General features: G+C 57.6%; 50 protein-coding genes (1 of these 50 running past the window's edge). 22 read left to right on the top strand and 28 right to left on the bottom strand.

Features of this window, described 5'->3' with window-relative positions; genetic code table 11:
- The 16 genes from dnaE to rpsB form a co-directional block, all read right to left on the bottom strand.
- Nucleotides 1-1070 carry the 5' end (the start) of a DNA polymerase III subunit alpha gene (gene dnaE / locus CMQ96_RS26375; protein WP_004137985.1) on the bottom strand. Its footprint begins 2413 nt before the window's first position, so the window shows 1070 of its 3483 coding nt (coding positions 1-1070); its start codon is at nucleotides 1068-1070; its stop codon lies off the left edge, out of view.
- 38 nt (nucleotides 1071-1108) lie between these two features.
- Nucleotides 1109-1705: a ribonuclease HII gene (gene rnhB, locus CMQ96_RS26370; protein WP_004129122.1), complete on the bottom strand. Its 597-nt coding sequence runs from the start codon at nucleotides 1703-1705 to the stop codon at nucleotides 1109-1111.
- Nucleotides 1702-2850 (bottom strand): lipid-A-disaccharide synthase, encoded by a 1149-nt coding sequence (lpxB, locus tag CMQ96_RS26365; protein ID WP_004137990.1) that lies wholly within the window; start codon nucleotides 2848-2850, stop codon nucleotides 1702-1704. The genes rnhB and lpxB overlap by 4 nt, the downstream gene beginning before the upstream one ends.
- Complete coding sequence (gene lpxA, locus CMQ96_RS26360; protein WP_004137991.1) at nucleotides 2850-3638, bottom strand: acyl-ACP--UDP-N-acetylglucosamine O-acyltransferase; 789 nt, start codon at nucleotides 3636-3638, stop codon at nucleotides 2850-2852. The genes lpxB and lpxA overlap by 1 nt, the downstream gene beginning before the upstream one ends.
- 3 nt (nucleotides 3639-3641) lie before the next feature.
- The gene (fabZ, locus tag CMQ96_RS26355; protein WP_004098761.1) at nucleotides 3642-4097 is read right to left on the bottom strand and encodes a 3-hydroxyacyl-ACP dehydratase FabZ; all 456 of its coding nucleotides are present in this window, start codon (nucleotides 4095-4097) and stop codon (nucleotides 3642-3644) included.
- Between the two features lie 102 nt (nucleotides 4098-4199).
- A complete protein-coding gene (gene lpxD, locus CMQ96_RS26350; RefSeq protein WP_004872009.1) occupies nucleotides 4200-5225 on the bottom strand; it encodes a UDP-3-O-(3-hydroxymyristoyl)glucosamine N-acyltransferase in 1026 nt (341 codons plus the stop codon).
- Between the two features lie 3 nt (nucleotides 5226-5228).
- Nucleotides 5229-5714, bottom strand: a complete 486-nt coding sequence (gene skp, locus CMQ96_RS26345; protein ID WP_004098757.1) for a molecular chaperone Skp — start codon at nucleotides 5712-5714, stop codon at nucleotides 5229-5231.
- A gap of 130 nt (nucleotides 5715-5844) precedes the next feature.
- Nucleotides 5845-8274: an outer membrane protein assembly factor BamA gene (gene bamA / locus CMQ96_RS26340; protein ID WP_004872013.1), complete on the bottom strand. Its 2430-nt coding sequence runs from the start codon at nucleotides 8272-8274 to the stop codon at nucleotides 5845-5847.
- A 31-nt stretch (nucleotides 8275-8305) separates the two neighbouring features.
- Nucleotides 8306-9658 (bottom strand): sigma E protease regulator RseP, encoded by a 1353-nt coding sequence (rseP, locus tag CMQ96_RS26335; RefSeq protein WP_004872016.1) that lies wholly within the window; start codon nucleotides 9656-9658, stop codon nucleotides 8306-8308.
- A gap of 11 nt (nucleotides 9659-9669) precedes the next feature.
- Complete coding sequence (gene cdsA, locus CMQ96_RS26330; RefSeq protein WP_004872017.1) at nucleotides 9670-10527, bottom strand: phosphatidate cytidylyltransferase; 858 nt, start codon at nucleotides 10525-10527, stop codon at nucleotides 9670-9672.
- Between the two features lie 12 nt (nucleotides 10528-10539).
- On the bottom strand, nucleotides 10540-11298 hold the full coding sequence (gene ispU, locus CMQ96_RS26325) for a (2E,6E)-farnesyl-diphosphate-specific ditrans,polycis-undecaprenyl-diphosphate synthase (protein WP_004129109.1): 759 nt from the start codon (nucleotides 11296-11298) through the stop codon (nucleotides 10540-10542).
- A 242-nt stretch (nucleotides 11299-11540) separates the two neighbouring features.
- On the bottom strand, nucleotides 11541-12740 hold the full coding sequence (gene ispC / locus CMQ96_RS26315; protein ID WP_049100382.1) for a 1-deoxy-D-xylulose-5-phosphate reductoisomerase: 1200 nt from the start codon (nucleotides 12738-12740) through the stop codon (nucleotides 11541-11543).
- A 226-nt stretch (nucleotides 12741-12966) separates the two neighbouring features.
- Nucleotides 12967-13524: a ribosome recycling factor gene (gene frr / locus CMQ96_RS26310; RefSeq protein WP_004098748.1), complete on the bottom strand. Its 558-nt coding sequence runs from the start codon at nucleotides 13522-13524 to the stop codon at nucleotides 12967-12969.
- Nucleotides 13525-13729: 205 nt separating this feature from the next.
- The gene (gene pyrH / locus CMQ96_RS26305) at nucleotides 13730-14455 is read right to left on the bottom strand and encodes a UMP kinase (RefSeq protein WP_004872019.1); all 726 of its coding nucleotides are present in this window, start codon (nucleotides 14453-14455) and stop codon (nucleotides 13730-13732) included.
- Between the two features lie 146 nt (nucleotides 14456-14601).
- Nucleotides 14602-15453 (bottom strand): translation elongation factor Ts, encoded by an 852-nt coding sequence (gene tsf / locus CMQ96_RS26300; RefSeq protein ID WP_004098746.1) that lies wholly within the window; start codon nucleotides 15451-15453, stop codon nucleotides 14602-14604.
- Between the two features lie 119 nt (nucleotides 15454-15572).
- Nucleotides 15573-16298: a 30S ribosomal protein S2 gene (gene rpsB / locus CMQ96_RS26295; RefSeq protein ID WP_003856207.1), complete on the bottom strand. Its 726-nt coding sequence runs from the start codon at nucleotides 16296-16298 to the stop codon at nucleotides 15573-15575.
- A 322-nt stretch (nucleotides 16299-16620) separates the two neighbouring features.
- Between rpsB and map the strand changes: the two genes are divergently transcribed.
- The 4 genes from map (at nucleotide 16621) to CMQ96_RS26275 (ending at nucleotide 21566) form a co-directional block, all read left to right on the top strand.
- Nucleotides 16621-17415, top strand: a complete 795-nt coding sequence (map, locus tag CMQ96_RS26290) for a type I methionyl aminopeptidase (RefSeq protein ID WP_098067561.1) — start codon at nucleotides 16621-16623, stop codon at nucleotides 17413-17415.
- 131 nt (nucleotides 17416-17546) lie between these two features.
- Nucleotides 17547-20210 (top strand): bifunctional uridylyltransferase/uridylyl-removing protein GlnD, encoded by a 2664-nt coding sequence (glnD, locus tag CMQ96_RS26285; protein WP_024360359.1) that lies wholly within the window; start codon nucleotides 17547-17549, stop codon nucleotides 20208-20210.
- A 34-nt stretch (nucleotides 20211-20244) separates the two neighbouring features.
- Nucleotides 20245-21069, top strand: coding sequence for a 2,3,4,5-tetrahydropyridine-2,6-dicarboxylate N-succinyltransferase (dapD, locus tag CMQ96_RS26280; protein WP_004872026.1), 825 nt, complete (start codon nucleotides 20245-20247; stop codon nucleotides 21067-21069).
- 107 nt (nucleotides 21070-21176) lie between these two features.
- Nucleotides 21177-21566 (top strand): DUF3461 family protein, encoded by a 390-nt coding sequence (locus tag CMQ96_RS26275; RefSeq protein WP_004098742.1) that lies wholly within the window; start codon nucleotides 21177-21179, stop codon nucleotides 21564-21566.
- A gap of 46 nt (nucleotides 21567-21612) precedes the next feature.
- Here the strand turns inward: CMQ96_RS26275 and cdaR are convergent, their stop codons facing one another.
- The 3 genes from cdaR to dgt all read right to left on the bottom strand — a co-directional run bounded on the left by cdaR (nucleotide 21613) and on the right by dgt (nucleotide 26050).
- Nucleotides 21613-22770 (bottom strand): DNA-binding transcriptional regulator CdaR, encoded by a 1158-nt coding sequence (gene cdaR / locus CMQ96_RS26270; protein ID WP_004098741.1) that lies wholly within the window; start codon nucleotides 22768-22770, stop codon nucleotides 21613-21615.
- Nucleotides 22771-22961: 191 nt separating this feature from the next.
- Nucleotides 22962-24401 carry a serine endoprotease DegP gene (degP, locus tag CMQ96_RS26265; RefSeq protein WP_004098740.1) on the bottom strand — a complete coding sequence of 480 codons (1440 nt, stop codon included), beginning with the start codon at nucleotides 24399-24401 and terminating at the stop codon, nucleotides 22962-22964.
- A gap of 134 nt (nucleotides 24402-24535) precedes the next feature.
- Complete coding sequence (gene dgt / locus CMQ96_RS26260) at nucleotides 24536-26050, bottom strand: dGTPase (RefSeq protein ID WP_098067560.1); 1515 nt, start codon at nucleotides 26048-26050, stop codon at nucleotides 24536-24538.
- Between the two features lie 84 nt (nucleotides 26051-26134).
- Between dgt and mtnN the strand changes: the two genes are divergently transcribed.
- The 3 genes from mtnN (at nucleotide 26135) to CMQ96_RS26245 (ending at nucleotide 28430) form a co-directional block, all read left to right on the top strand.
- Nucleotides 26135-26833 (top strand): 5'-methylthioadenosine/S-adenosylhomocysteine nucleosidase, encoded by a 699-nt coding sequence (gene mtnN, locus CMQ96_RS26255; protein ID WP_024360357.1) that lies wholly within the window; start codon nucleotides 26135-26137, stop codon nucleotides 26831-26833.
- Nucleotides 26826-27626 (top strand): vitamin B12 ABC transporter substrate-binding protein BtuF, encoded by an 801-nt coding sequence (gene btuF, locus CMQ96_RS26250; RefSeq protein ID WP_004872042.1) that lies wholly within the window; start codon nucleotides 26826-26828, stop codon nucleotides 27624-27626. Before mtnN ends, btuF begins: the two co-directional genes overlap by 8 nt.
- A gap of 180 nt (nucleotides 27627-27806) precedes the next feature.
- Complete coding sequence (locus tag CMQ96_RS26245) at nucleotides 27807-28430, top strand: TRIC cation channel family protein (RefSeq protein WP_004129095.1); 624 nt, start codon at nucleotides 27807-27809, stop codon at nucleotides 28428-28430.
- An 86-nt stretch (nucleotides 28431-28516) separates the two neighbouring features.
- On the opposite strand, the gene erpA is transcribed toward CMQ96_RS26245, so the two are convergent.
- Complete coding sequence (gene erpA, locus CMQ96_RS26240) at nucleotides 28517-28861, bottom strand: iron-sulfur cluster insertion protein ErpA (protein WP_004098733.1); 345 nt, start codon at nucleotides 28859-28861, stop codon at nucleotides 28517-28519.
- An 81-nt stretch (nucleotides 28862-28942) separates the two neighbouring features.
- Nucleotides 28943-30361 (bottom strand): H(+)/Cl(-) exchange transporter ClcA, encoded by a 1419-nt coding sequence (gene clcA, locus CMQ96_RS26235; RefSeq protein WP_098067563.1) that lies wholly within the window; start codon nucleotides 30359-30361, stop codon nucleotides 28943-28945.
- Between the two features lie 180 nt (nucleotides 30362-30541).
- On the opposite strand from clcA, the gene hemL reads away from it, so the two are divergent.
- Nucleotides 30542-31822 (top strand): glutamate-1-semialdehyde 2,1-aminomutase, encoded by a 1281-nt coding sequence (gene hemL / locus CMQ96_RS26230; protein ID WP_004129093.1) that lies wholly within the window; start codon nucleotides 30542-30544, stop codon nucleotides 31820-31822.
- A gap of 118 nt (nucleotides 31823-31940) precedes the next feature.
- On the opposite strand, the gene fhuB is transcribed toward hemL, so the two are convergent.
- From fhuB to mrcB, 5 genes are all read right to left on the bottom strand, one after another.
- Nucleotides 31941-33923: a Fe(3+)-hydroxamate ABC transporter permease FhuB gene (gene fhuB, locus CMQ96_RS26225; RefSeq protein ID WP_049085788.1), complete on the bottom strand. Its 1983-nt coding sequence runs from the start codon at nucleotides 33921-33923 to the stop codon at nucleotides 31941-31943.
- Nucleotides 33920-34810, bottom strand: coding sequence for a Fe(3+)-hydroxamate ABC transporter substrate-binding protein FhuD (fhuD, locus tag CMQ96_RS26220; RefSeq protein ID WP_024360354.1), 891 nt, complete (start codon nucleotides 34808-34810; stop codon nucleotides 33920-33922). Before fhuD ends, fhuB begins: the two co-directional genes overlap by 4 nt.
- Nucleotides 34810-35607 (bottom strand): Fe3+-hydroxamate ABC transporter ATP-binding protein FhuC, encoded by a 798-nt coding sequence (fhuC, locus tag CMQ96_RS26215; RefSeq protein ID WP_024360353.1) that lies wholly within the window; start codon nucleotides 35605-35607, stop codon nucleotides 34810-34812. The genes fhuD and fhuC overlap by 1 nt, the downstream gene beginning before the upstream one ends.
- 45 nt (nucleotides 35608-35652) lie before the next feature.
- On the bottom strand, nucleotides 35653-37857 hold the full coding sequence (gene fhuA / locus CMQ96_RS26210; protein ID WP_049088231.1) for a ferrichrome porin FhuA: 2205 nt from the start codon (nucleotides 37855-37857) through the stop codon (nucleotides 35653-35655).
- Between the two features lie 274 nt (nucleotides 37858-38131).
- Nucleotides 38132-40687: a bifunctional glycosyl transferase/transpeptidase gene (gene mrcB / locus CMQ96_RS26205; RefSeq protein ID WP_004872057.1), complete on the bottom strand. Its 2556-nt coding sequence runs from the start codon at nucleotides 40685-40687 to the stop codon at nucleotides 38132-38134.
- 572 nt (nucleotides 40688-41259) lie between these two features.
- Here mrcB and pulS point away from each other — a divergent pair.
- A complete protein-coding gene (gene pulS, locus CMQ96_RS26195; RefSeq protein ID WP_049085784.1) occupies nucleotides 41260-41637 on the top strand; it encodes a GspS family T2SS pilot lipoprotein variant PulS in 378 nt (125 codons plus the stop codon).
- 28 nt (nucleotides 41638-41665) lie between these two features.
- Here the strand turns inward: pulS and gspB are convergent, their stop codons facing one another.
- Together gspB and pulA are read right to left on the bottom strand one after the other, a co-directional pair.
- Nucleotides 41666-42190 (bottom strand): type II secretion system assembly factor GspB, encoded by a 525-nt coding sequence (gspB, locus tag CMQ96_RS26190; protein WP_004872074.1) that lies wholly within the window; start codon nucleotides 42188-42190, stop codon nucleotides 41666-41668.
- Nucleotides 42191-42261: 71 nt separating this feature from the next.
- A complete protein-coding gene (gene pulA / locus CMQ96_RS26185; RefSeq protein WP_098067559.1) occupies nucleotides 42262-45534 on the bottom strand; it encodes a pullulanase-type alpha-1,6-glucosidase in 3273 nt (1090 codons plus the stop codon).
- A 353-nt stretch (nucleotides 45535-45887) separates the two neighbouring features.
- Here pulA and gspC point away from each other — a divergent pair, with 353 nt between their 5' ends.
- The 13 genes from gspC to CMQ96_RS26120 are packed head-to-tail and all read left to right on the top strand — an operon-like array spanning nucleotide 45888 to nucleotide 57509.
- The gene (gene gspC, locus CMQ96_RS26180) at nucleotides 45888-46727 is read left to right on the top strand and encodes a type II secretion system protein GspC (RefSeq protein WP_024360347.1); all 840 of its coding nucleotides are present in this window, start codon (nucleotides 45888-45890) and stop codon (nucleotides 46725-46727) included.
- Nucleotides 46728-48710: a GspD family T2SS secretin variant PulD gene (gene pulD / locus CMQ96_RS26175; RefSeq protein ID WP_024360346.1), complete on the top strand. Its 1983-nt coding sequence runs from the start codon at nucleotides 46728-46730 to the stop codon at nucleotides 48708-48710. It abuts the gene before it with no gap.
- Nucleotides 48707-50200, top strand: a complete 1494-nt coding sequence (gspE, locus tag CMQ96_RS26170) for a type II secretion system ATPase GspE (protein WP_098067558.1) — start codon at nucleotides 48707-48709, stop codon at nucleotides 50198-50200. The genes pulD and gspE overlap by 4 nt, the downstream gene beginning before the upstream one ends.
- A 1-nt stretch (nucleotide 50201) precedes the next feature.
- Nucleotides 50202-51407: a type II secretion system inner membrane protein GspF gene (gspF, locus tag CMQ96_RS26165; protein ID WP_098067557.1), complete on the top strand. Its 1206-nt coding sequence runs from the start codon at nucleotides 50202-50204 to the stop codon at nucleotides 51405-51407.
- Between the two features lie 20 nt (nucleotides 51408-51427).
- Nucleotides 51428-51850, top strand: coding sequence for a type II secretion system major pseudopilin GspG (gspG, locus tag CMQ96_RS26160; RefSeq protein ID WP_004098709.1), 423 nt, complete (start codon nucleotides 51428-51430; stop codon nucleotides 51848-51850).
- On the top strand, nucleotides 51850-52362 hold the full coding sequence (gspH, locus tag CMQ96_RS26155; protein ID WP_004872083.1) for a type II secretion system minor pseudopilin GspH: 513 nt from the start codon (nucleotides 51850-51852) through the stop codon (nucleotides 52360-52362). The genes gspG and gspH overlap by 1 nt, the downstream gene beginning before the upstream one ends.
- A complete protein-coding gene (gene gspI / locus CMQ96_RS26150; protein WP_024360343.1) occupies nucleotides 52359-52724 on the top strand; it encodes a type II secretion system minor pseudopilin GspI in 366 nt (121 codons plus the stop codon). The genes gspH and gspI overlap by 4 nt, the downstream gene beginning before the upstream one ends.
- Nucleotides 52721-53317: a type II secretion system minor pseudopilin GspJ gene (gene gspJ, locus CMQ96_RS26145; protein ID WP_024360342.1), complete on the top strand. Its 597-nt coding sequence runs from the start codon at nucleotides 52721-52723 to the stop codon at nucleotides 53315-53317. Before gspI ends, gspJ begins: the two co-directional genes overlap by 4 nt.
- Nucleotides 53314-54294 carry a type II secretion system minor pseudopilin GspK gene (gspK, locus tag CMQ96_RS26140; protein WP_004872086.1) on the top strand — a complete coding sequence of 327 codons (981 nt, stop codon included), beginning with the start codon at nucleotides 53314-53316 and terminating at the stop codon, nucleotides 54292-54294. The genes gspJ and gspK overlap by 4 nt, the downstream gene beginning before the upstream one ends.
- The gene (gene gspL, locus CMQ96_RS26135) at nucleotides 54287-55483 is read left to right on the top strand and encodes a type II secretion system protein GspL (protein WP_049085778.1); all 1197 of its coding nucleotides are present in this window, start codon (nucleotides 54287-54289) and stop codon (nucleotides 55481-55483) included. The genes gspK and gspL overlap by 8 nt, the downstream gene beginning before the upstream one ends.
- The gene (locus tag CMQ96_RS26130; protein WP_098067556.1) at nucleotides 55476-55961 is read left to right on the top strand and encodes a type II secretion system protein M; all 486 of its coding nucleotides are present in this window, start codon (nucleotides 55476-55478) and stop codon (nucleotides 55959-55961) included. Before gspL ends, CMQ96_RS26130 begins: the two co-directional genes overlap by 8 nt.
- Nucleotides 55951-56709, top strand: coding sequence for a type II secretion system protein N (locus CMQ96_RS26125; RefSeq protein ID WP_098067555.1), 759 nt, complete (start codon nucleotides 55951-55953; stop codon nucleotides 56707-56709). The genes CMQ96_RS26130 and CMQ96_RS26125 overlap by 11 nt, the downstream gene beginning before the upstream one ends.
- Nucleotides 56709-57509 (top strand): A24 family peptidase, encoded by an 801-nt coding sequence (locus CMQ96_RS26120; protein ID WP_098067554.1) that lies wholly within the window; start codon nucleotides 56709-56711, stop codon nucleotides 57507-57509. Before CMQ96_RS26125 ends, CMQ96_RS26120 begins: the two co-directional genes overlap by 1 nt.
- Nucleotides 57510-57671 lie beyond the last annotated feature (162 nt).

Raw genomic sequence — 57671 nt, 5'->3', positions numbered from 1 at the left:
GGCACGCCGTTATCCTTCGACCACTGGATAAATTCCATAACGATCAGGAAGTAGCCAGGGAACCCCATCTGGTTAATTACCTGCAGCTCAATGTCCAGGCGTTCATCATATTCAGGGCGGCGTTTCGTCCGCTCATCCGGATCGGGGAACAGGAATTCCAGGCGCTCTTCCAGACCCTCTTTGGATTTCTTGACCAGATAATCTTCGGTGGTCATATCCCCGGTCGGGAACTGCGGCAGGAAGTACTCACCAAGGCGCACGGTCACGTTACAGCGTTTGGCGATCTCCACGGTGTTTTGCAGCGCTTCGGGAATATCGGAAAAGAGCTCGCACATTTCCTCTTCGCTGCGCATATACTGCTGCGGCGAGTAGTTGCGCGGGCGCTTAGGATCGTCGAGGGTAAAACCGTCATGGATAGCCACGCGGATTTCATGGGCGTCGAAGTCACCCGGCTCAAGGAAGCGAACATCGTTGGTCGCCACCACCGGTAAGCCCCGGGTTTCCGCCAGCCCCACCGCCGCATGCAGATAGGGTTCTTCATCCTGACGGCCGGTGCGAATCAGCTCAAGAAAATAGCAGTCAGGGAAATGTTGTTCATAAAAATCAACGCACTGATCCACCAGCGCCATGTTGCCGCGCAGCAGGCTACGACCCACGTCGCCCATACGCCCGCCGGAGAGCAAAATCAGCCCTTCTTTTAATTCGATCAGCCAGTCGCGATCGATAATCGGGCCCGCCGCGCCGTAGCCGCGCTGATAAGCTTTGGAGATCAGCAGCGTCAGATTCTGATAGCCAGCGTTGTTAGCGGCCAGTACCGTCAGCTGGCTCAGTTCATCGCCAAGCAGATCGCTCTGGACGTGGAAATCGGCCCCTACGATGGGTTTAATTCCGGCGCCGTGTCCCGCTCCGTAGAACTTCACCAGTCCGCAAAGGTTGGTAAAATCGGTGATCGCCAGCGCAGGCATGCCGAGCGCGGCCGCCTTTTTTACCAACGGTCCGGTTTTCGCCAGACCATCGATCATGGAATAGTCGCTGTGCACCCGCAGGTGTACGAAACGTGGTTCAGCCATCTTCAGATTCCGCGTTACTTAATTGCTTGCGTGTCGGTTCAGGACGCCAGGCCCAGCGCGCGCTTCACCGGGCCAAAGCTGCGCCGGTATTGCTCGATTACGCCATGTTCCAGCAGCTTTTGCAGATGAAAAGCGGTGGGATAACCTTTATGTTGCGCAAAGCCGTACTGCGGGAATTCCCGGTCCAGCACGGCCATTTCAGCATCTCGCGTCACTTTAGCCAGAATAGACGCGGCGCTGATTTCCGCCACTCGGCTGTCGCCTTTAACGACCGCCAGTGAAGGTACAGGCAGCGGCGGACAGCGGTTACCATCAATAAGAACAAACTCAGGGGAAATGCTCAAGCCCGCAACGGCGCGCTGCATGGCCAGCATGGTCGCATGTAGAATATTCAGCTCATCGATTTCATGCGGCTCCGCGCGACCGAGGCTCCAGCACAGCGCTTTTTCTTTGATCTCGTCGAATAGCGCAAGGCGCCGCTTTTCGCTGAGCTTTTTCGAGTCGGCAAGGCCCAAAATCGGCTTTGCCGGATCGAGAATAACCGCGGCAGTCACCACCGCGCCAACCAGCGGACCGCGCCCGACTTCATCGACTCCCGCAACCAGATGGGTATGCGGATAAACGAACTCCATCATTTTGCTAACTCCAGTACTGCATCCGCCGCCTGCTCATCAGCGTTGCAGCGGATCTGCTGATGCAGCGCGCGAAAGGTTTCATGCATATCGTGGCTGGTTTTACCGTCGGCCAGCAGCGGCTTCAGCGCCTCGGCCAGCGCCTGCGGCCGACATTCATCCTGCAGCAGTTCTTTAACCAGTTCACGCCCGGCCAGTAAATTCGGCAGCGATACATAGTCGGTTTTAACCAGCCGTTTCGCCAGCCAGAAGGTAAACGGCTTCATCCGATAGCCAACGACCATCGGACACTTAGCCAGCATACATTCCAGCGCAGCCGTTCCGGAAGCCAGCAGCGCGGCATCGCTGGCGATCATCGCATCGCGGGCCCGGCCATCCAGTAGATGTACGGCAAGATCCGGCGCCGTTTCCGCTTTGATACGCTCGAACTGTTCCCGCCGCTTCGCGTTGACCAGTGGGACCACCACTTCCAGATCGGGGTAATACTCTCGCAGGATCTGCGCCGTTTTCAGGAAATCGGCGCTGAGCATCTCAACTTCCGCCCCGCGGCTTCCCGGCAGTAGCGCCAGGCAGTGCACGTTACGATCGATTCCCAGACGGTCGCGCGCCGCGCCTTTGTCCGGATCCAGCGGCATCGCATCCGCCATCGTGTGGCCGATAAACCGGCAGGGAACGTTAAATTTGTCATAAAACGCTTTTTCGAAAGGCAGGAATGCCAGTACCAGATCGGTGGATCTGCCAATTTTGAAAACGCGTTTTTGCCGCCATGCCCATACCGACGGGCTAACGTAATGAATAGTTTTGATGCCCTGCTTCTTCAGATTACCTTCGAGGGTAATATTGAAGTCAGGCGCATCAATGCCGACGAACACGTCCGGCTTGAGCTCGGTCAATCGACGGGTGAGATCGGCGCGAATATGCAGCAGCCGACGCAGGCGACCAAGCACTTCCACAATGCCCATCACCGCCAGCTCTTCCATCTCATACCAGGCCTCGCAGCCTTCCGCCTGCATCAACGGCCCGGCAACGCCGACAAAGCGGGCATCAGGGATGCGGGCTTTGAGCGCGCGGATAAGACCGGCGCCAAGAATATCGCCGGAGGTTTCTCCGGCGACCAGGGCAATCGTCAGGGGACGCGATTCAGCCATTAACGAATCAGGCCGCGCGTGGAGCGGGCAAAAAAGTCGGTAAATGTCTGCACTTCAGGGTACTGCGCCGCCAGCTCGGCGATCTCAGCTTTCGCTTCGTCCAGCGTTTTACCGCTGCGGTACAGCAGCTTGTACGCGTTACGAATCGCTGTGATCGCCTCACGGCTGAAGCCGCGGCGTTTCAGCCCTTCTATGTTGACGCCAAACGGCGTCGCGTGGTTGCCCTGAGCAATCACGAACGGCGGAACGTCCTGCGCTACGCCTGAGCAGCCGCCAACCATTACGTGCGCGCCAATAATGCAGAACTGGTGCACGGCGGTCATGCCGCCGATGATAACAAAATCATCCAGCGAAACATGGCCCGCAAGGGTCGCGTTATTCGCCAGAATACAGCGGTCGCCCAGCGTACAATCGTGCGCCACGTGGGCGTTGATCATCAGCAGGTTATCGCTGCCCACCTTCGTTAATCCACCGCCCTGTACTGTGCCACGATGAATGGTGACGCTTTCGCGGATGCGGTTGCGATCGCCAATTTCCACACGGGTCGGTTCGCCAGCATATTTCAGATCCTGGTTAACTTCACCGATGGAAGCAAACTGATAGATCTCGTTATCGCGGCCAATTTTGGTATGCCCGTTAATGACAACGTGAGACTTCAGTACGGTACCTTCGCCGATTTCGACGTTAGCGCCAACAATACAAAACGGGCCAATGTGGACGTTAGCGCCAATAACGGCGCCATCTTCTACAATGGCGGAAGGATGAATAAAGGCGGTTTTATCAATCACGTATCAGGCCTCCCGGCTACGGGCACACATCATCGTTGCTTCGCAAACCACTTTTCCGTCAACCGTCGCAACGCCCTTGAAACGAGTCAGGCCGCGGCGGGTTTTCTCAAAAGTGACTTCCATAATCATCTGGTCGCCTGGCACGACCGGACGTTTGAAACGCGCTTCGTCAATCCCGGCAAAATAATACAGCTCGCCCGGTTCCAGTTTTCCAACGCTTTTGAATGCCAGAATACCGGTGGCCTGGGCCATGGCTTCGAGAATCAGTACGCCCGGTAAAATCGGCTTACCAGGGAAGTGTCCCTGGAAAAACGGCTCATTTACAGAAACATTTTTAACTGCGCGTAGAAAACGACCTTCTTCAAAATCCAGCACGCGATCGACCAGCAGGAACGGGTAACGGTGAGGCAGAAGTTCCAGAATCTCTTCAATGTGCAGAGTATGAGTGTCAGTAGTCAAAATACTCTTCCTGTCTAAATATCCTAAAAGGCAATAATAACACGGCCTGCGGCAATCTCATGAATGCAACAGGCCGAAAATTTAATGTGGCTGGATGAAGCACTAATCTTGCTGATTAACCTTGCGCTCAATGGCTTTGAGTCGCTTGCTCATATCATCAATATTCAGTACCAGCGCAGCGGTCTTACGCCAGACCTTATTCGGCTGCAGCGGGATACCTGAAGAGTAAACCCCTGGCTCGGTGATAGGACGCATAACCATCCCCATCCCCGTGACGGTGACTTTATCGCAGATTTCCATGTGACCGTTGATCACGCTGGCTCCGCCAATCATGCAGTAGCGGCCAATTTTCAGGCTGCCCGCCATGATGACGCCGCCAGCAACCGCAGTGTTGTCGCCAATCACTACGTTGTGCGCGATTTGACACTGGTTATCAATAATGACGCCATTTCCGATGACGGTGTCGTCCAGCGCACCGCGGTCAATGGTCGTACAAGCGCCAATCTCCACGCGATCGCCGATGATCACGCGACCCAGCTGCGGGATCTTCACCCAGTTGCCGCGATCGTTCGCATAGCCGAAGCCATCCGCGCCAATCACCGTGCTGGACTGGATCAGGCAATTCTCGCCGATCTCAATGTTGTGGTAAACGGTGACGTTGGCCCATAAACGCGAGCCAGCACCTATTTTCGTATTTTTCCCAACGAAGCAACCGGCGCCGATAACCACGTTATCACCGAGGATCGCGCCGGATTCGATAACGGCATTCGGGCCAATGGCGACGTGATTACCCAGCTTAGCCGTGGCATCGATGACCGCGCTGGGCGCGATATCCTGGGCCGGCTGCGGCGTGGTATCAAGAATTTGGGCCATGCGCGCGTAGGTCAGGTAGGGATTACGCACTACCAGCGCGGCGCTATGAGCAAAAGGCAAATCATCCTGCGTCATCACAACGGCAGATGCCTGGCAAACGGCCAGGTGTTCACGGTACTTAGGATTTACCATGAAGGTAATATCGCCCGCCTGTGCGGACTGCATGGACGCAACGCCGGTGATGACGATATCGCCATCACCGTGTAATTCTGCATCCAACTGCTGGGCTAAATCAGCCAGTCGAATTGAAGGCATTACTTATTTAACCTGTTTCAGCACATCAGCGGTGATGTCTTTTACATCGCTGCTGTTGTATGCGACGGCATTAGAGTCAACAACCAGATCGATGCTCTGATCTTTAGCCACGCTCTGCACGGCGCTCTGAATACGAGTCACCAGCTTGCCGCGCTCTTCGTTAGAACGACGTGCGCGATCCTGTTCGAAAGACTGCGCTTTCTGGGAGAAAGTCTGGCGCTGAGCCATAACGTCTTTTTCCAGTTTGGTACGGTCAGAGCCCGCTTTCATGGACTGCAGACGCTGCATTTTAGACTGCAGGTCGCCTTCCATACGCTGCAGCTCGCTCGCGCGGCCTTTAAACTCGTTTTCCAGCGTGTTAGAAACGCCTGTTTTCTGGGCAACCTGTTGGAACAGGCTGTTCATGTTAACCATTGCAATTTTATCTGCCGCCTGAGCGGAAGTAACCATTGCTAAACCCAGACCTGCAGCTAATAACCACTTTTTCACAATTAACTCCTTACCATCCCATGAGTACCCAGGGGTACCGTTATTTGCGTGGCCAGGCGATAACCTCAGTTATCGCCAATAGTCAGCGCTATACTGCAACTGCACTTACATTCCATTGTAGCCAACACCATTACCAGGTTTTACCGATGTTAAACTGGAACTGTTCGGCTTTGTCTCCATCGTACTTTTTAAACGGCTGAGCGTAGGAGAATACTAACGGCCCTAACGGCGACATCCACTGTACTGCGATACCCGCAGACATACGGATATTGCTTGGATCGCTGTAGTCCGGGTAACCGCCATATGCGGCTGAATCCCAGTGAGTATCCCACACGGTACCCATATCCCAGAAGAAGGAAGTACGTACCGAGTTCGCATATTTATCGCTAATAAACGGCGTTGGAGTGATCAGCTCAAGGCTGGCAACCGCCATGGCGTTACCGCCCACCGCATCATCAGACTTACACGGCGCAGACGCGCTGCTCTTACATTCGTTATCGTAGCTGTCGTCGTCGTCATGACGGCTGCTGGCCGGGAAGTAAACCGCTTTCGGACCGATAGTATTGGACTGGAAGCCACGCACGGTGCTTGAGCCGCCGGCGTAGAAGTTCTCATAGAACGGCATCTCTTTACCGCCCAGACCATCGCCATAACCAAAGCGGGTACGACCCAACATGACCCATTTATGATCGTCATCGATCGGTACATAGGTCGCGGTATCCAGCGTCGCTTTATAGTATTCGTTATCCGATCCCGGGATCGTCACTTTACCATTCAGGTTGACGCGTGAACCTTCCGTCGGGAAGAAGCCGCGGTCGAGCTTGTTGTACGTCCAGCCGTAGTTGAAGGTGAAGTCGTCAGCGCTGAACGAGTTTCTGTCGTTCGTGTTGTCCGGGTACTGCCCCATCGAATTCAGATAACGCCACATGGATACCTGAGGCTGCATATTGGACAGCTTGTTATGCACATAGCCCAGACCCGCGCGCAACGTATTGTATTCGTTGACCGGGAAGCCCAGCGTAATGTCTGTACCATAGCTTTTGTTGGTATAGTCAGACAGGTCCGCATCGTTAGCGTCGAAGTCGTTATAGAACACACGACCGCCGAGGCTAACGCCATCCACGGTAAAGTACGGGTTCGTCACCGACAGTTCAGTATAGGTCTGATAGTCGTTTTTGGTGCCGTTAATCCCAACGGAATAGCCGGTACCGAGCCAGTTATCCTGCTGAACGCCGGCCTGGAAGCTGACGCCGCTTTCCGTACCGTAACCGACGCCGAAGTTAAAGCTACCGGTGTTACGTTCTTTAACCTTGTAGACCACGTCAACCTGATCCGGGCTGCCCGGCACGCGCTGCGTATCGGTATCAACCGTCTCAAAGTAGCCTAAACGGTTCAGACGATCTTTACCCTGATCGACCAGGTCGCTACCCAGCCAGGCGCCTTCCATCTGACGCATTTCGCGACGCAGAACGGCATCTTTCGAGGTATCGTTGCCTTCGAAGCGAATTTTACGCACGTAGTAACGATTGCCCGCATCGACGTTAACGTGCAGCTTCACGGTCTTATCGGTATCGCTGATTTCCGGCTGGGACTGAACGCGCGGATAGGCATAGCCGTAGCGACCGAGGAGTTTCTTAATGTCATTCTCCATTTTGGTCACTTTGGTGCCGTTATACAGCTCGCCCGGCTCAACTTTGGTCAGCGCTTCGATTTCTGCCGAATGCCCCGCCAGGTCACCCGTCACCTGCACACCGGAAAGCTTGTACTGATCGCCTTCGGTAATGTTGATGGTGATGTAGATGCCTTTCTTGTCCGGCGTCAGGCTCACCTGCGTGGAGTCAATGTTGAAACGAGCATAGCCGCGATCCAGATAGTAGCTGCGCAGCGTTTCAAGGTCCCCTGCAAGCTTCTGTTTCTGATACTTACGATCGCCAACCACGTTCCACCACGGCACTTCATCGCGCAGCTGGAAGGTCGAAATCAGTTCATCGGTGCTGAATGCATGGTTGCCGACGATATTGATCTGCTGGATTTTCGCCGAGACGCCTTCCTGGAAGACCAGCTTCAGGTCGACACGGTTACGCGGCAGCGGCGTCACGACAGCTTTAACGCTGGCGCTGTACTTACCGACGCTGTAGTAGAAATCCTCCAGCCCCTTTTCGATATCAGCAAGCGTGGTGCGATCGAGGGATTCCCCTACGCGTACGCCGGATGCCTCAAGGTTTTGCTTGAGCATGTCATCTTTCACCGACTTGTTACCGGAGAAAGTGATGCTGGCAATCGTTGGACGCTCTTTCACCTGCACCAGCAGGGTATCACCATCGCGCAGGACGCGAACGTCCTCAAAGTTGCCGGTGGCAAACAGAGCACGGATGGTGTTACTGATATCATCATCGGTTACGGTATCGCCAGGACGCACTGGCATACTGAGGAGGGCCGCACCAACAGCGACACGCTGAAGGCCTTCGAAATGAATGTCCTTCACCACGAACCCGTCAGCACCGTATACGGTTGCGCTGCTAAACAGCAGCGACGCTATGAGCAACTTTTTCATCGCCATCGTTATTATGCGTTCTTCCTAACAAACTCTCTTACAACCGAGAGAAATCATTGAAAAGTGCAAGCCCCATTAACAGCACCAGCAATATTGAGCCAATGCGATAACTAAAGTCTTGAACTCGCTCGGATACCGGTCCGCCTTTCAGCTTTTCAATCGCCAAAAACAGCAGATGTCCCCCGTCAAGAACGGGAAGCGGGAACAGGTTGATTATTCCAAGGTTCACGCTGATCAGCGCAAGAAACATCAGATAATAAATCAGCCCAAATTCCGCTGACATCCCAGCCCCCTGGGCGATAGAAATCGGCCCGCTGAGGTTGTTCAGTTTGACATCACCGGTTATCAATTTGCCCAGCATCCTGACCGTTAACGACATCAGCTGCCAGGTTTTATCCGTGGCTTGAGCGATGGCGGCAAACGGCCCGTACTGACGCACTGTCTTATATTCATCAGGCAGCGGGATGACCTTAGGTACGACCCCTGCAAACCCCTCAGCTTTGCCTTTGGTAGACTTCGTGTCCGGCGTCAAGGTCACCGACAAGGGACTCCCCTGCCGCTCGATGTCCAGAACTAATGCCCTACCCGGATTATCACGCACCAGATTAACAAACGTCATCCACTGCGTTAACGGTTGACCATCGACTTTAACGATCCTGTCGCCCGCTTGCAAACCCGCCTTCTGCGCCGCCGAGCCAGATTGTACTTCAGCCAGGACGGTATCAATCTGCGCGCTGCGGGGTTGAATGCCCAATGAGGCAACCGGATCTTGTTTATCCGGCTCGAACGCCCAGTGCTGCAGATCGAGGATTTTATCCTGGCGTTGATTGGTCCCGAAAGGGGCGACGGTAACTATTGTTTGCCGATCGCCTATCTTCGCCACCAGCGCCATCCGTACTGCATCCCAATCAGGCGTTTCGATGCCATCTATCGCTTTAAGTTCCGTTCCTTTTGCAATTTGTGCTTGCGCGGCGATCGAGTTGGGCGTTATGTCGCCAACGACCGGACGAATGCCCGGGACGCCGATAATAAAGACCAGCCAGTAGGCAAAAATGGCAAAAAGGAAGTTCGCGATGGGCCCTGCGGCGATAACGGCGGCGCGCTGACCAACGGTTTTGTTGTTAAATGCGGCGTGACGCATCTCTGGCGCCACGGGCTCAACGCGTTCGTCGAGCATTTTGACGTAACCGCCCAACGGAATAAGGGCGATAATAAACTCCGTTCCCTGCTTATCAAAACGGCGCCAAAGCGCTTTACCAAAGCCGATAGAGAAACGCTCAACGCGGATACCACAGCGGCGAGCAACCCAGAAATGGCCAAATTCATGGACGGTAATCAGCACGCCCAGGGCAATAATAAAAGCAGCCAAATTCCAGAGAACGCTCAGCATAAAACCTTCCGTCAAATCGTCCTGAAAACCAACAAGAGTAGGCAAGCAAACACGGGCACCGCAGCGGTCAGGCTATCGATACGATCGAGAATACCGCCGTGTCCGGGGATCAGATTTCCGCTATCTTTAATGCCAGCTTCGCGTTTAAACATGCTCTCGGTCAGGTCGCCAAGTACCGAGGCCAGGGCCGCGACAATGGAACATACCAGCAGCACCATCGGCGTCACATCCAGATGAGCCCACCAGCCGTACGCCCAGGAGATAACCGCTGCCGTTAACAGACCGCCGAAAAAACCCTGCCAGGTTTTGCCCGGAGAAACCTTCGGCGCCAGCTTATGCTTACCGAACATTTTACCGAACATATAAGCGCCAGAATCCGCGCCCCAGACCAGAATCATCACGTACAGCAACCACAGCGCGCCGCTGTAATGGTCATCGGCGTAATGCCAGGCCCGAAGCGCCAGCATGCCCCAAAAAAACGGCACGATGGTCAGGACGCCAAAAATCAGACGTAGCGTTTTTGAATGGCGCCAGAAGGCCGCTGAAGCGGGATAGGTCAGCACCAGAAGCAGCGCGACGACCCACCAGCCAAATGATGCCCATAGCGCCCCCTCAACCAGCGGTTGATGAACGTCATAATGATATTCCGGCATCAGGAATAGCATCAGCGCCAGCAGCAGACCGCAAAGCACTGACAGCCAGACTCTCTGCGTCGTTGAAGTGAAGCCGCTAAATTGCCCCCACTCCCACGCGGCAAGCATGCAGACGACTAGCGTAACGATGGCAAAACCCGCGGGCGGCAGCAAAAAAAGCGCCGCTATCACCACGGGAATTAAGACGAAAGCAGAAATCAGGCGATACTTCAGCAAAAGTGACCCCCATCAGGCATTGTTGCCGCCCGGTTCAGTGCCGCCGAAGCGACGCTCTCGATTAACAAAGGCATGGAGTGCACCTTCAAAGTCCTGTTCAGCGAAATCGGGCCAAAGAACATCCGTAAAGTAAAGTTCGGCATAGGCAATTTGCCAAATCAAAAAATTACTAATGCGATGCTCTCCCCCGGTCCTAATAACTAAATCTACGGGAGCCAGTTCATGCATACAGACCTGCTGGCTCAGCATCTCTTCTGTGATTTGCTCGGGCTGAAGCAACCCGTCTTGTACCTGTTTGGCCAGATGACGTACGCCCTGAACGATATCCCAGCGGCCGCCATAGTTCGCAGCAATATTCAGGGTCAAACCGGTGTTGTTCTCCGTCAGCGCCTCGGCTTTGCGAATACGCTCCTGGAGACGCGCGTTGAAGCGCGTGGTCTCGCCAATGATACGCAGGCGCACATTATGCCTGTGCAGACTTTTCACTTCGCTATCCAGTGCCCAGACAAATAGCTCCATCAGCGCACTGACTTCCTGCGCCGGGCGATTCCAGTTTTCACTGCTGAACGCGTATAACGTCAACGCTTCAATACCATTATTCGCCGCGAAAGAAACGGCGCGACGAACAGATTTTGCGCCGGCTTTATGGCCAAAGGCGCGGATCTTTCCTTGCCGTTTTGCCCAACGCCCGTTGCCATCCATAATAATGGCCACATGACGGCACCCATGCGCAGGCAACATTTCGCTGACAGTTTGATTAGCAGACAACATAACGCGTTTTAAGTCCATAATAAGGATTAGCTAAGCTACTAAACACGGGCCACCGGTCAGCGCTGGATACGCATTTTTATCCGGTACCGGAGCTACGGCCAATCGCAGAGAACAACCAAAAGCTTTACGCAAAAAAGCCGTGTCTTGCCACGGCCACCGTAATCTTTCACAACAAAATGCAACGATCGGATGGCGCAGACTATATCACTGAAGCACAGCGCCCACAAATATCACAACGAGTATCAGAATTTGCGCCGCGCGGCCAGGAGCTGACCTGCGCTTACCCGGGCCATCGCATCAATAGCCAGTACTTCATCAATACTTTGCGGCTCATTTAGCGCCTGCAGATCCAGCACCGACTGGTTTATCGCCGCAATATCGGTAAAGCGAATATCACCGTTCAAAAACGCCGCGACCGACACTTCATTCGCCGCGTTCAGCGCCGTGGTCGCCGCCTGACCGACATCAAAAGCCTCCATGGCCAGCTTCAGGCAGGGATAGCGCCCATAATCCGGCGCCGAGAAGCTCAGGTGACTCAATTGACAGAAATCCAGCGGTTTCACCCCAGAATTAAGGCGTTTTGGCCAGCCCATCGTGTGGGCAATCGGCGTACGCATATCCGGCTCGCCAAGCTGGGCGAGGACGCTGCCGTCCTGATAGCGCACCATCGAATGAATCACCGATTGCGGATGGATCAGAACTTCCATTTGCTCCGCAGAGGCGTTAAACAGCCACCGGGCTTCGATATACTCCAGCCCCTTATTCATCATGGTGGCCGAATCGACAGATATTTTGCGCCCCATCGACCAGTTTGGATGCTTACATGCCCGATCGGGCGTCATCGCCGCCAGTTCAGAAATCGCCGTTTCCCGGAAAGGACCGCCGGAACCGGTGAGCAGAATCGACGCCACGCCGTTCTGGGTTAAATCAGCGTATCCGAGATTATGTTGAATTGGTTCCGGCATACTCTGAAAAATCGCATTATGCTCGCTATCAACCGGTAACAATCGTGCGCCGTACTGCTGCACGGCCTCCATAAACAGACGACCGCAGGTCACCAGCGACTCTTTGTTCGCCAACAGTACCGTTTTACCCGCGCGGATGGCTGCAAGCGTCGGCACCAGGCCCGCTGCGCCGACAATCGCCGCCATCACCTGCTCAACCTCGTCCAGCGCCGCCACCTCAGCCGCCGCCTGCTGACCGCTCATGACTTCCGTACGGCTACCCTGCTCGCGCAGTTTTGCCCGCAGCAGCTCCGCGCTGTGCGCATCGTCCATTACCGCGTAACGAGGGGAGAATTCCAGGCATTGTTCAACCATACGGTCAACATTTTTCCCGGCGACCAGCGCGGTGATAGAAAAGCTATCAGGATTATGGCGCACCACATCCAGCGTGCTGCAGCCGATAGAACCGGTCGAACCAAGAATGGTTAATTGCTTCATGAGGCGTCCAGAAAAATGAAGACAGGATAAAAAGCAAAACGCCGCCAGCAAACCCTTATGCATCAATTATCGGATAATAGAGCGGAGGCGCCGAGCCTTTGACTTGGCGCCAAAGGCTACAAGGCCAGTCGTCTAAACGCAATCCCGAAAATTGAGCGTACGGTCTCCTGTACGGCGTTTCAGATTTTACGCAGGGCAATGCTCAGACCTGCGTGTCGGCAGAGAATCAGAACTGCATCAGTTCCGCTTCTTTATCCGCCAGCGCCGCATCAACTTTCTTGATAGCAGCGTCAGTCATTTTCTGCACATCTTCCTGAGAGCGGCGATCGTCATCTTCGCTGATCTCTTTCTCTTTCAGAAGCGCCTTGACTTTATCGTTGGCATCGCGACGAACGTTACGTACGGCAACGCGCGCTTGTTCAGCTTCGCCACGCACGATTTTGGTCAGATCTTTACGACGTTCTTCGGTCAGCGGCGGCAGCGGAACGCGGATATCGCTACCCGCAGAGCTTGGGTTCAGACCGAGGTCGGAAGCCATAATCGCTTTTTCAACGGCCGGGCTCATGGAGCGATCGAAGACGTTGATCTTCAGAGTGCGGGAGTCTTCTACCGTTACGCTAGCCAGCTGACGCAGCGGGGTCGGCGTGCCGTAGTATTCCACGATAATGCCATCCAGCAGGCTGGGAGAAGCACGACCCGTGCGTATTTTGCTGATTTGGGTTTTGAACGCTTCGACGCATTTGTCCATGCGTACTTCAGCATCTTTTCTGATATCGCTAATCACGTTACGAATCCTTGAAAACTTGTCTCAGACAGACCAGACGGTCGCCCACTGCAAAAGTGAGCTAAGTATAGTCATGTTTATGCTCAACGTCTTTCAGGCTGCGGGTCAGCCGCAGCATTCCGTCCACAGAGCATGTTGAAAACCATCGGGTCATAAACCCGTAAAAGTAAGGCCGAATATTACCCGTATTTGACGCCGACGGGAATTACTCAGTAATTAATGTGCCTTCTTTTTCACCCATCACCACGCGACGCAGCGCGCCAGGCTTATTCATATTGAATACGCGAATCGGCAGTTTGTGGTCACGCGCCAGGGTAAAGGCCGCAAGATCCATCACTTTCAGCTCTTTATCCAGCACTTCGGTGTAGGTCAGCTGATCGTACATGGTCGCGGAAGGATCTTTGGCCGGGTCGGCGGTAAATACACCGTCAACTTTGGTTGCTTTCAGTACTACGTCGGCTTCAATTTCAATACCGCGCAGGCAGGCAGCAGAATCGGTAGTAAAGAATGGGTTACCGGTACCCGCGGAAAGAATGACCACGCGGTTGTTACGCAGCAGGCTGATAGCTTCCGCCCAGCTATAGTTATCGCACACGCCATTCAGCGGAATCGCTGACATCAGGCGGGCGTTCACATAGGCGCGATGGAGAGAATCACGCATTGCAAGGCCGTTCATGACCGTTGCCAGCATGCCCATGTGGTCGCCCACAACGCGGTTCATACCCGCTTTCGCCAGACCAGCTCCACGGAACAGGTTACCGCCACCAATCACTACGCCAACCTGAATACCCAGCTCAACCAGTTCTTTGATTTCCTGAGCCATGCGGTCAAGTATGCTCGCATCAATACCGAAGCCTTCTGAACCTTGCAGAGCTTCGCCACTTAACTTAAGCAGAATACGTTTGTAGACGGGTTTTGCATTGGTAGCCATGTTTCTTTCCTGAGACTGTCAACGAATGAGATGAGTTAATTCTGGCGACATTGTACGTCGCTTTTCAGCGTACCCACTATAGCGGTTGGCTGAATTTACACATTAGGCGCAAAAAGAAGCCGCCCTCAGGCGGCTCCTTTTGAAAATTAAGACTGCTTGGACATCGCAGCAACTTCTGCTGCAAAGTCAGTCTCAACTTTCTCAATGCCTTCGCCCACTTCAAAGCGGATGAAGCCAGTCACGTCAGCGTTGTGCTCTTTCAGCAGCTGAGCAACAGATTTGCTCGGGTCCATAACGAACGGCTGACCGGTCAGAGAAACTTCGCCGGTGAATTTCTTCATGCGGCCTTCAACCATTTTCTCTGCGATTTCTTTCGGCTTGCCAGACTGCATGGCGATATCCAGCTGAACCTGGTACTCTTTTTCTACCACTTCAGCGGAAACGTCTTCCGGCTTAACGAATTCAGGCTTGCTTGCAGCGATGTGCATAGCCAGCTGTTTAACCAGCTCTTCGCTCGCGCCTTTAGCCGCAACCAGAACGCCGATACGCGCGCCGTGCTGGTAAGAACCCAGAACTTCGCCTTCCAGAGAAGAAACGCGACGGATGTTGATGTTCTCACCGATTTTAGCAACCAGCGCAACGCGTTCTTCTTCGAACTGTGCTTTCAGAACTTCAACATCAGTGATTTTGCCAGCAACAGCTGCGTCCAGAACTTTGTTAGCAAATGCCTGGAAACCACCATCTTTAGCAACGAAGTCAGTCTGGCAGTTAACTTCCAGAATGATGCCGTAGGTGCCATCGATTTTAGTAATGATCACGCCGTCAGCAGCAACGTTGCCTGCTTTTTTCGCTGCTTTAATAGCACCGGATTTACGCATGTTTTCGATTGCCAGCTCGATGTCGCCGTTCGCTTCAGTCAGCGCTTTTTTGCAATCCATCATGCCTGCGCCAGTACGCTCGCGCAGCTCTTTTACCAGGGATGCGGTAATTTCAGCCATTCTTTATTCCTCGGGAGATGTGATCTGCCCGGTTCCAGGAACCAGACAGATTTGAAAGTGAAAAAGGGGCCGCTAAGAGGCCCCTATTTATACACGGTACTAAATAAGGGTATGCCTTATTATTCAGCTTCTACGAAGCTTTCTTCCGCCTGAGAAGCCAGATCCTGAGAACGGCCTTCACGAACGGTAGCAGCAACAGCGCTCAGGTACAGGCTAACTGCACGGATTGCGTCGTCGTTACCCGGGATAACGAAGTCAACGCCGTCCGGATCGGAGTTAGTATCAACGATAGCAAATACCGGAATACCCAAGTTGTTTGCTTCTTTGATTGCGATGTGCTCGTGGTCAGCGTCGATAACGAACAGCGCGTCCGGCAGGCCGCCCATGTCTTTGATACCGCCCAGGCTGTTTTCCAGCTTGTCCAGCTCACGAGTGCGCATCAGCGCTTCTTTCTTGGTCAGCTTGTCGAAAGTACCGTCCTGGGACTGAGTTTCCAGGTCTTTCAGACGTTTGATAGACTGACGAACGGTTTTCCAGTTAGTCAGCATACCGCCCAGCCAGCGATGGTTCACGAAGAACTGGTCGCAGCTGTTAGCAGCGTCTTTTACCGCTTCGCTTGCAGCGCGCTTAGTACCAACGAAAAGGATTTTGCCTTTACGAGAAGAGATCTTGTTCAGTTCAGCCAGAGCTTCGTTGAACATCGGTACAGTTTTCTCAAGGTTGATGATGTGAACTTTGTTACGCGCGCCGAAGATGAAAGGCTTCATTTTCGGGTTCCAGTAACGGGTCTGGTGACCAAAGTGAACACCAGCCTTGAGCATGTCGCGCATGGAAACAGTTGCCATGTTTAAAACCTCTATAGATAAAAGTTGGGGTTATGCCTCCACGTATCCCATATTACCGACCCAAAGGGCACCCCGGAATATGTGCCGATACGTGTGTGTTGTTACACAAAGTGAGATTTGTCGCTTCAGTCCATCTTGTGTATCTGAGAATGGAACAGAAGTCCGGCGCGCTTTATACCACAAAACAGGAGCGGAAACCAACTGTTGTTGACGTCGCGTGCTGTTAATGATTCTCAATTTGGCAGCAGGACGCCCGGACTGTTAACATTGTTCAGACATAATCTATTATTGTCGAAAAAATCGACACTGCTGGACACAATCCATGGCTATTTCTATCAAGACATCTGAAGACATCGAAAAAATGCGCGTTGCCGGCCGCCTGGCCGCTGAAGTGCTGGAAATGATCGAACCCTACGTAAAACCGGGCGTCAGCACCGGCGAACTGGACCGTATCTGCAACGATTATATCGTTAATGAACAAAAAGCCGTTTCCGCCTGCCTGGGCTACCACGGTTTTCCAAAATCGGTCTGCATCTCTATTAATGAAGTGGTGTGCCACGGGATCCCGGACGACGGCAAATTGCTGAAAGATGGCGATATCGTCAACATTGACGTCACCGTCATTAAAGATGATTTCCACGGCGATACCTCGAAGATGTTTATCGTCGGTAAACCGACCATTCTCGGCGAGCGCCTGTGCCGCGTCACCCAGGAAAGCCTCTATCTGGCCCTCAAAATGGTCAAACCGGGGATTAATCTGCGCGCTATCGGCGCGGCTATTCAAAAATACGTCGAAGCCGAAGGTTTCTCCGTCGTGCGCGAGTACTGCGGCCACGGTATCGGCCGCGGTTTCCATGAAGAACCGCAGGTGCTGCATTACGACTCTCCGGAAACCAACGTGGTGCTCAAACCCGGCATGACCTTTACCATTGAGCCCATGGTCAACGCGGGTAAAAAAGAGATCCGCAGCATGAAAGACGGCTGGACGGTAAAAACCAAAGACCGGAGCTTGTCTGCGCAGTATGAGCATACTATTGTGGTGACAGATAACGGCTGCGAAATACTGACGTTACGCAAGGATGACACCATCCCGGCGATAATCTCGCACAACGAATGATGAAAAGCCGGCGCCAGCCGGCTTTTTTATGACGGGCGTCCTGCCCGTCACCCCTTGGGCCGCCGCAGGCGACGTTAAAAATCGCTCCCGGCGATTTTTTATGGGCGATAGTTTTTTCTTATGGTGGCGCAATGAGCAACTCTTTATCTAATACTGTCCCCCCTGACCTGTCCGCTCAGCCAGAAAATCCGGGCGAGTGGCCAAAAAGTGATTTCAATTGCGCGACGATTAAGGCGCTTATCGACGCTTTTCAGCGCTGGCTGGGCGAGGCTTTTGATAGCGGTATTGCCGCGGAAAGATTGATTGAAGCACGTACCGAATTTATCGATCAGCTGCTCCAGCGGCTGTGGGTCGAGTACGGTTTCGGTTCCATTAACGACATCGCGCTGGTCGCCGTCGGCGGTTACGGCCGCGGCGAACTGCACCCGCTTTCTGATATCGATCTGCTGATATTGAGCCGCAAAAAGCTCCCCGATGAGCAGGCGCAAAAAGTCGGCGAGCTGCTGACGCTGCTGTGGGATATTAAACTCGAAGTCGGCCACAGCGTGCGCACCCTCGAAGAGTGCCTGCTGGAGGGGCTGTCGGACCTCAGCGTCGCCACCAATCTGATTGAATCGCGTCTGCTTATTGGCGACGTCGCGCTGTTCCTTGAACTACAAAAGCACATATTCAGCGACGGCTTCTGGCCATCGGAAAAGTTCTTTGCGGCAAAAGTTGAAGAGCAGAATGTACGCCATCAGCGCTATCACGGGACCAGCTACAACCTGGAGCCGGACGTGAAAAGCAGCCCGGGCGGCCTGCGCGATATTCACACCCTACAGTGGATCGCGCGCCGCCATTTCGGCGCCACCTCGCTTGATGAAATGGTCGGCTTCGGCTTTCTGACCGAAGCCGAACGCAACGAGCTTAACGAATGCCTGCATCAGCTCTGGCGCATTCGCTTTGCGCTACATCTTGAGCTCAACCGCTACGATAATCGCCTGCTGTTCGACAGGCAGTTCAGCGTCGCCCGCCGTCTGCGCTATGAAGGCGAAAGCAACCAGCCGATTGAGCATATGATGAAGGATTTCTTCCGCGTCACCCGTCGGGTGAGCGAGCTGAACCAAATGCTGATCCAGCTGTTCGAAGAAGCGATTCTCGCGCTCACCGAGGATGAGAAGCCGCGACCGATTGATGATGATTTTCAACTGCGCGGCACGCTGATCGATCTGCGCGATGACACGCTGTTTATCCGTGAACCGCAGGCCATTCTGCGCATGTTCTATACGATGGTGCGCAACAGCAGCATCACCGGCATTTACTCCACCACGCTTCGCCATCTGCGCCACGCCCGCCGTCATCTGACGCAGCCGCTTTGCTACATTCCGGAAGCGCGGACCCTGTTCCTCAGTATGCTGCGCCATCAGGGCGCGGTAAGCCGCGGGCTGCTGCCGATGCACCGCCATAGCGTGCTGTGGGCCTATATGCCGCAATGGTCGCATATTGTCGGCCAGATGCAGTTCGATCTGTTTCACGCCTATACCGTTGATGAACACACCATCCGCGTGCTGCTGAAGCTTGAGAGCTTCGCCAAAGAAGAGACCCGTAGCCGCCATCCGCTGTGCGTGGAACTGTGGCCGCGCCTGACGCATCCGGAGCTGATCCTTATCGCCGCCCTCTTTCACGATATCGCCAAAGGGCGCGGCGGCGACCATTCGATTCTCGGCGCGCAGGACGTACTGAAATTCGCCGAGCTTCACGGCCTTAACTCGCGCGAAACCCAGCTGGTCGCCTGGCTGGTGCGCCATCATTTGCTGATGTCGGTTACCGCCCAGCGTCGCGATATTCAGGATCCGGAAGTGATCAAGCAGTTCGCCGAAGAGGTGCAAACGGAAAATCGTCTGCACTATCTGGTCTGTCTGACCGTCGCCGATATCTGTGCCACCAACGAAAACCTGTGGAACAGCTGGAAGCAGAGCCTGCTGCGCGAGCTCTATTTCGCCACCGAAAAACAGCTGCGCCGGGGGATGCAAAACACGCCGGATATGCGCGAGCGGGTGCGTCACCATCAGCTACAGGCGCTGGCGCTGCTGCGGATGGAAAATATCAATGAACAGGCGCTGCACCAAATCTGGAACCGCTGCCGCGCCAACTACTTTGTGCGCCATACGCCAAACCAGCTCGCCTGGCATGCGCGCAATCTACTGAAGCACGATCTCAGCAAGCCGATGATCCTGCTCAGTTCCCACGCCACGCGCGGCGGCACCGAGATTTTTATCTGGAGTCCGGACCGCCCTTACCTCTTTGCCGCCGTTTGCGGCGAGCTGGATCGCCGCAATCTTAGCGTTCACGATGCGCAGATCTTCACCACCCGCGACGGCATGGCGATGGATACCTTTATCGTTCTTGAGCCGGACGGCAGCCCGCTTTCCGCCGACAGGCACGAGATGATCCGCGTGGGCCTGGAACAGACCCTCAGCCAGCGCAGCTGGCAGCCACCGGCGCCCCGTCGTCAGGCGGCGAAGCTGAGGCATTTTTCCGTGCCGACGGAGGTGAATTTCCTGCCGACGCATACCGACCGGAAATCCTTTCTTGAGCTGATTGCTCTCGATCAGCCGGGTCTGTTAGCGCGCGTCGGCCAGGTGTTTGCCGACCTCGGCATTTCGCTCCACGGGGCGCGAATTACGACAATTGGTGAGCGAGTAGAAGATTTATTTATAATCGCCACCGCAGACCGGCGCGCCCTTAATAATGAGCTACAGCAAGAAGTGCAACAACGGTTGACAGAGGCCCTCAATCCAAACGATAAAGGGTAACGTATTTTTTTTAAGTAAATGGAAAGAGTAAACAATGCAGCAATTACAGAACGTTATTGAGTCCGCTTTTGAGCGTCGCGCCGACATCACCCCGGCAAACGTGGATACCGTGACCCGCGAAGCGGTTAACCAGGTGATTTCTCTGCTTGATTCCGGCGCGCTGCGTGTCGCTGAAAAAATTGACGGCCAGTGGGTCACCCATCAGTGGCTGAAGAAAGCGGTTCTGCTCTCTTTCCGTATTAACGATAACCAGGTTATCGATGGTGCGGAAAGCCGCTACTTCGATAAAGTCCCAATGAAGTTCGCGGATTATGATGAAGCGCGTTTCCAGAAAGAAGGGTTCCGCGTCGTTCCGCCAGCGGCCGTTCGTCAGGGGGCGTTTATCGCTCGTAATACGGTTCTGATGCCGTCCTATGTGAACATCGGCGCCTACGTTGACGAAGGCTCCATGGTGGATACCTGGGCGACCGTCGGTTCCTGCGCGCAGATCGGCAAAAACGTCCACCTGTCCGGCGGCGTCGGTATCGGTGGCGTACTGGAGCCGCTGCAGGCTAACCCGACCATTATCGAAGATAACTGCTTTATCGGCGCGCGTTCCGAAGTCGTTGAGGGCGTTATCGTCGAAGAGGGTTCCGTTATCTCTATGGGCGTGTACCTCGGCCAGAGCACCAAAATCTACGACCGCGAAACCGGTGAAGTGTTCTACGGCCGCGTTCCGGCAGGCTCCGTCGTCGTCTCCGGCAACCTGCCGTCAAAAGATGGCAAATACAGCCTGTACTGCGCGGTCATCGTCAAAAAAGTCGATGCCAAAACCCGCGGCAAGGTTGGAATCAACGAACTTCTGCGTACCATCGACTAAGCAGTATGAAAAGCGGGAGGCATCCCGCTTTTTTTATATATTAAGCTGGCGAAGATAGATTTTTTCGTTAATTATTCAAAGATTACGATGATATCAAAGGTACCGTTATGTACGATAATCTGAAAAGTCTTGGTATTACCAATCCTGATGAAATCGATCGCTATAGCCTGCGGCAGGAAGCCAACAACGACATTCTGAAAATCTACTTTCAGAAGGATAAAGGCGAGTTCTTCGCTAAGAGCGTCAAGTTCAAATATCCGCGTCAGCGCAAAACCGTGGTCGCCGACGGCGTGGGCCAGGGGTATAAAGAAGTCCAGGAAATTAGCCCTAACCTACGCTATATCATCGACGAGCTGGATCAAATCTGTCAGCGCGATCGTACCGAAATCGATCTGAAACGTAAGATTCTTGACGATCTGCGTCACCTGGAAAGCGTTGTCACCAATAAGATCAGCGAAATCGAATCCGATCTGGAAAAACTGACGCGCAACAAATAAGTTGAGCCTGTTCCCGGCGTTAATCCTCCCGGCCGGGAACGATATTCTATCTCTGCTCATCGAGCTGCAGCGCAATATACAGCAGCAGACGATCGTCAAAATTGCCTAAATCCAGCCCCGTCAGCTCAGAAATGCGGTTCAAACGGTATTCCAGCGTATTGCGGTGAATAAACAGCGCCTTTGAGGTCGCCAGCGGCTGCACGTTATGACGAAACCATGCCTGTAAGGTGCGGCGCAGCAGACCGTTGTTATCCATCGCCTTCAGGCGAACCAGCGGGCGCGCCAGTTCATTGGCCTGCCAGCCGCCGCGCAGGCTATCAAGCAGCACCGGCAGCATCAAATCCTGGTAGAAATAGCTGCGGCTCTCCGGCATCCGCTGCTTGCCGACCATCATCGTGGTTCTGGCGGTGCGGTATGAACGGGCGATGCTGCCCGGCCCGGTAAAAAAGTTTCCCAACGCCACGCGAAAACGCAGCTGACCGTTCTCTTTCATCCTGCTGATCAGCTGCTCGACCCGTTTGCAATGATCTTCCGCATCCCAGCGGCCAAAGGCATTCAGCGCGGGTTTCAGCACCACCATTTCCGTCAGCGAGACAATGGCCACCAGATTATTACGGTCCGGCGTGGTCAACGCGGTCTGGAGCTGCTGCAGCTCCGCCATCGCGCTATCGACGCCCAGCTGGCCGCTATCTACTTCTATCATCGCCACCACGCGCGGCTGATTGAGATCGATCCCCAGACGCTGGGCCCACTCGGTCAGCGCCGGGGTATTCTCTTCCGCCTGAATCAGGTTCATGACCAGTTCTTCGCGCAGACGGCTATCCTGGGCCAGAAGATGCATCAGCCGCGATTGTTCCAGCATCATCTCGGCGGTCATACAAACCAGTTCCCCGTATTTGCGCAGCGACTCCGGTTCCCCGGTCAGACCGATGACGCCGACGATCTCCCCTTCGAGACGCAGCGGCAGGTTTATTCCCTGACGCACGCCGTGCAGATGTCGGGCAACGGCATCATCAATATCGACAACCCGCCCCTGAGAAAGTACCAGCAGCGCCCCTTCGTGCAATTCACCAATTCGCTCGCGGTCTCCGCTGCCGATAATGCGCCCGCGGGCATCCATTACGTTAATATTGGTATCAATAATGCGCATCGTACGCGCCACGATATCCTGCGCCATTTTGGTATCAAGATGCCAGCCAGCCATGTAACCCTCCCGTGAGCAGGCTACCAGCATAAAAGAGTTGGCAAAACGCCGCATTGTGCATTCGCACAAAGGCGGGGCAAGATGTATGGAGTTGTGGAAGATGTCACAGAACGAAAAAGGAAAGGTCCAGCAGCAATAAAAAAGCCCCTTCCCTCCACAAGGAGAAAAGGGGCTTTGCGAACCGTCAAGAATTACTGCATCAGCAGATAAATCGACGTATCGCCGCGCTGGATATTGAGGGCCAGAACCGACGGTTTGGCATCAAAGATTTTGCGCAGGTCGGCGATATTTTTCACCGGCTGTTGGTTAGCGCCAACGATAATATCGCCTTTCTTCAGGCCAATCTGCGCCGCCGGCGTTCCCGCTTTCACATTGCTCACCACAACGCCTTTGTCCTGGCCTTTGTTGCTCATTTCAGCACCTTCAATACCGTTGAAGATAGTGCTTGAATCAACCTGATTCTGATTGCTTTGCTGCAGCTCAACGGTCACCGTCACCGGCTTACCGTCACGCAGCAGGCCAAGCTCGACTTTGCTGCCGATCGGCATGGTGCCCACCTGGGCACGCAGCGCGGCAAAGCTGCTGATCGACTTACCGTTCAGAGTCGTAATCACGTCGCCGGCCTTAATGCCCGCCTTAGCGGCCGCCGAGTTCGGCATCACCTGGCTGACGAAAGCGCCGCGCTGAGCGTCGACTTTCATCGCTTTCGCCAGTTCGGAGTTCAGCTCGGTCCCCATGATACCCAGCTCACCGCGTTTAACCTGGCCAAATTTGACCATCTGATCGGTCAGGTTTTTCACCATGTTGCTCGGAATCGCGAAGCCGATACCAATGTTACCGCCGTCCGGCGCCAGAATCGCGGTGTTGATACCGATCAGCTCGCCGTTGAGGTTAACCAGCGCGCCGCCGGAGTTACCGCGGTTAATCGCCGCATCGGTCTGGATAAAGTTTTCATAATTTTCAACGTTCAGGCCGCTACGACCTAATGCGGAGACGATCCCCGAGGTGACGGTTTCGCCCAGGCCAAACGGGTTACCGATCGCTACGGTGTAATCACCAACGCGCAGAGCGTCAGAGTCCGCCAGCTTAATCGCGCTCAGGTTTTTCGGATCCTGAATCTGAATCAGCGCAATATCAGAACGCGGGTCTTTACCGACCACTTTCGCGTCGAACTTACGTCCATCGCTCAGCTGAACTTTGATCGTGGTGGCGTTATCCACTACGTGGTTGTTGGTGACGACATAGCCTTTAGCGGCATCGATGATCACCCCGGAACCGAGGGCCATAAATTTCTGCTGCTGGCCGCCATCGCTACCCGGCGCGCCGCCCTGCCCGCCGCCCTGACAGAACGGAGAGCTTTGGAACGGAGAACCATCCTGACAGAACGGCGAATTATCGCCAAAGAACTGCTGGAAGTTACGCGGCATCCGCGGCGTATTAACGGTGGTGCTCCCCTCAACGTTAATGCTCACGACCGACGGCATCACTTTTTCCAGCATCGGGGCCAGGCTTGGCATTTGCTGCGCATTAGTCGCCGAAGAAGCTGTTTCCGCCGCGCTCGCAGAGAGAGGGGACAACGCCAGACCTAAACTCAGAGCCAGGGCACTCATTGCTAACGTGGTTTTTTTCATATGTTTCAATCTCGATTTCAGATAACGAATAGTTGCTGTGTTGGTGACTATCAGAGTCATTTTATAGCGCGAAGTTCCGGAATGAAGTTTTGGTAAAAGTAAAAATTTATTGTCCGTCTTTACAAAACTCACCCTTATTCTACGGCCATCAATCGTCGATATTCATCCCATGCATACAAGTCGGTCATTCCGCTGATATAGTCCTGAATGAGACGACAGCGATAATAATATTCCAGCACCGGAAATTCCGGATTATTGCGCGAAATCTTATTTACGGCCTCTATGTAAGCTAACCGATGGCGGGTTGAAAGTTTCTGAAAGAGACGCGATGCAATCGGTAAACTGCGCACCCGCTCTTTTTCCACCAGCAGACTAAATTCATCCAGCGATAATTTTAGCAGCGGCTGGTAGATATCCAACAAACCGCTGATAACGCGATAGCCCTGCAGCTCCAGCTGCTCGACATCAGGATGACTAAATACATGTTTTACCGCAACATTTTTATAAAGCTCAAGCAGTTGGCTGCAATCGCTGTCGTCCTCAAGCAGAGCATGATTAAAATCACCGCTAAAAATCTTCGGCAGATTATCAATAAACCGCCGCGCCGCGTAGGGTACCAGTTTATTGAGCGTATTCACCCGTAAATACATAAAAAACTGATCTTCGGTACTCCGGCTAAGAGAATTCGCACGCGATTTCTCCCAGGCGTTTTCGACAACTTGATTAAACAAAGAGCCTTTTTCGTGAACGCCCCAGGCTTCATAGAGATGCTGATAAAGCTGCTCTACGCTGAAGATGCGTTTTTCTACCGCATCTTCAAGATCGGCGACGCAATATGAGATGTCATCCGCAGCTTCCATAATCCACGTTAATGGGAAGCGATTGTAAGGGGCCAGATCCAGTTCTTTACGTAACCTCGCAATATAGCCCTCTTCGGCTAAATAATAACCAGGTTTTTTCATTAAATAATTGTGGCTGGCTGGCGGTTCCCCGCGCCACCATGCCGGACGCGTATATTTTAGAATACAGCCCACCTGCGCCCAGGTCAGATTCATTCGCATCAGCGTGTGCACTAAGCGAATGCCTTGGGCATTGCCTTCAAACCAGCATAAATCCTGGCGAACCTTGCGTCGGAGCTCGTTCAGCTGGCTATCGCCTTCCTGCAGGCGCAACGCCGCGACCACGCAGCGATCGTCAGTTAATGGCTGGCTGGCCGCATCGCCGGGGAAAAGCCGCTGGCTGAACCAATCGTTAATGGCCGCCTCGCCAAAATGGCCAAAAGGCGGATTGCCGATATCGTGCATCAGGCAGGCCATTTCAACGATGCTTTCGAACGGCCCGGTGAGCTCATCCAGCCCGTAGCTCTCCAGCAGCTTCTGTTCTTTCAGGCGGCTCAGCACTTCTTTAGCGATATAGCGGCCAACCTGTTGAACCTCCAGGGAGTGGGTCAGACGGGTTCGCACCGCGGCGTTGCGCTCCAGCGGGAAAACCTGGGTTTTCTGCTGCAACCGGCGGATCGCCGGAGAGTTGATGATGCGCCCGCGATCGCTTTCGAAAATTCGCAGGATTTCACGCTCCGTCTCAACGCCCTGCGGTGAACGATAGCGGCGACGCCAGTTAATCTTGTTGCGAAAATCGATCTTAGCCATGATCTCCCCCGAGCGAGCAATAACGTTTCCTTCTAAGCGCATGATAGACTATGCCGCTAAAACCCACATATCGCGAGTAAATCTATGAAAATCGGCATTATTGGCGCAATGGAAGAAGAAGTTACCCTTCTGCGCGACAAAATCGACAACCGCCAGACCCTCACTATCGGCGGCAGCGAAATCTACACCGGCCAGCTTCAGGGTATTGACGTCGCTCTGTTGAAATCGGGTATTGGCAAAGTGGCCGCCGCCATGGGTGCGACCCTGCTGATGGAGCACTGCAAGCCGGATGTGATTATTAACACCGGTTCCGCGGGCGGTCTGGCATCAACCCTGAAAGTCGGCGATATCGTCGTCTCCGACGAAACGCGCTATCACGACGCGGACGTCACCGCGTTTGGCTATGAGTATGGCCAACTGCCGGGCTGCCCTGCCGGTTTCAAAGCCGATGATAAGCTGATTGCCGCCGCGGAGACCTGCATCAAGGCGCTGAACCTGAATGCGGTACGCGGACTGATCGTCAGCGGCGACGCCTTCATCAACGGTTCTATTGGCCTCGCAAAAATCCGCCACAACTTCCCCCAGGCCGTTGCGGTAGAAATGGAAGCCACCGCCATCGCGCACGTCTGCCACAACTATGGCGTACCGTTTGTTGTCGTTCGCGCGATCTCTGATGTTGCCGACCAGCAGTCGCACCTGAGCTTCGACGAGTTTCTCGCCGTTGCCGCGAAGCAATCCACCCTGATGGTGGAAAACCTGGTGCAGCACCTGGCCCGTGGCTAAGTCGCTCAACGCGGCGCTTGCCGTCCTGATGCTGCTCGCCCCGGCGTGGCTTTTCGCCGCGCCGCGGGTGATTACGCTCTCTCCCGCCAATACTGAACTGGCGTTTGCCGCCGGTATTACGCCGGTTGGCGTCAGCAGCTACTCCGATTATCCCCCTGAAGCCGCAAAAATAGAGCAGGTTTCCAGCTGGCAAGGAATGAATCTGGAACGTATCGTCGCCCTCAAGCCCGACATGGTGCTGGCGTGGCGCGGCGGCAACGCTGAACGTCAGGTGAATCAGCTTAGCTCGCTCGGGATAAAAGTCATCTGGGTCGAAACGTCGACCATTGAAGACATTATCGCAACGCTTCGCCAGCTGGCGCAGTGGAGCCCGCAGCCGGAAAAGGCGCGGCAAGCGGCGCAGAAAATGCAGGACGAGTACCAGACCTTAAAAGCCCGCTATGCGAGCGGGCCGAAAAAACGCGTTTTTTTACAGTTCGGCGCCAGCCCGCTCTTTACCACCAGCAAAGGATCGATTCAGGATCAGGTTCTGACCCTGTGCGGTGGAGAAAACATTTTTGCCGCCAGCCGGGTTCCCTGGCCGCAGGTGAGCCGTGAACAGGTACTGGCAAGGCAGCCTCAGGCCATTGTCATCGCCGGCGACGCCAGTCAACTTCCCGCCGTTGAGCGCTATTGGCAGAATCAGCTAAAAATTTCGTTTATTGCGCTACATGGCGACTGGTTTGAACGCGCGAGCCCACGTATTATCCTCGCCGCAAAACAACTCTGTACTGCGCTCGAGCAGATAAAATAACCACCTGCTAACCCAGGTGCTCAGAACCTATCCCACCAGGCGCAATTGTTGCAGCCAGTCTGGAGGACAGCGCGGAACAACCGCTGCGTACACGCAGTACGTGAGGTTCGTAAGCGCTGACCAGGGCCAAACTGGCAAATGAAATAGCCTGATGGGATAGACTATAAGTGGGAACTGACGATGCTTGTCTATTGGCTGGATATTATTGGCACCGCCGTGTTTGCCATCTCCGGCGTCCTGCTGGCTGGAAAGCTGCGCATGGACCCTTTCGGCGTGCTGGTATTAGGCGTGGTAACTGCGGTGGGCGGCGGGACTATTCGCGATATGGCCCTTGCTAACGGCCCGGTATTTTGGGTTAAAGATCCTACCGATCTGGTGGTGGCGATGGTCACCAGCATGTTCACTATCCTGCTGGTGCGCCAGCCGCGCCGGTTACCCAAATGGGTACTGCCGGTGCTGGACGCCGTTGGTCTGGCGGTGTTTGTCGGTATCGGCGTCAACAAAGCCTTTATTGCCCATAGCGGGCCGCTGGTGGCCGTCTGTATGGGCGTCGTCACCGGCGTCGGCGGGGGGATCATCCGCGATGTGCTGGCGCGCGAAATCCCGATGATACTGCGTACGGAAATCTACGCCACGGCCTGCATCGTTGGCGGCATCGTGCATGCGACGGCGTACTACACTTTTCAGGTTCCGTTAGAAAACGCGGCGATGATAGGTATGGTGGTCACGCTGGTCATCAGGCTGGCGGCAATCCGCTGGCACCTGAAGCTGCCAACTTTTGCGCTTGATGAGAATGGGCGGTAATAAAAGCAAAACGGTAACCTTAACGTTACCGTTTTTCGCGTTGGCTCCCTCTCTCTGTGGGAGAGGCTGGGGGGGCCGTGCTATCTTTAAACGCTGAACGAGGAGCCGCAGCCGCAGGTGCTTTTCGCATTCGGGTTGGTCACGATAAAACGCGAACCTTCCAGACCTTCGGTATAATCGACGGCGCCGCCGACCAGATACTGCAGGCTCATTGGGTCAACCACCAGGCCGACGCCCTGCTTCTCAATAGTCATATCGCCTTCGTTAACCTGATCGTCGAAGGTAAAACCGTACTGGAAACCGCTGCAGCCACCGCCGGTGATATATACGCGCAGTTTCAGGTTGGGATTGTCTTCATCAGCAATCAGGTCTTTTACTTTAATCGCTGCGGCTTCGGTAAACTCCAGCGGCAACGCTACGTCATCACTCATTTTATGCTCCCATTGATACTTCTGACCGGTTAAAGAATAACCCGACCTTTTGAGCCATTATCCAATACCCGAGTAAATCGTTCAAGTATTCTCCCCGCCGACCGGCTGCGCCCTGGCTTCCTGCTCCGCCTTTTGTTTTGCCAGGGTGCGCTGCAGGATTGTCGAGTATAAAGGCTTACCGCCGAGGAATTGTGCCAATAGTGTTGCGCCGAGACAGGTAATAATCATTGGCAAAATGAGCTGATAGTTATCGGTCATCTCCAGCACCAGAACGATGCCGGTCAACGGCGCGCGAACCGAGGCGGCGAGCAGCGCGCCCATACCGGCGATGGCAAAGGTTCCTGCATCCAGATGATACGCCGGAAACAGCGGGGTCGCCGCCATACCAAATGCCGTCCCCAGCAGCGTCCCCAGCGCCAGCATCGGCGCAAAGATACCGCCGGGCGCGCCGGAAGAGAAGCAGAGCAGCGTGGTGATCACCCGCGCGATAAAAATAAACAGTAGCAGGCCAACGGAAAAATTGCCCGCCGCGGCGATAGGGATCAGGTTAAACCCGCCGCCGGACGCCGTTGGCTGAATCAGCCCCAGTACGCCGCAGCTGCCGCCGATCAGGCCGCCAATCAGCACCCACTTTTTGATATTACCGCCGTGGATCCGCTGGAACATGTCCTGGGTACGCAGCACCAGCGTATTAAACAGTGGGCCAATGCAGCCAAAAATCATCCCGAGGATCAAATACAACCACAGGGTGTTGACCGGCGCATTGCTGAGCTTACCAACCTCGATAACCGCTTTATCGCCGTTGAAGATACGGAAAACAATGGTGGCCATAATCACGCCGGTAAATACGGCTTTAATGGAGATCAGGTTGTAGCGAAACTGCGGGCGCATCTCTTCAATAATAAACAGAATCCCGGCGAGCGGCGCGTTAAAGGCGGCGGAGAGCCCCGCCGCGGCGCCGGTCGCCAGAAGCGTATGGCGCGCTTCCGGGCTACGCATGCGGAACACGTCCACCACCATACGCCCAAGGTTGCCCCCAAGCTGGACCATCGGCCCTTCGCGTCCCAGCACCATTCCCGCGCCCAGCGTACCCATGCCGCCGATAAACTTCACCGGCAGCACGCGCCACCAGCGGACGGGACGCAGCTCTTCCAGCGCGCCTTCAATTTCCGGGATCCCGGAGCCGCCCGCTTCCGGCGCAAAACACCGCACGAGGAAATAGCCCACCATTGCCAGCAAAGCGGAGAGTATAAAGGCCAGCGGCCACACCAGAAACCAGTGGTCAGCCACCTCTACCAGCGCGCCAATACGCAGGTTCTGCACCCAGTTGACGCTTTTCTCAAACGCGACGCCGACCAACCCCGCCAGCGTTCCGACAACGGCGGCCATTAATAACACCGCCAGCGGCGTCTTATCACGCTGAATCAACCGACGCACGGCATCGCTGCGGCGAACGCGTACGAACTGATGTGCTGAAGAAGAGGGATTTTCTGCTTTCATGCCATTATCAATGATGAGTAATACAAATAGAAAGAAGGGCATTCTAGCCAACCGGACAAGCGCCGTCGTCAAAAAAATGCGCCGCGACCTCATTGTTTCAATTGGGCAAAACTTTCATAACCTTCCTGGAATAACTTAGAATAGTCGACAAAACATTTTTCACGAACCAGGACCCAGGCAATGAGCAAATCTGAAAATCTGTATAACGCTGCGCGTGAACTTATTCCCGGCGGCGTGAACTCTCCGGTACGTGCCTTCACCGGCGTCGGCGGTACGCCGCTGTTTATCGAGCGCGCAGACGGCGCTTACCTTTACGACGTTGATGGTAAAGCGTATATCGATTATGTCGGTTCCTGGGGCCCGATGGTGCTGGGTCACAACCACCCGGCCATCCGCAACGCGGTCATTGAAGCCGCCGAACGCGGTTTAAGCTTTGGCGCGCCGACGGAGATGGAAGTCAAAATGGCGGCGCTGGTTACCGAACTGGTCCCGACCATGGATATGGTTCGCATGGTGAACTCCGGTACCGAAGCGACCATGAGCGCCATTCGCCTGGCCCGCGGCTTCACCGGCCGTGACAAAATCATTAAGTTCGAAGGCTGCTACCACGGCCACGCCGACTGCCTGCTGGTGAAGGCCGGCTCAGGCGCGCTGACGCTCGGCCAACCGAACTCGCCGGGCGTGCCGGCGGACTTCGCCAAACACACGCTGACCTGCACCTATAACGATCTGTCATCGGTTCGCGCCGCGTTCGAACAGTATCCGCAGGATATCGCCTGCATCATCGTTGAGCCGGTGGCCGGTAATATGAACTGTATCCCGCCGCTGCCGGAGTTTCTGCCGGGCCTGCGCGCGCTGTGCGACGAGTTCGGCGCGCTGCTGATTATCGATGAAGTGATGACCGGCTTCCGCGTGGCGCTGGCCGGCGCGCAGGATTACTACGGCGTGGTGCCGGATCTAACCTGCCTTGGCAAAATCATCGGCGGCGGTATGCCGGTAGGCGCATTCGGCGGTCGTCGTGAAGTGATGGATGCCCTCGCGCCGACCGGCCCGGTTTATCAAGCAGGCACCCTCTCCGGCAACCCCATTGCGATGGCGGCAGGTTTCGCCTGCTTAAGCGAAGTGGCGCAGCCCGGCGTGCACGAGACGCTAACCGAACTGACCAACCAGCTGGCCCAGGGTCTGCTGGACGCCGCTCGCGATGCCGGTATCCCGCTGGTGGTGAATAACGTTGGCGGCATGTTCGGCATTTTCTTTACCGACGCGCCAACCGTGACCTGCTACCAGGACGTGGTCAAATGCGACGTAGAGCGTTTCAAACGCTTCTTCCACCTGATGCTGGAAGAGGGCGTCTATCTGGCGCCGTCGGCGTTTGAAGCGGGCTTTATGTCCATCGCCCACAGCGAAGAAGATATCGACAACACCGTTGCCGCCGCGCGTAACGCCTTCGCGAAGCTGTAACTCTGATTGCCGGGGCTGCTCAGCCCCGGCAATGCCTCTCCGAGGTGCTGCACTCTTTGAAAATCAATAAGCGGCTTATAACATCGCGACGCCCGGCGGGCATCGCGATGCGGAAAAGCTACCGGCTCTGTTTTCTTAACAGATAGATAAAGTACGGCGCGCCGATAAACGTCGACAACAAGCCCGCCGGGATCTGATACGGGAACAGCATCATCCGGCCGCACCAGTCGGCGAACACCAGCAGCCCCCCGCCAATCAGGCCGGAGATCGCCATATGCGGCATCGTACGCCGGAATCCCATCATACGCGCAATATGCGGCGCCATTAATCCCACAAAGCTGAGGGGGCCAATCGTTAGCGTTGCGGCCGCGGTCAAACATGCCGCCAGCAGCAGTAGCCCAATGCGTGACGGCGTCAGCGCCATACCGACCGCCCTCGCCGCCTCGCCGCCCAGCGGCAGAATCGTCAGCCAGCGGCGGCAGAGCGGGGCCAGCGCCAGCAGGATCAGCATCACCACGCCGCTGCGCACCACCAGCTCCGGCGTCGCGCTGTAGGTGGAGCCGGAAATCCACGTCAGGATCTGCGCCATTCGCGGATCGCCGCTGGCCTGCAGCATCATCAGCAGCATGGTAAACGCGGTACTCAGCGCCATCCCCGCCAGCAGCATACGGTGCGGCGAAAATCCGCCGCGCCCGGCGGCAGCCAGGATAACCAGCAGCGTCGCCGCCGCGCCGAGGCTACCGGCGGGCAGCAGCCAGCCAAAGGCGTTGCCCGGCACGAAAAATAGCATCAGCACCACGCCAAACGCCGCGCCCGAGCTGATGCCAAGCACTTCCGGACTGGCCATCGGATTACCGGTTAAGCGTTGGATAATGCAGCCCGCCACCGCCAGCATCACGCCGGCGAACAGCGCCGCCAGAATGCGCGGCCAGCGCCAGGGCATTAGCTGATCCAGTAGCGTTCCGCTGGCCCAGTGCCAGCCCTGCGCGTCGCGGCCGAAAGCCAGCGCCGCGACGATGGCCAGCAGCAGAATCGCCAGCCCGCCCAGCGCGAACCACAGCACATGTTGGCGTTCAGCCAGCACTTTATCGCCACCGTTCATCACCGGCGCACTAATGCTGCGTAGGCGCGGCAGCAGCCATAGCAGCAGCGGCGCGCCAATCAGCGCGGTCACCGAACCGGTGGAGACCTCCATCCACACCCGGGCCAGCCACAGGATGAGCTGATCGGAGAGCCACAGCAGCAGCGCGCCAATCAGGGCCGCCAGCAGCAGGCGCGATAGCAGGCGGCGAGCGCCCAGCATCTTCGCCAGCAGCGGCGCGAACAAACCGATAAAACCAATAATCCCCACCGCATTCACCAACAGGGCGCTGATGATAATCGCCAGAGTCAACGCCCCCAGCCGCGCCAGAGAAAGCGCCAGACCGAGATTGCGCGCCACGCCGTCGTCCAGCCCCATCAGGGTCAGCGGACGCAGCAGCAGCAGGGTCAGAATCGCCCCGCCCAGCAGCTGCGGCCACAGCCGCTGCACCACGCTCCAGTCGGTCTGCGTCAGGGTGCCGGTGCTCCACAGGAACATGCTTTGCAGCTGGTCATGATGGAAGATCGCCATCAGCTGATTAAGCGCGCCGCAGTAGAGACTCACCACCAAGCCTGCCAGAATCAACGTCACCGGCGAGAGGCGTTTGCCCCACGACACGCCAAACACCAGCGCGCCGACAATGCAGGCCCCGGCCAGCGCGGCAAACTGCGACGCCAGCACGCCAGGGATTGCCCATAGCGTGGTGACCGTCATGCCCAGCTGCGCCCCGGTCGCCACGCCGAGCGTCGTCGGCTCCGCCAGCGGGTTACGCAGCACCTGCTGGAACAGCACGCCCACCAGCCCCAGCCCGGCGCCGACCAGCAGCGATATCGCCAGCCGCGGCAGCAGGCTGTAGTGGAACAGCATCTGGGCGATATTATCGATACTCGGCTGCCAGAGCGCCTGTCCCCACTCGCTTCGCGGCAGCGCCACGTTGAGGTTGAACAGCGTCAGCGCAGCAGCGACGATAAGCAGAGTTAACAGCAGAGATGTCGCCAAAGGCGAAATACGCGATCTCACGCCGGGCCTCCCTGAGCATCGGCCAACACGCGGGCAAAATGCATCGCCGATAGCGTCGCGCCATAGAACCACACCGCCGGGACGCGTTGAAAACGCCCTGCACGAACGAACGGCATCGCTTGCCACAGCGGCGTCGCCGTGAGCTGCGCCATCTCCCGCGCATTGCCGTGATCGAAGCAGATAACGTCGGCGTCTCTGTAGGCCGCCAGCCGGTCAATACCGACGGTGACGCTGCCCCAAAAGGTGGTCTCGCCCTGCCAGGCATTGTTGATGGCAAAGCGGTCGAGCACTTCCTGGAACAGACAGTTCTGCGCAAAGACCAGCACGTGGCGGGTATCAAGCAGGGTAATCATCAGCAGCGGGCGATCGCCGCGACGGGCAAAGCGCGGACGCAGGCTCTCCATCAGCGCGTCAAATTCCGCCAGATGGCGCTTCGCTTCCTGCTGCCTGCCGATCAGGGCAGCCATTTCGCTAAGCGACTGCTGAGCCATCATCAGCGGACGCTTGCCGTCGCTGAAGGTGAATCCTCGTCCGGGCGCAATACGCGCCAGCTTTTCCGCCGACGGGCCATATCCTGCCGACCAGACCAGAAACGACGGCTTCATCTGCGTCAACAGCTCCAGATTGGGTTCGGTGCGCAGCCCAACGTCAATCACCGAATCAGGCAGCGCCGGTTCATTGACCCACAGCCTGTAGTTAGGGATATCGGCAACGCCGTAGGGCGTGACGCCCAGCGCCAGCAGCAGCTCTACCGGCAGCCATTCGAGCGCGACAATACGCTGCGGATCCACTTCCGCCGCCCGCGCGCCGCGCATCTGCCATAGCAGCGGCGACAGCGCCATCGCGGTCAGCAGGCGCCGCCGCGTGATGAATGTGAGGTTTTCCATCAATAGACAAAACTTACTGGCGCTGCGCCAGCCGGATGCGGCAGGATCCCCATCGGGATGCCGTAAATTTGTTCCAGGGTTTCGCTGCGCATCAGCGCCGCGGGCGTTCCCTGAGCGATCATCTCACCGCCGCGCAGCGCAACCAGATAGTCGCAGTAGCGCGCCGCCATATTGATATCATGCAGGACGGCGATCACCGTCAGCCCGCGCTGCTGGCTGAGGCGATGAACCAGCGCCAGCACATCCACCTGGTGGGCGATATCCAGCGCCGAGGTCGGTTCATCAAGCAGCAGGCAGCGGCTATCCTGGGCCACCAGCATGGCAATCCACGCGCGCTGGCGTTCACCGCCGGAGAGGCTGTCCACCAGCCGCTGGGCCAGCGGTTTTAGCCCGACCAGCGCAATCGCCTCTTCCACTTTCTCCCGATCCGCCGCGCCAAAACGCCCCAGCGCCCCGTGCCACGGGTAGCGGCCGATCGCCACCAGCTCACGCACCGTCATGCCTTCCGCCGGTGGCAACTGTTGCGGCAAATAGGCGACTTTGCGGGCAAACGCTTTGCTGCCCCAGCTGTCGAGCGGCTGGCCGTCGAGCAAAATATCCCCATCCGACGGCGGCTGATGGCGGCCAAGCATTTTCAGCAGCGTTGATTTGCCGGAGCCGTTATGGCCAATCAGGCCGGTGACTTTTCCCGCCGGGAAAGTTAACGACAGAGGATGCAGCAGCGTTCGGCCGGGCACGCGGAAGGTCACGCGGTCCAGTGAAAACGTCGTATCGGAGTGCGGAATGTTTTCCTGCATAACGGAACCTGGTCAGAGGCGCGGCGAACCGCGCCCGTTAAGTGGTTAGAAACGGAAAGTCGCGGTCGCCACAACCTGGCGTTCAGCGCCCCAGTAGCAGGCGTATTCGCTGTAGCAGCTGGAAACGTATTCGCGATCGAACAGGTTGTTGACGTTGACCCCGATCGACGAACCCGGTAGACCAAAGCGCGCCAGATCATATTTCACGGTAGCATCCATTAACGCGTAGCCCGCGACGTTGAAGGATTCGTCTTTTTTTCCCGTCGAAGTATTGTTTTTGTAATAGCTTACCGTTGAACCGACATAGCGCGCCCCGGCGCCCACCGTCAGGCCGCTCAGCGCGGTTTCGTGGAAGGTGTAGTCTGCCCACAGCGACGCCATATTGCGCGGCACTTCCGCCGGACGCTTGCCGTTAAAGGTGGTGTCATGCTGGTACTGGGCGTCGGTATAGGTATAGGAAGCCGTCACGTTGACGTTGGCGTTAACCGCCGCTTTCGCCTCCAGCTCAATCCCGCGTGAGCGGATTTCGCCCGTCTGGATACTGAACGAGGAGTTGTTCGGATCCGCCGTCAGGTTTTTATCTTTGGTCAGTTGATATACCGCGGCGGTCAGCACAACCGGCATATCCTTCGGTACGTACTTCACGCCGGCTTCGTACTGTTCGCCGTGGGAAGCATCGAAGGGTTTGCCATCCCGCGACGATCCGGAAACCGGCTCAAAGGACTGGCTGTAGCTGAAGTATGGCGAGATACCATTATCAAACAGATAGTTAATGCCGCCGCGCCAGGTGAACTGCTGATCGTGATTTTTGGCGAGGGTATTCGCAGGGCGCGTCAGGGTGGAAGCCATCGCATAGTCGTAGCGGCCACCCAGCGTCATCACCCACTTATCCCACGCCATCTGATCCTGCGCGTACAGGCCGGTCTGCTCCATGCGGTTCAGCACCGAATAGGGGAAGTTAACGCTGACGTCTGGATTGCCATACTGCGGGTTCTGCATGTCAATCGCGGAAGCCGTCCCGTAGTCGGCCTTAACATCATTACGCATGCGCGAATAATCCACGCCGGTTAACAGAGTGTGCCCTACCGCGCCGGTTGCGAAATCAGACTGCAGCTGGGTATCAACGGTGAACGTATTGAGATGCTCATCGGAGCGAACATACGCGCGGTTGATTTTGCCTGTCGGCGTATATCCGTTGCCGTAGACTGAACGATACAGGGTATGGACATCCGCATAACGCAGATTCTGACGCACGGTGAAAGTGTCATCAAACTGGTGCGAGAAGCTGTAGCCGACCATCTGCTGACGGCGAGACATCTTATTATTCGCTTCGCCTTCGTTGAAGTCCGTCGGCAGCTTGTGCGCCTTACCGTTGGCGTCGTAATACGGCACCACTGTCCCTTCACGCGGCAGCCAGCCGTAATACCCGGCATAGGGATCGCTCTGAAAATTACTCAGGAAAGTGAAGTCCGTTTTGTCATCCGGACGCCAGCTAAAGGAGGGCGCGACCGCATAGCGGGTCGATTTCGCCATCTGCTGCTGGGCATCCTGGCTGCGACCCAAACCAGTCAGGCGATACGACCACACCCCGTCATCATCAATGGCATCGCTGAAATCAAACCCCGTCTGCCACAGATTATCGGTACCCATTTTAAACTGGATTTCTTTCAGCGGCTCAGTGGTCGGTCGCTTGCTGACCATGCTGACGATACCGCCAGGGTTGCTGTTGCCGTACAGCACCGACGTTGGCCCACGCATCACTTCAACACGTTCAAGGAAATAGGGGTCCATCGACACTTCAGAATAGTTATTCCCCTGCAGCTTCATCCCATCCAGATACTGGTTGGTGTTCACCGTCGTCGACGTGGTGAAGCCGCGAATCGTCACTACGTCATAGGTGGTTGAGCTGCCGCGAGTCGAGAATACGCCCGGCGTATAGGCCAGCGCTTCTTTAACCGTCGTCGGCTGCTTCATCTCCATTTCCTGGCGGGTCACTACGGAAATAGACTGCGGCGTTTTTTCGATGGGCGTATCGGTTTTTGTTGCGGTCGCCGAATGTTTCGCCGCGATGGTCGCTGCCGGTCCCCAGGCGCTCTCCTGCGGAGCCGGAGCGGCGGTTACGGTGATGGTTTCTTCTTTCGGTTCAACTGCCGCCTGTGCATAAACAGACATGCCGCTAACCGCCGTGGCTACTACAGCTGCGATTTTACGCAGCGAGTGATTTGGCTGAGCAGTTTTAAGACGCGCCATGGGTATATCTCTAATAGAAGTGAATGATAACGTAAACGAGAATTATTATTATAACGGCTGACATAATAGGCGAAACGATCGCGGCAAGGCAAGAAATATGCCCCTGACGAAATATCAAAGGATGAATAAATAACCAGACGGTAAGTGTGGAGTTAAGCGGGTGTTAATTAATTTATCGATATAAAAAGGCCCCCTAATACTGAGGTATTAGAGGGCCACTATTTTAGCATCCATTTAAACGACGAAGCGTCGGCTTAAAGGATGAAGCGGAACGTTAATTACTGCCGAACATATCCTTAATCCAGCCCGCGACGCCATCGCTCTTCTCCTGCTTCGGGGGTTGCTGCTGCTGGTTTTGCTGCTGTTGCGGCTGCTGCCCGGACTGATTGAACGGATTATTCGCCTGCTGCTGCTGGAGCTGCTGCTGTTGGATCTGTTCGCCCTGGCGGCACAGCGCGTCCGGCGTGGTGGTCCATACCGGCAGCGAGCGCATGCCGCCGCTGCAGACAAAGTTACCGCTGCCATCGACGCCCATATCCACCACGTCTTCCGGCGGCGTCAGCACCAGCGGGGTCGGGGTCTGGTTTGCCAGATAGCGCTGGTAAATGGACATTGCGCCGCTGGCGCCGTACAGCTTGGTCGGCTGGTTATTATCGCGACCCACCCAGGTAATGGTCACCTGACCACCGTCAATACCGGCAAACCAGGTATCAACGTTGTTGTTGGTGGTCCCGGTTTTACCCGCCAGATGCAGGCCCGGATACTTCGCGCCCAGCTGGCGACCGGTACCGCGCTGCACAACCTGCTGCATGGTCCATAGCGTCATGTAAGCCGCCTGGGCAGGCACCGCGCGCTCCGCCTGCGGATAGCTCTGATAGAGCACGGTACCATCTTCGGCGATAACGGAACGCAGCGCTGACAGCGGCGCGCGGTTGCCCCCGCTGGCGATGGTCTGGAACGCCTGCGCCACTTCAATCGGCGTCAGGTTCAGCGCCCCCAGCAGCATCGACGGAACCGCGTTCAGCTGATTCTTCGGCGCGCCCAGTTTAGTCCAGGTATCGACCACTGCCGGCAGGCCCAGCGCCATCCCGAGGTTCACCGTCGGCACGTTCATCGAACGCGTCAGCGCATCGACCAGCATCACCTTACCGCTATCGCTGTAGCGACGGTCGTCGTTCTGCGGCGACCACGTCTGGCCATTAGACAGGCGAATCGAGATAGGCGCATCGGCAATCCAGGTATTGAGACGATACTGGTTCGGCTGGCTTAGCGCGGTCAAATAGGTCGCCGGTTTTGCCAGTGAACCAATTGAACGGCGCGCCTGCATTGCGCGGTTATAGCCGGCAAACTGCGGCTCCGCCCCGCCGACCATCGCCCGCACCTCGCCGGTGAAGCGATCGACGACCACCATCGCGGTTTCCAGATCCGGCAGCTTACGCTGTTTCTTCAGCGCCGGAATACCTTCCGTCGCCGCCTTTTCCGCCGCATCCTGCGCGACTGAGTCGAAGGTGGTGAAGATCTTCACGCCGGAGAGATCTTTCACTTTGTCGCCCAGTTTCGCCTGCAGCTCCTGGCGCACCATCTGCATAAACGCCGGCTGCGGAGAGATAACCCCGCCGCGCGGCTGTACGCCCAGCGGACGCGCGCTCAGCATGTCATACAGCTCTTGATCGATAACCTGCTGCTGCTGCAGCAGACGCAGCACGAGGTTGCGTCGCTCCAGCGCCAGTTTTGGGTTACGCCATGGGTTGTAGACCGACGCGCCTTTTACCATCCCCACCAGCAGCGCCTGCTGATCGAGGCTCAGCTCTTCCACCGGACGGCCAAAGTAATAGAGGCTCGCCAGCGGGAAGCCGCGGATCTCGTTATCGCCGCTCTGACCGAGGTACACTTCGTTCATATACAGCTCAAGGATACGATCCTTGCTGTAGCGGGCATCAACGATCAGCGCCATATAGGCTTCGTTAGCCTTACGCCAGTAGGAACGTTCGCTGGAGAGGAACAGGTTCTTCACCAGCTGCTGGGTCAGCGTACTCGCCCCCTGCACCGTACGCCCGGCGGTCAGGTTCGCCAGCACCGCGCGGCCAATCGAGTAGAGGCTGATGCCGTCGTGTTCGTAGAAATGGCGGTCTTCCGTCGCCAGCAGGGTATCGACCAGCAGATCCGGGAAGCCGTTGCGCTTAACAAACAGACGCTGTTCGCCGTTGGCCGATTGCAGCATGGTGATCAGGCGCGGATCGAGGCGGAAGAAACCGAACTGGCGGTTATTATCCATATTCTCGATGGTATCCAGGCGATCGCCGTTGAAGGTCAGACGCGCGCGCACCTGTCCTTCTTTACTGTCCGGGAAATCGAACGGACGGCGGATCATCTCGATGCTGTTGGCCTGTACCGTATATTCGCCCGGGCGCGTCATCGCGCTCACCTGGCGATACTGCGTGGCGTTAAGCAGACGCACCATTTCGTTTTTGCTGATCTGCATATCCGGCTCAAGGTTGACCATCCGGCCATAGACCGCGGCGGGCAGATCCCAGACTTTACCGTCAATGCGGCTACGGATTTTCTGATCGAGGTAGACGCCATAGGCGGCAATCAACACCGCGCAGACGACCCCAATCTTAATCAGCAGCCATAGCCAGGCGCGTTTACGACGAGGGGGTTTACCGCCTTTGCCTTTTCCTTTCCGCGGCATCGGTTTTTCATCCTCATAGTCATCATCGTAATCGTCGTCGTAGTCCTCTTCCCGAACCCGACGGCGAGTTACCTTTTGTTTTGCCGGGCGCGAGGGTCTCCCCTTACGTCCGATCGGCTCGCGGTCATCTCCCGCCATGCTTTTTCTCCGCAACTTACAGGCGTAAAAGCCTGATTCTCAATGTTTCCCCGATTGGGGGAAAGAAGAAATCTCTCAAATTGACGCCCGACCGTTTTGGCTTTCAGGCGACCATTTATGAACTGCGCGACGCGTTATCATGTCGCTCGCATGATTTTCACTTTAAAAATTCACCATACAAATCACATTGTTACCGGCTTCATCGACAGAATAGTTCGGGACACGGAACTGATTGTCCAGGCGATACAGGATAGCACTAAACCGTGACATTCTTAACCAGCATTTTACATGCTCATCAGGTAACAAAAGGGAAATTATTATGTTTTTTAACAACATAAACATGTCCGCCCGTCTCCTTCTGCATACCGCCAAAAGAAAGCGGAACGGTAACGCCGGAAAATAGTATTTCCGCCAGCAAAAAGAAATAACGCAGATGAAAGAAAAAGAAATTTAAAAGCGCGCAATGATAAAAACGCGAGCGGCTTAACATTGATAATTTGGCAGATTTTCTGATGACTACGGATAAATATTTGTTAAACTGTCAGCCAATTAATTTTTCCGATTAATATATTATGCGCAACTTTATTCTATTTCCGCTGATGGCGGCCGCCCTGCTCTCAGGTTGTCAGCAAAATCGCCCGACAACCCTCAGTCCTGCCGTGAGCGGTCAGGCCCAGCTAGAGCAGCTTGCCTCCGTCGCCGCCGGGGCGCGCTATCTGAAGAATAAGTGCAACCGCAGCGATCTGCCCGCCGATGAAGCGATTAACCGTGCGGCAATAAACGTGGGTAAAAAGCGCGGATGGGCGAATATTGACGCGAATCTTTTAAGCCAGCGCAGCGCGCAGCTATATCAACAGCTCCTGCAGGACAGTACTCCGGAAGCGACAAAATGCAGCCAGTTTAATCGCCAGCTGGCGCCCTTTATTGATAGCCTGCGCGACAATAAATAGCGCTTATTTATATTCCGCCAGCGCTATTTTATTCTGCCTGCGGACTCTCCTCAATCGCCCCGCCCGGCCAGTCATCCAGCGCCGCGAGGGTAAACGTTTTACCGTTGAAGCTAAATACGGTGAGGTCCTGCTGAATCTGCTCGATAACCAGGTTCGCCAGCGGCGAGTCGCCCTCCTTCCAGGACTGTCCGTTTAATACAATGCTGCGTTTATCCGCCAGTGAAGCGTAGACGTGCGCGCTGTAGCGCAGAGGCGGCAGGTTATCTTCATCTATCGCTATTTCCGGTTCAGCCTGAATTTCGGGCCCGGCGTTAACCGGCGCCACGGCAGCTTTGACCGCCGGTTGGTTCAGCGGGACTAACGCCGCATGGGCTACCGACTGCCTCATCGGCTGCGGCTCGGGCTTGTTCCGCCACTGCTCGCCGCCGAACCATCCGAGCGCAATCAGCAGCGCGGCGTACAGCGGTACGGTCACGTAGGGGATCTGCACCATTCTTCCTACCGCCGCCGGGGGCTCGGACTGCGGGTACGGCTCTTGCGGGCGAACAAGCACCGGCTTCTCCTTAATCAAGACACGCCATCCCGGCCCGGGGTTTTGACGCCGCGGGCCGGGAGGTTAAGGTTTTACTTACTGCTTACCGGCAGCCCGGCGCCCTGGGCTTCGCCCTGCGGCAGTTCCAGCACCGCAACGGACCAGGCCGGCAGAGTGACGGTGCCATCAGCGGCAATCTGCACGCCGTTTGCCAGCGAGTTTTCGCCCGCCGTCTGCTGGATCGCGCTCAGCTGCAGCGTTTCACCGGCAAACTCATTCAGCGTGCGGCTTTCCGGCGCGGCGTTAATCGCCACCACCAGACCGTCAAGGCGGCTATCCAGGCTGGCGCCCGCTTTCATCCCGTCATCCACGGTCATCACCAGCAGACCGGCCTGTTGGTCGGAACCGGTATTACGGAAATCAACGCGCTTCATTACCGCGCTGCCATCGCCCAATGTGAACAACGGCGAGGATTTCCGCAGCTCGGTCAGCTCCTGGTAGAACGCGGTCATCTGCTTCAGCTCCGCTTCGCCCGGGGTGGCAACCATCTCTTTGACGCGAGTAATCACCTCATAGTTGCTGCCGTCATCGCTGATGCGCGGCATACCAACGTTGTAGTTATTATCCTGCAGGGAATAATCCACGCGGTTGAACCAGTCGCCGGAGTCGTAGGAGTCGCGGGTAAAGGATTTCGAACGCAGCAGTTCAGAGCCCTGCTGATCGAACGCGATCCCCTGCCCCAGCATCACCGTCGCCAGCGAAACGGCCTGCATGCGAACGCGGGTCGCCAGATCGGCTTCCTGGGACGCTTTGTAGCTGATCATGTCCCACAGCGTCTGGTTGTCGTGTTTCGAAACATAGTTGACGACTTCCGTCGGGTCTGCGGCGTAGCCGCCAGGCGCGCCGTTATAGTCAATTTCGCTGCCTTTCTTCGCCGCGCCGTCTTTGTCGATCATCACAAAGTCAGCGAGGTTACCGGCCATCCCCAGACGGGTCAGATCGGCCAGATGGCGGACCTGGTCATCGCTCAGGCTGGCGAGTTCGTTTGGCAACACGCCCGCGCCGCTGCCGATGCCCTGGTTCTGACGCAGCGCATCGCCGGAATCGAACGGGCCGCCGCCGCGCACGGAATCGCGCAGGCGATCGGAGAACGTGCCGATACCGGTACCTTTCAGGTTGATCTGCGAGGCGATTTCAAAACGATCGCTCTGGTTAGAGTCCCAGCCTTCGCCGAAGAAGTAGATATCCGGGTTCAGGGCCTTAATGCGCTCCCACGCCGACAGAATTTGCGCTTTCGGGTGATAGCCCATCAGGTCGAAGCGGAAACCATCGATTTTATAATCGGTGGTCCATACCGCCAGCGAGTCGGCGATCAGCTTGGCGAACATCCGATGCTCCGGCGCGGAGTCGGAACAGCAGGTGGCGGATTCGACGCTGCCGGTGGTTTCATTCAGACGCTGATAGTACCAGGGTACGATCTTATCCAGTACCGACGTGCGATCGGTCGGACCCGCGGCGTTGGTGTGGTTGTAGACCACGTCCATAATGACGTTCATCCCCAGATCCTGCTTGATCGCCTGAATCATGGTGCGGAACTCTTTGATGCGCGTCGTGCCTTCCGGATCGGTCGCGTAGGATCCTTCCGGAACCGTGTAGTGGAACGGATCGTAGCCCCAGTTGTAGGAGTCGGTCTGCGCCACCAGCGTATTCAGCGCCTGCACCTGCGGATTATCCTGGCTATCGCTCTGCTTAAGCTGATTCAGTACCTCTTCCACCGTGGAGCCGCTGTCGCAGTATCCGGCGAACTCGCTGCTTTTCACCGCGCTGTTCACTTCACACAGGCGACTGAACGGTTGCTGAATATCGGCGACCTTGTCGCTGAACTCGTTCACCGTCGCCAGATCGAAGACCGGCAGCAGCTCAACGTGCGTCACACCTGAAGCGGAGAGCGTCTTCAGATGCTGCACCATATTGCTGTCGCCGGCGGTCAGCGCAAGGTATTTACCGCGCAGTTCGGCCGGAACGGTCTGGTCCCAGGCGGAGAGATCGCGAATATGCGATTCATGGATCGTCATCTTCGCTAAATCCGCTTTCGTCTTCTGGGCGTGCGGCATCGTCAGGTTGTCCCAGCCGTCAGGCTTCAGGGCGCTGTCGTTGAGATCGACCACCTGGCTGTACTCCGAGTTGGTCGACAGGCTATGCGCATACGGGTCGGTGACTTCGTACTGTTCAACCTTACGCGACTGCGGGTGATAAACCGTCATCGCATAGCGGTAGAACGCGCCTTTCAGATCGCTGCCGCCCTGCCATGACCACGCGCCGGAAGCGCTGTCGCGGGTCATAGGATGGCTGCCAATGACTTTCTTATCGGCGCTGTAGACCACCACATCCACCTGCTGGGCAGTCGGCGCCCAAACGCGGAAGGTGACGCCGCCGTCGGCCAGCTGCGCGCCGTAGCTCAGGGCTTCCGCCGCTTCGGCATAGGCGTCATCCAGGACGCCCGCCGTCTGCACCTGGGTGGCGGAAATCAGGATCCCGTCCTCTGCGGCGGCAATGGCGACCGTTTCGCCCTGCAGCAGCTCGTCAACGTTGGCGTTGTCCGGCAGCTTAAAGGCCGCATAGCTGGAAAGGTGCGGGAAGCGCATGCTGACCTGCTGGCTGACGGTAGTCGGCGTCAGCTTCAGGTAGCGGTCGGTAAATTTGCCTTCACCGTCGGCCGCCACTTTACTGCTGCGGCTGTAGTAGAGGCGCACGATGGGCTTATCCTGTCCGCCCGGCCACAGCAGCGTATTTTTGTCGACCCAGTGGGCTTCGGCCAGCGCGACGCCAAAAGCGGCGCGGAAGGCGTCGGCGCGGGAGTCATAGACCGCGCTGTTACCGGCGATCACCGATACCGTACGATCGGTGAAGTCGCCAAACGACACCCGCAGGTCGCTATCGATCAGCTTATCGGTGCCGTCACGAACGATGACGTTGATACAACCGCTCTCTTTGTTGAGCGGGATCACCCAGTACGGGCCATATTTATCGCTGCCGCTCGGCGTGGTGCTGACGTCATTCCAGTCGGCCACCGGCGCGCTCAGCGCGTCGCAGGTTTCATTGTTCCAGAGATAGAGGTTTTTGCTGCTGTAGTCCGCCGCGCTACTGCTGGTGATCCCGGCAATATCCACCAGGTGGATGACCGCCTGGTTTTCTACCGCCGTGACCGCTTCGCCGGGCACCGCAACGTCAGGTAAACGTACAACCACATCCTGATTATCAGGAGTGTCGGGATTTCCAGAGGAAGAAGAAGAGGATCCGTTATCGCAGCCGCTAAGTAAAACCAGCGATCCCAGAACCAGGGCATTACGGGTATATCTGAGCATTCGATAGTCCCTATACATGCTGATTAAATTATATGAAGTGTTATATACGCGAAACTATTCCTGGCGCACTTAAGCCCCATGAAGAAATGACGAGCATATCTTTAAAGCGTCGATAATTAGATATTCTTGCTCTCTTAGGTTCAATCATCCATTCACTCCTCCTCCGGGGGCGTAGGCGGCCGGAGGAGAAAAAATAAAAAGGGAATGACGACCGCAATAGCCAAACTCTTTATGATTCGCAGCGACCTACGCAGATTCCCGCAATAAGCACGCTCAAAAATAAAAAATGCCCCACCCATATCGGTAGGGCGGTACCTTTTGCTGAGGGAAATAGAATGAGCAAAGGAATACAAATGCATAATTCCGTGATGAGATTAACAATACCAAATAAAAAAATAATTAATTACGCGCCTCATATTGTGACCTCCATCATATTATTTTTTATCTGCCAGCAGCTCGCGCAATTAACCTGGAAAATAATTCTCCCGGTAAACTTTACGGATAACGCATTGAGCTCTGCCGATATGACGTCGCCCGCAGCCCCCTCCGCGGAAACGGTGCTGCCGCGCTTTACGCTGTTTGGCCTTGCGGAGAAAACCTCCGCCTCCGCGCCCGGCGGCAACCTCGACCAGGCGCCCGTTTCGGCGCTCAAACTGCGCGTTACCGGCCTGCTCGCCAGCACCGACCCGTCCCGCGCCATCGCTATCATGATGAAAGGGAATCAACAGGTTAGCCTCGGTATTGGCGATAATACGCCGGGCGGAGAGGCGAAAATCGTCGCCATTTCCCCCGACCGCCTGATTGTTAATTACCGCGGCAGAAATGAGGCTATCCCGCTGTTTAACGACCCGCCCGCCGTCGGCAAAAATAGCGCCGCGCCGCCAGCCCGCCACCTGGCGCAGGAGCTCCGGGCGCAGCCGCAAAATATTCTTCATTACCTCAATATTTCGCCGGTCATGGTTAACGACAAACTCAGCGGATATCGCCTGAACCCGGGCAAAGACCCGGCGCTATTTCGCCAGTCGGGTCTCCGGGAAAACGATCTGGCGATAGCCCTCAACGGTCTGGATTTACGCGATAAAGAGCAGGCCCGCCAGGTATTAGCCCAGCTGCCGGAATTAACTGAAATAACCCTTACCGTTGAACGCGACGGCCAGAAAAACGATATTTATCTAGCCCTGAGGGATGAATAATTGATCATCGCCAACGTTATCCGCTCATTTTCCCTGACGCTGCTGATATTCGCCGCGCTGTTATTCAGACCGGCCGCGGCGGAAGAGTTTTCCGCCAGCTTCAAGGGCACCGATATTCAGGAATTTATCAATACGGTGAGTAAAAACCTGAATAAAACGGTCATTATCGATCCCAGCGTGCGCGGCACCATTACCGTGCGCAGCTACGATATGCTCAACGAAGAACAATATTATCAGTTCTTCCTCAGCGTCCTTGATGTCTACGGTTTCGCCGTAATTAATATGAATAACGGCGTCCTGAAAGTGGTGCGTTCGAAAGACGCGAAAACCGCCGCGGTGCCGGTGGCGAGCGATGCCGCGCCGGGTATTGGCGATGAGGTCGTCACCCGCGTCGTGCCTCTGACCAACGTCGCCGCCCGCGATCTGGCGCCGCTGCTGCGCCAGCTTAACGATAACGCTGGCGCGGGCAGCGTGGTGCACTATGAACCCTCCAACGTCCTGCTGATGACCGGCCGCGCGGCGGTAATCAAGCGCCTGCTAACCATTGTCGAACGCGTCGATAACGCCGGAGACCGCAGCGTAGTGACCGTTCCGCTGTCCTGGGCCTCCGCCGCCGATGTGGTCAAGCTGGTGACCGAACTCAACAAGGACACCAGCAAATCGGCGCTGCCCGGCTCGATGGTCGCCAACGTGGTGGCCGATGAACGCACCAACGCGGTGCTGGTCAGCGGCGAGCCGAACTCCCGCCAGCGGATCATCGCCATGATTAAGCAGCTCGACCGCCAGCAGGCGACCCAGGGCAATACCAAAGTCATCTACCTGAAATACGCTAAAGCCTCCGACCTGGTCGAAGTGCTGACCGGTATCAGCAGCACGATGCAGAGCGAAAAGCAGGCCGCGAAGCCGGTGGCGGCGCTGGATAAAAATATCATTATCAAAGCGCACGGCCAGACCAACGCCCTGATTGTCACCGCCGCACCGGACGTAATGAACGACCTTGAGCGGGTAATCGCCCAACTTGATATCCGCCGCCCGCAGGTGCTGGTCGAGGCGATTATCGCCGAAGTGCAGGACGCTGACGGCCTGAACCTCGGCATCCAGTGGGCCAATAAAAATGCCGGGATGACCCAGTTCACCAATAGCGGCCTGCCGATATCCACCGCCATCGCCGGGGCCAACCAGTACAACAAAGACGGCACCGTCAGCAGCTCGCTGGCCAGCGCCTTAAGCTCCTTCAACGGCATTGCCGCCGGCTTCTACCAGGGCAACTGGGCGATGCTGTTAACCGCCCTCTCCAGCAGCACCAAGAACGATATTCTCGCCACGCCGAGCATCGTTACCCTCGACAACATGGAAGCCACCTTTAACGTCGGCCAGGAGGTCCCGGTACTCACCGGCTCGCAAACCACCTCCGGCGATAACATCTTCAATACCGTCGAGCGCAAAACCGTCGGCATCAAGCTAAAGGTGAAGCCGCAAATCAACGAAGGCGATTCGGTCCTGCTGGAGATCGAACAGGAGGTCTCCAGCGTGGCGGACGCCGCCTCCAGCACCAGTTCGGATCTCGGCGCGACCTTCAATACCCGTACGGTCAATAACGCGGTGCTGGTCGGCAGCGGCGAAACGGTGGTCGTCGGCGGCCTGCTGGATAAAAGCGTCTCCGACACCGCCGACAAAGTGCCGCTGCTCGGCGATATTCCGGTCATTGGCGCGCTGTTCCGTTCCACCAGCAAAAAGGTCTCCAAGCGCAACCTGATGCTGTTTATCCGCCCGACGGTGATCCGCGACCGCGACGAGTACCGCCAGGCCTCATCCGGGCAGTACACCGCTTTTAACGACGCCCAGAGCAAACAGCGCGGCAAAGAGAACAACGACGCGATGCTGAATCAGGATCTGCTGGAGATCTACCCGCGCCAGGATACCGCCGCGTTCCGTCAGGTCAGCGCCGCTATCGACGCGTTCAATCTGGGAGGCAATCTATGACCCCCGCCGCTGAACGACGCCCGCTGCTCCCCTTCGGCTACGCCCGCGCGCACAGCGTGATGCTCCTGAGCAGCGGCGAAAGCTGCGAGGTTTTCTGCCTCGCCGCTACCGCGCCGCAGGCGCTGCTGGAAGCCCGCCGGGTCGCCGCGATGCCGTTCCGCCTCGAGCGGCTGGAAGAAGAGGCGTTCGAAAAGCTGCTGGTGCTGAGCTATCAGCGCGACTCCGCCGAGGCCCGGCGCATGATGGCCGATATCGGCAACGAGCTGGATCTGTATACCCTTGCCGAAGAGCTGCCGGACACCGACGACCTGCTGGACAGCGAAGACGACGCGCCGATTATCCGCCTGATTAACGCCATGCTCACCGAGGCCATCAAAGAGAAAGCCTCGGATATTCATATCGAAACCTATGAGCGCCACCTGCAAATTCGCTTTCGCGTCGACGGCGTCCTGCGCGAAATCCTGCGCCCCCAGCGCCGACTCGCCGCACTGCTGATCTCGCGCATTAAGGTGATGGCGAGCCTGGATATCGCCGAAAAGCGCATTCCGCAGGACGGGCGCATGGCGCTGCGCATTGGCGGACGCGCCGTCGACGTGCGCGTCTCTACCCTGCCGTCGAGCTACGGCGAGCGCGTGGTGCTGCGTCTGCTCGACAAAAATAGCGTCAATCTCGACCTGCTGACCCTCGGGATGACTCCCGCCCTGCTGCGGCAGGTGGATGGGCTGATCGCCCGCCCGCACGGCATCGTGCTGGTGACCGGGCCGACCGGTTCGGGAAAAAGCACCACCCTCTACGCCGCGCTGAGCCGCCTCGACGCGCGCGAGCGCAACATCATGACCATTGAAGACCCCATCGAATATGAGCTGGAGGGCATCGGTCAGACCCAGGTTAACGCGAAAGTCGACATGACCTTTGCCCGCGGGCTGCGCGCCATTTTGCGCCAGGACCCTGACGTGGTGCTGGTGGGCGAAATCCGCGACGGCGAGACGGCGCAAATCGCCGTTCAGGCCTCGCTAACCGGCCATCTGGTGCTCTCGACGCTGCACACCAACAGCGCGCTGGGGGCCATCTCGCGCCTGCAGGATATGGGCGTGGAGCCTTTTCTGCTCTCCACCTCGCTGCTGGCGGTGATGTCGCAGCGGCTGGTGCGCCGGCTCTGCCCACATTGTCGCCAGCAGGAACCGGCAAACGCCGACGCCGCCCACCAGATGGAGATCGCCCCCGGCACGGCACTCTGGCAGCCCCGGGGCTGCGCCGAGTGCGGTTTTACCGGCTATCGCGGACGCACCGGCATCCATGAACTGCTGCTGGTGGACGATCGCGTACGCATGGCTATCCACCGCGGCGAAAATGAGGTGACGCTGATCCAACAGCTGGGGACGGATTATATGACCCTGCGCCGCGCCGGGCGGGAAAAGGCGCTGGCTGGGATCACCAGTTGGCAAGAGGTGCTAAGGGTCACCGAGCAGCCGATCGTGGAGGCTTCCTGAAATGGCGCTGTTTCGTTACCAGGCCCTCGACGAACAGGGCAAACCCCGGCGCGGCGTCCAGCAGGCGGACTCCGCCCGCCACGCGCGCCAGCTGCTGCGGGAAAAGGGCTGGCTGGCGCTGGACATCGACCCGGCAGCCAGCGGCGGCAGACCATCGCGCTTTATGCGCCGCACCAGCGCCCGCGATCTCGCCCTCGTCACCCGCCAGCTGGCGACGCTGGTCGCCGCCGCGATCCCGCTGGAAAAAGCGCTCGACGCGGTGGCCCAGCAGAGTGAAAAACCGCAGCTGAAAACGCTGATCGCCGGCGTGCGCGGCAAAGTGCTGGAAGGCCATTCGCTGGCGGAAGCGATGCGCGGCTACCCGGGCTGCTTTGACGCGCTCTACTGCGCGATGGTCGCCGCCGGAGAAGCTTCAGGCCACCTCGACGGCGTGCTGAACCGGCTGGCGGACTACACCGAGCAGCGCCAGCAGCTGCGCGCCCGCCTGCTGCAGGCGATGATTTACCCCATCGTGCTGACCCTGGTGGCGGTCAGCGTGATCGTCATTCTGCTGTCGACGGTGGTGCCGAAGGTCGTCGAGCAGTTTATCCACCTTAAGCAGGCGCTGCCGTTTTCCACCCGCCTGCTGATGGCGATGAGCGATATGCTGCGCGCCGCCGGGCCGTGGCTGCTGCTGGCGATTTTGCTCCTCATTCTCCTGCTGCGCTACCTGCTGCGGCAGCCGGCAAAGCGGCTGGCCTGGCACAGGCTGCTGCTGCGCCTGCCGTTAATTGGCCGGGTCGCGCGCAGCGTTAACAGCGCCCGCTACGCCCGCACCCTGAGCATCCTCAACGCCAGCGCCGTTCCGTTGCTGTTGGCGATGCGCATCAGCGCGGATGTGTTGAACAACGCCTGGGCGAAGCGCCAGCTGGAAGCCGCCAGCGACGCGGTGCGCGAAGGCGTGAGCCTGCATCGCGCGCTCGAAATGACCCAGCTTTTCCCGCCGATGATGCGCTACATGGTCGCCAGCGGCGAACGGAGCGGCGAGCTCAACAGCATGCTGGAGCGCGCGGCGGACAACCAGGACCGGGATCTGAGCGCACAAATTCAGCTGGCCCTCAGCCTGTTTGAACCCCTGCTGGTGGTGGCGATGGCCGGCATGGTGCTGTTTATCGTCCTCGCCATCCTGCAGCCGATACTGCAGCTCAATACCTTGATGAGTATGTGATTGTTCTAATGGAGAAAAATATGCAACGACAGCGCGGATTCACCTTACTGGAAATCATGGTGGTGATTGTTATCCTCGGCGTGCTCGCCAGCCTCGTGGTGCCCAACCTGATGGGCAACAAGGAAAAGGCCGACCGGCAAAAAGTGGTCAGCGATCTTGTGGCGCTCGAGGGCGCGCTGGACATGTACAAACTGGACAACAGCCGCTATCCCACCACCGAGCAGGGGCTGCAGGCGCTGGTCAGCGCGCCATCCGCCGAGCCGCACGCGCGCAACTATCCCGAAGGCGGCTATATCCGCCGTCTGCCGCAGGACCCCTGGGGCAGCGATTACCAACTGCTGAGCCCCGGCCAGCATGGTCAGGTGGATATTTTCAGCCTCGGGCCGGACGGCGTGCCGGAGAGCAATGACGATATCGGCAACTGGACGATCGGGAAGAAATAGTGCGACAGCGCGGCTTTACGTTGCTGGAGATGATGCTCATTTTGCTGCTGATGGGGGTCAGCGCGGGCATGGTGCTGCTGGCTTTCCCCGCCTCGCGCGACGATAGCGCGGCGCAGACGCTGGCGCGCTTTGAAGCGCAGCTGCGCTTTGTCCAGCAGCGCGGGCTGCAAACCGGCCAGTTCTTTGGCGTCTCGGTGCACCCAGACCGCTGGCAGTTTCTGGTTCTGGAGGCCCGCGATGGCGCCGATCCGGCCCCCGCCGACGACGGCTGGAGCGGCTATCGCTGGCTGCCGCTGCGCGCCGGACGCGTCGCCACTTCGGGCAGCATCGCCGGGGGCAAGCTGAACCTCGCTTTTGCGCAGGGCGAAGCCTGGACGCCGGGCGACAATCCCGATGTGCTGATCTTTCCCGGCGGCGAGATGACGCCGTTCCGGCTGACCCTCGGCGAGGCGCCGGGTATCGCGTTTAACGCCCGCGGCGAAAGCCTGCCCGAACCGCAGGAGGCGCAATGAAAAAGCAGTCCGGTATGACGCTGATTGAAGTCATGGTCGCCCTGGTGGTCTTCGCTCTCGCCGGGCTGGCGGTGATGCAGGCGACGCTCCAGCAAACCCGCCAGCTGGGACGCATGGAGGAGAAAACCCTCGCTAGCTGGCTGGCGGACAATCAGCTGGTACAGCTCCGGCTGGAAAACCGCTGGCCCGCGCTGAGCTGGTCGGAAACCACGCTGCAGGCGGCAGGCGTCAGCTGGCACATTCGCTGGCAGGGGGTGGAGACCGATCTGCCTCAGTTGCGGGCGCTGGACGTCGAGGTTCGCCACGCCAAAAGCGATAAGACGCCCGTCTCTTCGCTGCGCACCTACGTGACATCGCCATGATCCGGCGCTCAAGCGGCTTTACCCTCGTCGAAATGCTGCTGGCGCTGGCCATTCTCGCCGCGCTCAGCGTCGCCGCGGTCACGGTGCTGCAAAACGTGATGCGCGCCGATACGCTCACCCGCGATAAGAGCGGGCGCATGCAGGCGTTACAGCAAACGTTCAGCCAGATGGCGGCGGACTTTAGCCAAATCATTCCCCGCCGCAGCCGCGACAGCGCAAGCCTGTTTTTTGCCGGGCGCTTTCAGCTCGGCAGCGATGACGGGGCCATCGCCTTTAGCCGCAACGGCTGGCCCAATCCTTTGGGGCTCCTGCCGCGTTCGGAAATTCAGAACGTCAGCTACCGCCTGCGCGGCAGCCAGCTGGAACGTCTGAACTACGACCAGCAGGACCCGCTGCCCGGTAGCCAGCCAACGGTGACTATTGTGCTGCGCGACGTGCGGGCGTTTGGCCTGCGTTTTTACGCCAGCGGCCGCTGGCAGGACGAATGGCAGCAGGCGCAGACGCTGCCGCAGGGGCTGGAAGTCACCCTGACGCTGGAGCCGTACGGCGAGATCCGCCGGCTGTTTCTGCTTACGCCGGGAGACAGCCGATGAACCACCGCCAGCGCGGCATCGCCCTGCTCATGGTGCTGCTGATCCTCGCCCTGATGATGGTGCTGGCGAGCGCCATGACCGAGCGCAGCGCCCGGATGTACCAGCAGACCGCCACCACCCTCGATAACCTGCAGGCCAAATGGTACGCGCTGGGGGCGGAAACCCTGGCGGCGGCGCTGCTGCAACGCGACGCGCTCGACTCGCCGAACCAGACCCACCTGGCGCAGAACTGGGCCCAGCAGGGGCGCCGCTTCACGGTCAATGACGGCGAGATCTACGCCACGATTACCGACGCTCAGGCCTGCTTCAACCTCAACGCCATTAACCAGCGCGGCGACGACGAAAGCGCCGCAGTACCTTACCCCGCACAGATCTTTACCCGCCTGCTGGAAAACCTCGGCAGCGAGCCGCTGCGCGCCTTACAGCTCACTGCCGCCCTGCGCGACTGGGTCGATGACGATCGCCAGCCGCTGCTGAACGGCGCGGAAGACGAGGTCTATATGGCGCAATCCCCCGGCTATCTGACCGGCAATCAGCCGCTGCAGGACGTCAGCGAGCTGCGTCTGCTGGCCGGGATGGACGCCGCGCTCTATCAGCGCCTGCTGCCCTACGTCTGCGCCCTGGCGGACGAGACGCTGCAGGTGAACGTCAATACCCTGCAGCCCGATCGGGCCGCGCTGCTGGCGGCGCTGTTCCCCGCTGAACTCACCCTCGTCGAAGCCCGGCAGCTGCTGCAGGCCCGCGCGGCCACCGGCTGGAGCAGCGTCGCCGCCTTCCTGTCGCAGCCGGCATTACAAAAAACCGATACCGCCGCCGCGCGCCCGTGGCTGGCGGTTCACAGCGAGCGTTTTATCGCCACCTTCAGCGTAGTGATGGGCAACGCCCGCTATCAGCAACGCAGCCTCCTGCAAAAGCAGGGGCGTACCTTCGGCGTCGTCCAGCGGCGCTACGGAATCTACTGGGTAGCCGATGAATAACCACCATACCTCTTCCGCCGCCGTGCTGATTATTCGCCTCAATCCCGATGCCGCGACGGCGATATGGCGGCTGGCCGCGCCGGGCGACACGGCGCAGACTGGCGAGTGGCATCCTGACGCTGGCGATCCGACGCTCAGCCTGCTGGCGCAGCGCCATCCGGCCTGGGTACTGGTGCCCGCCAGCGATTGCGCATTTCATCGCGTCGCTCTGCCCGCCGGGGCGCGCAGAAGACCGCAGCAGGCGCTGGCGTTTTTACTCGAAGAACAGCTGGCGACGGAAGTTGAGGAGAGCCACTTTGCCTTGCTCCACCAGCACAAAACCGACTGCGCCGTGGCGGTGGTCGGGCGGGAAAAGATGCGCGCCTGGCAGGCCTGGTGCGACAGCCTCGGGCTGAGCGTACTGGCTCTGACGCCGGATGTCCTGGCGCTGCCGCACAGTCCCACCGGCTGGAGCGCCGTACGCTGCGGCGAGCAGTGGCTGTTTCGCTGTGATACGTGGGGCGGAATGGCGGTGGAAACCGTATGGCTCGACCAGCTGCTGACCCACTGGCAAGACCTCGCGCCCATCGCCTGCTACTCGCCGCCGCCGGATATCGCCGCGCCGTGGCAGCCTCTCCCGGCGCAGGATCTGCTGCAGCTGGCGGCGGCCAATCCTGATGCGCGCAGAATCTGCTTACGCCAGGGCGATTTTGCCGCAAAACGCCGCCGGCAGCCGACGCCACGACGCTGGCGCCCGGTAATCGTCGCGGCGCTGGCGCTACTGCTGCTGTGGAGCAGTAATTGCCTCCACGATCATCTCATGCTGGGACAGCAGGCCGACGCCGCCGTGCAGGCCAGCCGTGATTTTTACCGCCAGTGGTTCCAAACGGAAAAGAACGTCGTCAACCCGCGCCTGCAAATGCAGCAGCATCTGCGGCAGATGAAAAACGCGGGCGCCCGGCCGGCGCTTATCTCGCGGCTCGGCGCGCTGCAGCAAATCATCGACGACACGCCGGGCATCCGCCTGCGGACGTTGAGCTTTGACGCCGCGCGCAACGCGCTGCAGCTGGAGATATCCGCCGTTTCCTCGCAGGCCCTGGAGCAGTTCAGCCAGCGGGCGCGGGCGAGGTTTCGCGTGCAGACCGGCGAGATGAAGCCGCGCGCCGACGGTATTGAAGGGCGCCTGACGCTGGAGGGGAACGATGCATAACCTGCTCGCCTTATGGCAACAGCGTACGCGCCGCGAACGGTGTCTGCTGCTGGGTATGGCCGTGGTACTGCTCATCGGCCTGGTCTATTACACGTTATGGCAGCCGTGGCAAAACCGCGAGGCGCAGTGGCGGCAAACGCTGGCCAGGGAGCAGGCCAGCCTGCAGTGGATGCGCCAGCAGACGCCCCTTATCCGTCAGCTTCGCAATCAGAAGCCGCCCACCGCGCCGGAAGAACCCTCGACGGTGATTATGCGCGAAGCCGCCCGTCACGGTCTCACCATCGTTCGCCTGCAGCCGCAGGGCTCCCGCCTGAGCCTTACCGTGCAGCCCGCCGATTTCCAGGCGTTGATGGCATGGCTGGACGCGCTGGGGCAGGCGGGGATGACCACCGCCACCCTGGCGGTGACCGCCGTAGCGCAGCAGCCCGGCTGGGTGGCCGTCAATACGCTGGTGCTGGAGCGCAGCGATGAAAAATAGACTCACTATCGGCCTGCTGCTGGCGGCGATCTATCTCTTCTGGCTGCTGCTCAGCGCGCCGGCGCGTCTGCTGGCCCTGGCGCTGCCGGACGGCGCGCGGCTCGCGCAAACGTCGGGCACCCTGTGGAAGGGAGAAGCCCTTCAGGCCAGCTGGCACGGTTTCGATATCGCCCATTTACGCTGGGAGTTTGGCTTCTCGACCTGGCTTCCCGGCTGGCATATCCGTTTTAACGATCCCTCCGGCCTGCGCGGCCAGGCCTGGCTGCACGGCCTGAACGAGTTTGTGGTGCGCGAGGGACGGCTCGTGATTCCGACCCGTTTAATCAGCCAACAACTGGCGCTGGGTATGCCGCTGGAAGCCCGCGGCCAGTTGGCGCTGACGCTGCCGGAGGCCAGCTTTAACGCCAACGGCTGCCGGCGGATAGCCGCGAGCGCCGTGCAGTGGCAAGATGCGGCGCTCAGCTCCCCCGCCGGGTCGCTCGAGCTGGCCCAGGTCAACGGCAAATTAAGCTGTACCCCGGCGGGCGCGCTGGCTATCGCCCTGACCCAGGACTCCCATCAGCTTAGCCTCGCTGGACAGGGCGTTCTGACGCCCGACGGGCACTATACGTTTAACGGTACGCTGCAACCTCGTCAGGCGGCCCCGGCGCTGCTGACGCTGCTGGTCGCGCAAAACGGCCGTAAAGATGAGCAGGGACGCATACCGTGGCGGTGGCAAGGAGAGTGGCTATCCGAGGAGAAAAAATAATGGTCGAAAACATCGCGTTATTACCCGAGTTCGCCGCGCAATACCCGTTTCTCTGGGGCAGCTTTTTATTCCTGTCCGGACTGGCGTTCGGCAGCTTTTTTAACGTCGTTATCCACCGTCTGCCGCTGATGATGGAGCAGGCAGAGGGAATCAATCTCTGTTTTCCCGCGTCGTTCTGTCCGCAGTGCCGTGAGCCCATCGCCTGGTGGGACAATATTCCGCTGCTGGGCTTCCTGTTTCTTAAGGGGCGTTCGCGCTGCTGCGGGCAGCCGATCTCGCCTCGCTATCCTCTGATGGAGCTGGCGACCGGCGCGCTGTTTGTGCTGGCGGGATACCTGATGGCGCCGGGCGTGCCGCTGCTGGGCGGGTTGATTTTATTGTCGCTGCTGCTGATCCTCGCCGCCATCGACGCGCAAACGCAGCTGCTGCCGGACGGGCTGACGCTACCGCTGATGTGGGCCGGGCTGTTGTTCAATCTTAGCGCGACTTACGTGCCGCTGGCGGAGGCGGTCGTGGGCGCGATGGCCGGGTATTTATCGCTGTGGTCGGTGTACTGGGTATTCCGCCTGCTGACTGGTAAAGAGGCGCTGGGCTACGGCGATTTTAAGCTGCTGGCGGCGCTCGGCGCGTGGCTCGGCTGGCAGGCGCTGCCGCAGACGCTGCTGCTGGCTTCCGCCAGCGGCCTGGTCTGGACGCTGCTGCAGCGCCTGATAACCCGGCAGTCGCTGCAGCAGCCTTTGGCCTTCGGGCCCTGGCTGGCGCTGGCGGGCGGCGGCATCTTTTTGTGGAGCCAAATTTAACCCCCCATTTTCCCGGTGGCGCTGCGCTGACCGGGCTACGGGTTCCCCGCCGTCTGCGGACCGGTAGATACTGTGAACGCCTGCGACTCTTTTCACCACTGTCATCTTCTCCGGCTCCCGGATGACAGGCACAACAACGACAGCGACATCCCGCGCTGTCGT

The organism is Klebsiella sp. MBT K-1 (assembly GCF_002556465.1).
GTDB lineage: Bacteria > Pseudomonadota > Gammaproteobacteria > Enterobacterales > Enterobacteriaceae > Klebsiella > Klebsiella grimontii.
Note: the sequence above shows the minus strand (reverse complement) of the source record. Positions and strands in the feature narration are given on the sequence as shown.

Coding starts and splice junctions, on each gene's coding strand:
- glnD (WP_024360359.1), top strand. CDS start 17,547: ATGAGCAACTCTTTATCTAATACTGTCCCCCCTGACCTGTCCGCTCAG.
- fhuD (WP_024360354.1), bottom strand. CDS start 34,810: ATGGAAAACCTCACATTCATCACGCGGCGGCGCCTGCTGACCGCGATG.
- CMQ96_RS26275 (WP_004098742.1), top strand. CDS start 21,177: ATGTACGATAATCTGAAAAGTCTTGGTATTACCAATCCTGATGAAATC.
- CMQ96_RS26120 (WP_098067554.1), top strand. CDS start 56,709: ATGGTCGAAAACATCGCGTTATTACCCGAGTTCGCCGCGCAATACCCG.
- mtnN (WP_024360357.1), top strand. CDS start 26,135: ATGAAAATCGGCATTATTGGCGCAATGGAAGAAGAAGTTACCCTTCTG.
- CMQ96_RS26125 (WP_098067555.1), top strand. CDS start 55,951: ATGAAAAATAGACTCACTATCGGCCTGCTGCTGGCGGCGATCTATCTC.
- lpxB (WP_004137990.1), bottom strand. CDS start 2,850: ATGGCTGAATCGCGTCCCCTGACGATTGCCCTGGTCGCCGGAGAAACC.
- bamA (WP_004872013.1), bottom strand. CDS start 8,274: ATGGCGATGAAAAAGTTGCTCATAGCGTCGCTGCTGTTTAGCAGCGCA.
- gspC (WP_024360347.1), top strand. CDS start 45,888: ATGCATAATTCCGTGATGAGATTAACAATACCAAATAAAAAAATAATT.
- gspG (WP_004098709.1), top strand. CDS start 51,428: ATGCAACGACAGCGCGGATTCACCTTACTGGAAATCATGGTGGTGATT.
- rpsB (WP_003856207.1), bottom strand. CDS start 16,298: ATGGCAACTGTTTCCATGCGCGACATGCTCAAGGCTGGTGTTCACTTT.
- gspJ (WP_024360342.1), top strand. CDS start 52,721: ATGATCCGGCGCTCAAGCGGCTTTACCCTCGTCGAAATGCTGCTGGCG.
- rseP (WP_004872016.1), bottom strand. CDS start 9,658: ATGCTGAGCGTTCTCTGGAATTTGGCTGCTTTTATTATTGCCCTGGGC.
- gspL (WP_049085778.1), top strand. CDS start 54,287: ATGAATAACCACCATACCTCTTCCGCCGCCGTGCTGATTATTCGCCTC.
- map (WP_098067561.1), top strand. CDS start 16,621: ATGGCTATTTCTATCAAGACATCTGAAGACATCGAAAAAATGCGCGTT.
- CMQ96_RS26130 (WP_098067556.1), top strand. CDS start 55,476: ATGCATAACCTGCTCGCCTTATGGCAACAGCGTACGCGCCGCGAACGG.
- ispU (WP_004129109.1), bottom strand. CDS start 11,298: ATGTTGTCTGCTAATCAAACTGTCAGCGAAATGTTGCCTGCGCATGGG.
- lpxD (WP_004872009.1), bottom strand. CDS start 5,225: ATGCCTTCAATTCGACTGGCTGATTTAGCCCAGCAGTTGGATGCAGAA.
- dgt (WP_098067560.1), bottom strand. CDS start 26,050: ATGGCTAAGATCGATTTTCGCAACAAGATTAACTGGCGTCGCCGCTAT.
- hemL (WP_004129093.1), top strand. CDS start 30,542: ATGAGCAAATCTGAAAATCTGTATAACGCTGCGCGTGAACTTATTCCC.
- CMQ96_RS26245 (WP_004129095.1), top strand. CDS start 27,807: ATGCTTGTCTATTGGCTGGATATTATTGGCACCGCCGTGTTTGCCATC.
- gspE (WP_098067558.1), top strand. CDS start 48,707: ATGACCCCCGCCGCTGAACGACGCCCGCTGCTCCCCTTCGGCTACGCC.
- ispC (WP_049100382.1), bottom strand. CDS start 12,740: ATGAAGCAATTAACCATTCTTGGTTCGACCGGTTCTATCGGCTGCAGC.
- gspI (WP_024360343.1), top strand. CDS start 52,359: ATGAAAAAGCAGTCCGGTATGACGCTGATTGAAGTCATGGTCGCCCTG.
- pulA (WP_098067559.1), bottom strand. CDS start 45,534: ATGCTCAGATATACCCGTAATGCCCTGGTTCTGGGATCGCTGGTTTTA.
- pulS (WP_049085784.1), top strand. CDS start 41,260: ATGCGCAACTTTATTCTATTTCCGCTGATGGCGGCCGCCCTGCTCTCA.
- cdaR (WP_004098741.1), bottom strand. CDS start 22,770: ATGGCTGGCTGGCATCTTGATACCAAAATGGCGCAGGATATCGTGGCG.
- erpA (WP_004098733.1), bottom strand. CDS start 28,861: ATGAGTGATGACGTAGCGTTGCCGCTGGAGTTTACCGAAGCCGCAGCG.
- mrcB (WP_004872057.1), bottom strand. CDS start 40,687: ATGGCGGGAGATGACCGCGAGCCGATCGGACGTAAGGGGAGACCCTCG.
- gspF (WP_098067557.1), top strand. CDS start 50,202: ATGGCGCTGTTTCGTTACCAGGCCCTCGACGAACAGGGCAAACCCCGG.
- pyrH (WP_004872019.1), bottom strand. CDS start 14,455: ATGGCTACCAATGCAAAACCCGTCTACAAACGTATTCTGCTTAAGTTA.
- degP (WP_004098740.1), bottom strand. CDS start 24,401: ATGAAAAAAACCACGTTAGCAATGAGTGCCCTGGCTCTGAGTTTAGGT.
- fhuC (WP_024360353.1), bottom strand. CDS start 35,607: ATGCAGGAAAACATTCCGCACTCCGATACGACGTTTTCACTGGACCGC.
- rnhB (WP_004129122.1), bottom strand. CDS start 1,705: ATGATGGAGTTCGTTTATCCGCATACCCATCTGGTTGCGGGAGTCGAT.
- clcA (WP_098067563.1), bottom strand. CDS start 30,361: ATGAAAGCAGAAAATCCCTCTTCTTCAGCACATCAGTTCGTACGCGTT.
- tsf (WP_004098746.1), bottom strand. CDS start 15,453: ATGGCTGAAATTACCGCATCCCTGGTAAAAGAGCTGCGCGAGCGTACT.
- dapD (WP_004872026.1), top strand. CDS start 20,245: ATGCAGCAATTACAGAACGTTATTGAGTCCGCTTTTGAGCGTCGCGCC.
- gspK (WP_004872086.1), top strand. CDS start 53,314: ATGAACCACCGCCAGCGCGGCATCGCCCTGCTCATGGTGCTGCTGATC.
- fhuA (WP_049088231.1), bottom strand. CDS start 37,857: ATGGCGCGTCTTAAAACTGCTCAGCCAAATCACTCGCTGCGTAAAATC.